Origin of the sequence: Histidinibacterium aquaticum, from assembly GCF_008710275.1 — a bacterium.
GTDB lineage: Bacteria > Pseudomonadota > Alphaproteobacteria > Rhodobacterales > Rhodobacteraceae > Oceanicola > Oceanicola aquaticus.
In genome coordinates, this window is sequence record NZ_VYQE01000005.1 from 54,126 (window position 1) to 107,192 (window position 53,067).

General features: G+C 68.3%; 58 protein-coding genes (2 of these 58 running past the window's edge). 28 read left to right on the forward strand and 30 right to left on the reverse strand.

The genetic code is table 11. The annotated features are described in order from the left end of the window. The 3 genes from F3S47_RS15620 to F3S47_RS15630 form a co-directional block, all read left to right on the forward strand. On the forward strand, positions 1-200 hold the end of the coding sequence (locus tag F3S47_RS15620) for a YjbH domain-containing protein (protein WP_150446235.1). It extends 1,921 nt beyond the left edge of the window; only the last 200 of its 2,121 coding nucleotides appear in the window; the start codon falls outside the window, past its left edge; the stop codon is at positions 198-200. Positions 201-208: 8 nt separating this feature from the next. Further along, on the forward strand, positions 209-853 hold the full coding sequence (locus F3S47_RS15625; RefSeq protein WP_191090215.1) for a YjbF family lipoprotein: 645 nt from the start codon (positions 209-211) through the stop codon (positions 851-853). 87 nt (positions 854-940) lie between these two features. Then, complete coding sequence (locus tag F3S47_RS15630; RefSeq protein WP_150446237.1) at positions 941-1,195, forward strand: hypothetical protein; 255 nt, start codon at positions 941-943, stop codon at positions 1,193-1,195. Positions 1,196-1,291: 96 nt separating this feature from the next. Here the strand turns inward: F3S47_RS15630 and holA are convergent, their stop codons facing one another. The 5 genes from holA to F3S47_RS15655 all read right to left on the reverse strand — a co-directional run bounded on the left by holA (position 1,292) and on the right by F3S47_RS15655 (position 7,242). After that, entirely contained in the window at positions 1,292-2,320 is a 1,029-nt protein-coding gene (gene holA / locus F3S47_RS15635; RefSeq protein WP_150446238.1) for a DNA polymerase III subunit delta, read from the reverse strand. Beyond that, the gene (lptE, locus tag F3S47_RS15640; protein ID WP_150446239.1) at positions 2,317-2,805 is read right to left on the reverse strand and encodes an LPS assembly lipoprotein LptE; all 489 of its coding nucleotides are present in this window, start codon (positions 2,803-2,805) and stop codon (positions 2,317-2,319) included. Before lptE ends, holA begins: the two co-directional genes overlap by 4 nt. After that, positions 2,792-5,362: a leucine--tRNA ligase gene (gene leuS, locus F3S47_RS15645; RefSeq protein WP_150446240.1), complete on the reverse strand. Its 2,571-nt coding sequence runs from the start codon at positions 5,360-5,362 to the stop codon at positions 2,792-2,794. Before leuS ends, lptE begins: the two co-directional genes overlap by 14 nt. A gap of 76 nt (positions 5,363-5,438) precedes the next feature. Continuing rightward, positions 5,439-5,900: a DUF3576 domain-containing protein gene (locus F3S47_RS15650; RefSeq protein ID WP_150446241.1), complete on the reverse strand. Its 462-nt coding sequence runs from the start codon at positions 5,898-5,900 to the stop codon at positions 5,439-5,441. 139 nt (positions 5,901-6,039) lie between these two features. Next, on the reverse strand, positions 6,040-7,242 hold the full coding sequence (locus F3S47_RS15655) for a porin (RefSeq protein ID WP_150446242.1): 1,203 nt from the start codon (positions 7,240-7,242) through the stop codon (positions 6,040-6,042). Positions 7,243-7,485: 243 nt separating this feature from the next. Here F3S47_RS15655 and F3S47_RS15660 point away from each other — a divergent pair, with 243 nt between their 5' ends. Further along, positions 7,486-8,145, forward strand: coding sequence for a YggS family pyridoxal phosphate-dependent enzyme (locus tag F3S47_RS15660; protein ID WP_150446243.1), 660 nt, complete (start codon positions 7,486-7,488; stop codon positions 8,143-8,145). Here F3S47_RS15660 and F3S47_RS15665 read toward each other — a convergent pair. The 3 genes from F3S47_RS15665 to ribA form a co-directional block, all read right to left on the reverse strand. Next, on the reverse strand, positions 8,142-8,636 hold the full coding sequence (locus F3S47_RS15665) for a L,D-transpeptidase family protein (RefSeq protein ID WP_150446244.1): 495 nt from the start codon (positions 8,634-8,636) through the stop codon (positions 8,142-8,144). The genes F3S47_RS15660 and F3S47_RS15665 overlap by 4 nt on opposite strands. After that, the gene (locus F3S47_RS15670; protein WP_150446245.1) at positions 8,636-9,637 is read right to left on the reverse strand and encodes an LLM class flavin-dependent oxidoreductase; all 1,002 of its coding nucleotides are present in this window, start codon (positions 9,635-9,637) and stop codon (positions 8,636-8,638) included. The genes F3S47_RS15665 and F3S47_RS15670 overlap by 1 nt, the downstream gene beginning before the upstream one ends. A gap of 68 nt (positions 9,638-9,705) precedes the next feature. Further along, complete coding sequence (gene ribA / locus F3S47_RS15675) at positions 9,706-10,788, reverse strand: GTP cyclohydrolase II (protein ID WP_150446246.1); 1,083 nt, start codon at positions 10,786-10,788, stop codon at positions 9,706-9,708. 157 nt (positions 10,789-10,945) lie between these two features. Between ribA and F3S47_RS15680 the strand changes: the two genes are divergently transcribed. Further along, complete coding sequence (locus tag F3S47_RS15680; RefSeq protein WP_150446247.1) at positions 10,946-11,632, forward strand: response regulator transcription factor; 687 nt, start codon at positions 10,946-10,948, stop codon at positions 11,630-11,632. A 188-nt stretch (positions 11,633-11,820) separates the two neighbouring features. Then, complete coding sequence (locus tag F3S47_RS15685) at positions 11,821-12,432, forward strand: cation diffusion facilitator family transporter (protein ID WP_150446248.1); 612 nt, start codon at positions 11,821-11,823, stop codon at positions 12,430-12,432. Between the two features lie 12 nt (positions 12,433-12,444). On the opposite strand, the gene F3S47_RS15690 is transcribed toward F3S47_RS15685, so the two are convergent. Further along, positions 12,445-13,284: an EamA family transporter gene (locus tag F3S47_RS15690; RefSeq protein WP_150446249.1), complete on the reverse strand. Its 840-nt coding sequence runs from the start codon at positions 13,282-13,284 to the stop codon at positions 12,445-12,447. A 37-nt stretch (positions 13,285-13,321) separates the two neighbouring features. Further along, entirely contained in the window at positions 13,322-13,861 is a 540-nt protein-coding gene (locus F3S47_RS15695) for a GNAT family N-acetyltransferase (RefSeq protein ID WP_191090216.1), read from the reverse strand. A gap of 102 nt (positions 13,862-13,963) precedes the next feature. Between F3S47_RS15695 and F3S47_RS15700 the strand changes: the two genes are divergently transcribed. Both F3S47_RS15700 and F3S47_RS15705 read left to right on the forward strand, forming a co-directional pair. After that, the gene (locus F3S47_RS15700) at positions 13,964-15,067 is read left to right on the forward strand and encodes an aminotransferase class I/II-fold pyridoxal phosphate-dependent enzyme (protein WP_150446251.1); all 1,104 of its coding nucleotides are present in this window, start codon (positions 13,964-13,966) and stop codon (positions 15,065-15,067) included. 60 nt (positions 15,068-15,127) lie between these two features. Next, entirely contained in the window at positions 15,128-15,916 is a 789-nt protein-coding gene (locus tag F3S47_RS15705; RefSeq protein WP_150446252.1) for an exodeoxyribonuclease III, read from the forward strand. Between the two features lie 26 nt (positions 15,917-15,942). Here the strand turns inward: F3S47_RS15705 and F3S47_RS15710 are convergent, their stop codons facing one another. After that, a complete protein-coding gene (locus tag F3S47_RS15710; protein WP_150446253.1) occupies positions 15,943-16,581 on the reverse strand; it encodes an SGNH/GDSL hydrolase family protein in 639 nt (212 codons plus the stop codon). Between the two features lie 139 nt (positions 16,582-16,720). Between F3S47_RS15710 and trxA the strand changes: the two genes are divergently transcribed. Genes trxA through F3S47_RS15725 form a run of 3 tightly spaced genes read left to right on the forward strand, consistent with a single transcriptional unit; the run spans position 16,721 to position 18,538 of the window. Next, the gene (gene trxA, locus F3S47_RS15715) at positions 16,721-17,653 is read left to right on the forward strand and encodes a thioredoxin (RefSeq protein ID WP_150446254.1); all 933 of its coding nucleotides are present in this window, start codon (positions 16,721-16,723) and stop codon (positions 17,651-17,653) included. A gap of 28 nt (positions 17,654-17,681) precedes the next feature. Beyond that, positions 17,682-18,326, forward strand: coding sequence for an LON peptidase substrate-binding domain-containing protein (locus tag F3S47_RS15720; RefSeq protein ID WP_150446255.1), 645 nt, complete (start codon positions 17,682-17,684; stop codon positions 18,324-18,326). 59 nt (positions 18,327-18,385) lie between these two features. Further along, positions 18,386-18,538 (forward strand): Trm112 family protein, encoded by a 153-nt coding sequence (locus F3S47_RS15725; RefSeq protein WP_150446423.1) that lies wholly within the window; start codon positions 18,386-18,388, stop codon positions 18,536-18,538. On the opposite strand, the gene F3S47_RS15730 is transcribed toward F3S47_RS15725, so the two are convergent. Continuing rightward, positions 18,535-19,779 (reverse strand): UbiH/UbiF/VisC/COQ6 family ubiquinone biosynthesis hydroxylase, encoded by a 1,245-nt coding sequence (locus tag F3S47_RS15730; RefSeq protein WP_150446256.1) that lies wholly within the window; start codon positions 19,777-19,779, stop codon positions 18,535-18,537. The two genes, F3S47_RS15725 and F3S47_RS15730, sit on opposite strands and share 4 nt — an antisense overlap. 42 nt (positions 19,780-19,821) lie before the next feature. On the opposite strand from F3S47_RS15730, the gene F3S47_RS15735 reads away from it, so the two are divergent. From F3S47_RS15735 to F3S47_RS15745, 3 genes are all read left to right on the forward strand, one after another. Continuing rightward, positions 19,822-21,147, forward strand: coding sequence for an amidase (locus tag F3S47_RS15735; protein ID WP_150446257.1), 1,326 nt, complete (start codon positions 19,822-19,824; stop codon positions 21,145-21,147). A 125-nt stretch (positions 21,148-21,272) separates the two neighbouring features. After that, positions 21,273-22,451 carry an aminotransferase class I/II-fold pyridoxal phosphate-dependent enzyme gene (locus F3S47_RS15740; protein WP_150446424.1) on the forward strand — a complete coding sequence of 393 codons (1,179 nt, stop codon included), beginning with the start codon at positions 21,273-21,275 and terminating at the stop codon, positions 22,449-22,451. Positions 22,452-22,460: 9 nt separating this feature from the next. Further along, on the forward strand, positions 22,461-25,340 hold the full coding sequence (locus tag F3S47_RS15745) for a DNA translocase FtsK (RefSeq protein ID WP_150446258.1): 2,880 nt from the start codon (positions 22,461-22,463) through the stop codon (positions 25,338-25,340). 90 nt (positions 25,341-25,430) lie between these two features. Here the strand turns inward: F3S47_RS15745 and dps are convergent, their stop codons facing one another. Next, entirely contained in the window at positions 25,431-25,910 is a 480-nt protein-coding gene (dps, locus tag F3S47_RS15750) for a DNA starvation/stationary phase protection protein Dps (protein ID WP_150446259.1), read from the reverse strand. Between the two features lie 265 nt (positions 25,911-26,175). Here dps and F3S47_RS15755 point away from each other — a divergent pair, with 265 nt between their 5' ends. Then, entirely contained in the window at positions 26,176-26,781 is a 606-nt protein-coding gene (locus tag F3S47_RS15755) for a LolA family protein (protein ID WP_150446260.1), read from the forward strand. Between the two features lie 15 nt (positions 26,782-26,796). Here F3S47_RS15755 and F3S47_RS15760 read toward each other — a convergent pair whose 3' ends face one another. Continuing rightward, on the reverse strand, positions 26,797-27,384 hold the full coding sequence (locus tag F3S47_RS15760; RefSeq protein ID WP_150446261.1) for a transglycosylase SLT domain-containing protein: 588 nt from the start codon (positions 27,382-27,384) through the stop codon (positions 26,797-26,799). A gap of 211 nt (positions 27,385-27,595) precedes the next feature. Between F3S47_RS15760 and hspQ the strand changes: the two genes are divergently transcribed. Next, complete coding sequence (gene hspQ / locus F3S47_RS15765; protein ID WP_150446425.1) at positions 27,596-27,922, forward strand: heat shock protein HspQ; 327 nt, start codon at positions 27,596-27,598, stop codon at positions 27,920-27,922. On the opposite strand, the gene F3S47_RS15770 is transcribed toward hspQ, so the two are convergent. After that, complete coding sequence (locus F3S47_RS15770; RefSeq protein ID WP_150446262.1) at positions 27,919-28,560, reverse strand: TetR/AcrR family transcriptional regulator C-terminal domain-containing protein; 642 nt, start codon at positions 28,558-28,560, stop codon at positions 27,919-27,921. The genes hspQ and F3S47_RS15770 overlap by 4 nt on opposite strands. 82 nt (positions 28,561-28,642) lie before the next feature. On the opposite strand from F3S47_RS15770, the gene F3S47_RS15775 reads away from it, so the two are divergent. Further along, positions 28,643-29,356: an NAD(P)-dependent oxidoreductase gene (locus F3S47_RS15775; protein WP_150446263.1), complete on the forward strand. Its 714-nt coding sequence runs from the start codon at positions 28,643-28,645 to the stop codon at positions 29,354-29,356. Here F3S47_RS15775 and F3S47_RS15780 read toward each other — a convergent pair. Continuing rightward, entirely contained in the window at positions 29,353-30,921 is a 1,569-nt protein-coding gene (locus F3S47_RS15780; RefSeq protein WP_150446264.1) for a gamma-glutamyltransferase family protein, read from the reverse strand. The genes F3S47_RS15775 and F3S47_RS15780 overlap by 4 nt on opposite strands. Positions 30,922-31,164: 243 nt before the next feature. Between F3S47_RS15780 and F3S47_RS15785 the strand changes: the two genes are divergently transcribed. Beyond that, entirely contained in the window at positions 31,165-31,614 is a 450-nt protein-coding gene (locus tag F3S47_RS15785; protein ID WP_150446265.1) for a GAF domain-containing protein, read from the forward strand. A 2-nt stretch (positions 31,615-31,616) separates the two neighbouring features. Then, positions 31,617-32,264 carry an RluA family pseudouridine synthase gene (locus F3S47_RS15790; protein ID WP_150446266.1) on the forward strand — a complete coding sequence of 216 codons (648 nt, stop codon included), beginning with the start codon at positions 31,617-31,619 and terminating at the stop codon, positions 32,262-32,264. A gap of 3 nt (positions 32,265-32,267) precedes the next feature. On the opposite strand, the gene F3S47_RS15795 is transcribed toward F3S47_RS15790, so the two are convergent. Together F3S47_RS15795 and F3S47_RS15800 are read right to left on the reverse strand one after the other, a co-directional pair. Continuing rightward, positions 32,268-32,861 (reverse strand): alpha/beta hydrolase, encoded by a 594-nt coding sequence (locus F3S47_RS15795; protein ID WP_150446267.1) that lies wholly within the window; start codon positions 32,859-32,861, stop codon positions 32,268-32,270. After that, a complete protein-coding gene (locus F3S47_RS15800) occupies positions 32,858-33,787 on the reverse strand; it encodes a ring-cleaving dioxygenase (protein ID WP_150446268.1) in 930 nt (309 codons plus the stop codon). The genes F3S47_RS15795 and F3S47_RS15800 overlap by 4 nt, the downstream gene beginning before the upstream one ends. Positions 33,788-33,922: 135 nt before the next feature. On the opposite strand from F3S47_RS15800, the gene F3S47_RS15805 reads away from it, so the two are divergent. Beyond that, positions 33,923-34,849 (forward strand): alpha/beta hydrolase family protein, encoded by a 927-nt coding sequence (locus tag F3S47_RS15805; protein ID WP_150446269.1) that lies wholly within the window; start codon positions 33,923-33,925, stop codon positions 34,847-34,849. Positions 34,850-34,917: 68 nt separating this feature from the next. Then, positions 34,918-35,571: a peroxiredoxin gene (locus F3S47_RS15810; protein ID WP_150446270.1), complete on the forward strand. Its 654-nt coding sequence runs from the start codon at positions 34,918-34,920 to the stop codon at positions 35,569-35,571. 58 nt (positions 35,572-35,629) lie between these two features. On the opposite strand, the gene F3S47_RS15815 is transcribed toward F3S47_RS15810, so the two are convergent. The 4 genes from F3S47_RS15815 to pnp form a co-directional block, all read right to left on the reverse strand. After that, positions 35,630-36,205 (reverse strand): L,D-transpeptidase, encoded by a 576-nt coding sequence (locus tag F3S47_RS15815; RefSeq protein ID WP_150446271.1) that lies wholly within the window; start codon positions 36,203-36,205, stop codon positions 35,630-35,632. Positions 36,206-36,419: 214 nt separating this feature from the next. Continuing rightward, positions 36,420-36,971: a L,D-transpeptidase gene (locus F3S47_RS15820; RefSeq protein ID WP_150446272.1), complete on the reverse strand. Its 552-nt coding sequence runs from the start codon at positions 36,969-36,971 to the stop codon at positions 36,420-36,422. Between the two features lie 48 nt (positions 36,972-37,019). Beyond that, complete coding sequence (locus F3S47_RS15825; RefSeq protein WP_150446273.1) at positions 37,020-37,595, reverse strand: L,D-transpeptidase family protein; 576 nt, start codon at positions 37,593-37,595, stop codon at positions 37,020-37,022. A 216-nt stretch (positions 37,596-37,811) separates the two neighbouring features. Next, positions 37,812-39,944 carry a polyribonucleotide nucleotidyltransferase gene (pnp, locus tag F3S47_RS15830; protein ID WP_150446274.1) on the reverse strand — a complete coding sequence of 711 codons (2,133 nt, stop codon included), beginning with the start codon at positions 39,942-39,944 and terminating at the stop codon, positions 37,812-37,814. A gap of 287 nt (positions 39,945-40,231) precedes the next feature. Between pnp and F3S47_RS15835 the strand changes: the two genes are divergently transcribed. Beyond that, positions 40,232-42,241 (forward strand): HWE histidine kinase domain-containing protein, encoded by a 2,010-nt coding sequence (locus tag F3S47_RS15835; protein WP_150446275.1) that lies wholly within the window; start codon positions 40,232-40,234, stop codon positions 42,239-42,241. Positions 42,242-42,244: 3 nt separating this feature from the next. Here the strand turns inward: F3S47_RS15835 and F3S47_RS15840 are convergent, their stop codons facing one another. From F3S47_RS15840 to F3S47_RS15855, 4 genes are all read right to left on the reverse strand, one after another. Beyond that, positions 42,245-43,204: an NAD(P)H-binding protein gene (locus tag F3S47_RS15840; RefSeq protein ID WP_150446276.1), complete on the reverse strand. Its 960-nt coding sequence runs from the start codon at positions 43,202-43,204 to the stop codon at positions 42,245-42,247. Between the two features lie 40 nt (positions 43,205-43,244). Beyond that, complete coding sequence (locus F3S47_RS15845; RefSeq protein ID WP_150446277.1) at positions 43,245-43,721, reverse strand: hypothetical protein; 477 nt, start codon at positions 43,719-43,721, stop codon at positions 43,245-43,247. A gap of 220 nt (positions 43,722-43,941) precedes the next feature. After that, the gene (gene rpsO / locus F3S47_RS15850; protein WP_150446278.1) at positions 43,942-44,211 is read right to left on the reverse strand and encodes a 30S ribosomal protein S15; all 270 of its coding nucleotides are present in this window, start codon (positions 44,209-44,211) and stop codon (positions 43,942-43,944) included. A gap of 122 nt (positions 44,212-44,333) precedes the next feature. Beyond that, positions 44,334-44,858 (reverse strand): DUF1643 domain-containing protein, encoded by a 525-nt coding sequence (locus F3S47_RS15855; RefSeq protein WP_150446279.1) that lies wholly within the window; start codon positions 44,856-44,858, stop codon positions 44,334-44,336. A gap of 185 nt (positions 44,859-45,043) precedes the next feature. On the opposite strand from F3S47_RS15855, the gene F3S47_RS15860 reads away from it, so the two are divergent. Continuing rightward, positions 45,044-45,727: a DUF4386 domain-containing protein gene (locus F3S47_RS15860; RefSeq protein WP_150446280.1), complete on the forward strand. Its 684-nt coding sequence runs from the start codon at positions 45,044-45,046 to the stop codon at positions 45,725-45,727. Here F3S47_RS15860 and truB read toward each other — a convergent pair. Genes truB through rbfA form a run of 3 tightly spaced genes read right to left on the reverse strand, consistent with a single transcriptional unit; the run spans position 45,724 to position 47,779 of the window. Next, complete coding sequence (truB, locus tag F3S47_RS15865) at positions 45,724-46,632, reverse strand: tRNA pseudouridine(55) synthase TruB (protein WP_150446281.1); 909 nt, start codon at positions 46,630-46,632, stop codon at positions 45,724-45,726. The genes F3S47_RS15860 and truB overlap by 4 nt on opposite strands. A gap of 32 nt (positions 46,633-46,664) precedes the next feature. After that, positions 46,665-47,393: a phosphodiester glycosidase family protein gene (locus F3S47_RS15870; RefSeq protein WP_150446282.1), complete on the reverse strand. Its 729-nt coding sequence runs from the start codon at positions 47,391-47,393 to the stop codon at positions 46,665-46,667. Continuing rightward, positions 47,390-47,779 carry a 30S ribosome-binding factor RbfA gene (rbfA, locus tag F3S47_RS15875; protein ID WP_150446283.1) on the reverse strand — a complete coding sequence of 130 codons (390 nt, stop codon included), beginning with the start codon at positions 47,777-47,779 and terminating at the stop codon, positions 47,390-47,392. The genes F3S47_RS15870 and rbfA overlap by 4 nt, the downstream gene beginning before the upstream one ends. 64 nt (positions 47,780-47,843) lie before the next feature. Here rbfA and dapB point away from each other — a divergent pair, with 64 nt between their 5' ends. Both dapB and F3S47_RS15885 read left to right on the forward strand, forming a co-directional pair. Then, positions 47,844-48,656 (forward strand): 4-hydroxy-tetrahydrodipicolinate reductase, encoded by an 813-nt coding sequence (dapB, locus tag F3S47_RS15880; RefSeq protein ID WP_150446284.1) that lies wholly within the window; start codon positions 47,844-47,846, stop codon positions 48,654-48,656. A 36-nt stretch (positions 48,657-48,692) separates the two neighbouring features. Then, positions 48,693-49,043 carry a dihydrodipicolinate reductase gene (locus F3S47_RS15885; RefSeq protein ID WP_150446285.1) on the forward strand — a complete coding sequence of 117 codons (351 nt, stop codon included), beginning with the start codon at positions 48,693-48,695 and terminating at the stop codon, positions 49,041-49,043. A 5-nt stretch (positions 49,044-49,048) separates the two neighbouring features. Here F3S47_RS15885 and F3S47_RS15890 read toward each other — a convergent pair whose 3' ends face one another. Continuing rightward, on the reverse strand, positions 49,049-49,225 hold the full coding sequence (locus F3S47_RS15890) for a DUF1674 domain-containing protein (protein WP_150446286.1): 177 nt from the start codon (positions 49,223-49,225) through the stop codon (positions 49,049-49,051). Positions 49,226-49,293: 68 nt separating this feature from the next. On the opposite strand from F3S47_RS15890, the gene F3S47_RS15895 reads away from it, so the two are divergent. The 3 genes from F3S47_RS15895 to purH form a co-directional block, all read left to right on the forward strand. Further along, positions 49,294-50,562: an RsmB/NOP family class I SAM-dependent RNA methyltransferase gene (locus tag F3S47_RS15895; protein WP_150446287.1), complete on the forward strand. Its 1,269-nt coding sequence runs from the start codon at positions 49,294-49,296 to the stop codon at positions 50,560-50,562. A gap of 117 nt (positions 50,563-50,679) precedes the next feature. Continuing rightward, positions 50,680-52,407 (forward strand): heparinase II/III family protein, encoded by a 1,728-nt coding sequence (locus F3S47_RS15900; RefSeq protein WP_150446426.1) that lies wholly within the window; start codon positions 50,680-50,682, stop codon positions 52,405-52,407. Next, positions 52,404-53,067, forward strand: partial view of a bifunctional phosphoribosylaminoimidazolecarboxamide formyltransferase/IMP cyclohydrolase gene (purH, locus tag F3S47_RS15905; protein ID WP_150446288.1) — the 5' portion only. Its footprint extends 926 nt past the window's final position; 664 of the gene's 1,590 nt are visible here — the first part of the coding sequence; it begins with the start codon at positions 52,404-52,406; its stop codon lies off the right edge, out of view. Before F3S47_RS15900 ends, purH begins: the two co-directional genes overlap by 4 nt.

Genomic DNA, 53,067 nt, shown 5'->3' on the forward strand with positions numbered 1-53,067 from the left:
CCTTCGACAAGGGCCTGCGCATCACCATCCCGACCGACTGGACCATCGGAACGGCGACGCGCCAAGAGTACAGCTCAACTCTGCGCTCGCTCCAGCGCGATGGCGGGGCGCGGCTCTCGGTGGACGGGCGCCTGTACGACGTCATCAGAGACAGCCACCCGTCGGAAATGCAGGAGACTTGGGGGAGGTTCTGGAGATGAGCCGGAGAATGAGGATACTTGCTCCGCTTATTGGCGCACTCACGCTCTCCGCCTGCGGATCCGGAAACGAGGAGAATCTCTCGGTAATCCGGTCGCTGAGAGATGCCATTTTCAATCAGGGCGAATCCGGCGCTGCGGCGCGGCCGCAATTCAGCCGACAGGCGATCGAGGAATCAGGCCAGGATTTCATCCTTGCAGGAGTGCCTTCCCGGGGGGCATTGGCGCTGCTTCAACAGGCAGGGACCAATCGAGGTGCCGAAACCTGGGTCGCAGAAGACGGGGTCTCGGCGACTTACCGCAACGGCATCCTGATCGCGACTAAGGGCCTCGGGCCGGACCTCATGGCGGCCGATGTCTCGGGAACTGTTGCCGCGCTGCGACAGGGCGGCGGCACCGCCGTTCGCACCCACGAGTACCTTGACGGCAATGATCAGATCATCCGCTACCGCTACGAATGTGCCGTCCAGAGCGCGGGATCCGAGCGTATCACCATCTACGAGCGCTCCTATGATACAGTGAAATATGAGGAAAGCTGCGAATCAGGTTTGCAGCGTTTCACCAACACCTTTTGGGTGGGTCAGGACGGTGTGGTGTGGAAGTCACGACAGCTGATTTCCCCGCCGGTTGGTTACCTTGACAGTGAAAGACTGTAGGGCGAAGAAGCAGTTATGGCTTGAGGCTCTGCTCGCCGGATGCTAACCAAGCTGTGGTCTAACTATGCACCTGCTGGAGTAAAACATATGCGCCTTTGCACCATTACCGCTGCGGCCCTCATCGCCGTGTCCGGTTCTGCCTTTGCTGGCGGCTTCGACGACGAGATCGTCGTTGTTCCCCCGCCGGCCCCCGTTGAGCCCGCTCCGACCGGCTCGCTGGGTTCCCTCGGTTCCCTCGGCGGCGGCGCCGCCGGCGTCCTTCTGCCCCTCGGCCTGATCGCCGCTGTGGCTGCCGCGTCGGAAGACGACGACGAGGACGACGAGACCCCGGACTCCGAATAATCTCGGTTAGTTCTTCTCGGCAGTTTGCCGAACGGGGAAGGCGGGCCAGACGGCCCGCCTTTTTCGTTTTCGGGTGTCGCGTTGCGCGCCTGCGGTTCAGCGTCCCTGCGAGGCCAACATTGCCAACCGGACGAGGGCCCGCTCCATCAGGGCAGCCTGGGGCGCCGTGGAGGCAGAGCGGAGCTGCAGGTCGGTATCGGTTAGGATCGTCAGCGCGGCCTCGAGCTTCACCACTCCGAGGCCCTGCGCCTGTCGAACGATCTTGTCTCTGCGGGGCCCGAAGACCGGCGGTCGCAGTTTCGCGACGCCGGAGCCGGGCCCGCCGGGGTCCGAGGCCGCCTGGTGCAGCCTCCGGTAGTGACGCACGGCCCCGATACAAAGAGTGACCGGCTGAACGCCCTGCGCGGAGAGCCGCCGCAGGACCGGTCCGATCTCTTCGCGTCGCCCCGAGGCCACCGTATCGAGCAATTCGTCGAGCTCCGCCTCGGGGGCTTGCGGTGCGACGAGTGCGACCTCCTCGGCACTCGCCTCCGTCTCATCTCCATGCTTGTAGAGCGCGAGCTTCTCGAGGGTCTGTCTGAAGTCACCTGGCGGCAGCTCGCGGCCGAGCGCGCCGAGCGCCTCCTCCGCGTCCTTGCTGAGACGGGTCAGCCCCGCCTCGGCGAGCATCCTGGCGACTTCCTCGCGATCCGGCGGATCGTCGTAGATGCCGACCGCATAGGCTCCGGGATGCCCCTCGAACAGCTTGCGCAGCGCCCCGCGCGGAGTGAGTTGCCCGCCGGTCACGACGATCACAGCGTCCCCCTCACGCCAGTCCTCAAGCGCGGCTGAGAGCGCCGGAGCGGCGCCGTCGCCGGCATCCTCCACGAAGACCGCCCTCTGGCCCGGAAAGAAGCCCTGGGCCTTCACGGCGTCGATGAGGGCCGCCGGGTCCTTTCTCAGGTCACTGGCGGGGAGGCGGGTCAGGCGCATCTCCGCCTCGCCCTCGGGCCCGGTCAGGGCCGCGAGGACCTCCTGCCGCCGGGCCGCGACGCGCATGGTGTCGGGCCCGTGGATCAGGATGCCGGGCCGTTTCGGATCGGGATTGCGGAAATATCCCGGGGCCTCTCTCGGAGAGAGTTTCATGTCAGCGCAGCCGCGAGCCGGTCGAGGATGCGGTCGGCAAGCACGACGGCCAGGCGCTGGCGGGCGTCCTCGGCGGCGGCGAAGGTCGAGACCGAGGTTCCGGTCGCCGAGTAGCTCGTGAAGCCATCGACCGTGCCGCTCGCAACCCCGATGCCCGTGGCGACGTCGGTCAGCCGATAGGTCGCCGCGCCGGGCAGGTTGTAGCGGGTCGTCTCCTGCTCTGAGGTCACGCCCACCGCCGCGTCGCGGATATCGAGATCCACGGAAAGCAGGTAGGTCGGCGCCTCGGAGGGCCCCAGCCGGTCGATCAGCCGGAGCCGTAGGCGGTAGCCCGCCTCCGTCGCAGGGGCTTCGACCGCCGTCGTTCCGAGAAGGGGCGCGGCCGCGCCTCCGGGGCCGTAGACGGGTGAAAACCCGCAGCCGGCCAGGAGCGTCAGGCCGCCCAACAGGACGGCCCGACGGGGGAGGCGGTCAGAGGACCACATTCACGATCCGTCCGGGGACGACGATCACCTTCTTCGGTGCGCCGCCTTCGAGTGCCCGCTGAACGGCCTCGTCAGCGAGCGCGACCTTCTCGACCTCGTCCTTCGGCATGTCCTTGGCGACCGTGATCTCCGAGCGCCGCTTGCCGTTCACCTGGATCGGCAGGGTCACGCTGTCCTCGACGAGCATCGCCTCGTCCGCCTTGGGCCAGGTGGCTTCTGCGACGAGGCCCTCACCGCCGAGCATGTGCCAGACGTCCTCGGCCAGGTGCGGCGTCATCGGGGCCATGAGCTGGGCGAGTGTCTTGGCAGCCTCGGTCTTGGCGGCGCGACCGGCCGCGGATTTCTGCAGGGTGCCTGTAAAGGCATAGAGGCGCGCGATGGCGGCGTTGAAGCCGAAGCTCTCGATCCCCTGTTTCACGTCAAAGATGCACTTGTGCATGGCCTTCAGCAGCGCCTCGTCGGCACCGGCCTCGCCCTGCTCTGGGGCACCGGCGATTTCCGTCGCGATCCGGTGGACCCGGGACAGATGCCGATGCGCGGCCTCTGCGCCGGCGGCGGTCCATTCCACGTCGCGCTCCGGCGGACTGTCGGAGAGGACGAACCAGCGGGCCGTGTCGGCGCCGTAGGTGCGCACGATGTCCTGCGGGTCGACGACGTTGTTCTTGGACTTCGACATCTTGGCAGAGGGAATGATCTCGGCCTCCGTCCCATCCTTGAGGAAGGCCTTGCCGTCACGCAGCACCACGTCCTCGGGGTAATGGTAGACCGGGCGGCCCTCCGGGCTCTTGGTCTGGTAGATCGCGTGGGTGACCATGCCCTGGGTGAAGAGCGCGTCGAAGGGCTCGATCGCGGTCTGGGGCAGGTGGCCGGTGATGTGCATCGCCCGGGCGAAGAAGCGGGAGTAGAGCAGGTGCAGGATCGCGTGCTCGATACCGCCGATGTACTGGTCGACGTTCATCCAGTAAGAGGCATCCTCCATGCTGGTCGGCGTCTCGGCGCGCGGCGCGGTGAAGCGGGCGAAGTACCACGAGCTGTCGACGAAGGTATCCATCGTGTCCGTCTCGCGCTGCGCCGGGGCGCCGCACTGCGGGCAGGGCACGTCGCGCCAGGTCGGGTGGCGGTCGAGGGGGTTGCCAGGCACGTCGAAGCTCACGTCGTCCGGAAGCCGGACCGGCAGGTTCTCCTTCTTCTCGGGAACGGTCCCGCAGGCCTCGCAGTGGACGACCGGGATCGGGCAGCCCCAGTAGCGTTGCCGGGAGAGTCCCCAGTCGCGCAGCCGGTACTTGGTGACGCCCTGGCCGACGCCGTGGGACTCGCAGAAATCGACGGCTCGCTCGACGCCCTCCTCGCCCGTCCAAATTTGGACGCCTTCCAAGCCATTGATATATTTGACCTGTTCGGATTTGGGCGGGACGTAGGCGGGGCCGCCCTCCTCGGGCGGGGTGAACTCGGTCGCCTCCACCGGCTCGAACGTCGAGCGGACGGGCAGCTCGTACTTGCGGGCGAAGTCCAGGTCGCGCTGGTCGTGGGCCGGGCAGCCGAAGATCGCGCCGGTGCCGTAGTCCATCAGGATGAAGTTGGCGATGTAGACCGGCAGCTCCCAGGCGGTGTCGAAGGGATGCCGCACGGTGATGCCGGTGTCGAAGCCGAGCTTCTCGGCCTTCTCGAGCGCCTCCTCCGTCGTGCCGCCGCGCCGGGCCTCGGCGCAAAAGGCGGCGACTTTGGGATCGTGCCGCTCGAGCTGCCGGGCGAGGGGATGATCGGGGGAGATCCCCACAAAGCTCGCGCCCATCAGTGTGTCGGGCCGGGTCGTATAGACCTCGATCCGGTCAAAGCCCTCGGGGGCATCGACGGTGGAAAACGCGAACTGGAGGCCGCGCGAGCGACCGATCCAGTTGGCCTGCATCAGCTTCACCTTCGCCGGCCAGTCGTCGAGGCCGTCGATGGCCTCCAGCAGCTCGCCCGCGAAGTCGGAGATCTTGAAGAACCACTGGGTGAGCTCGCGCCGCTCGACCTCGGCGCCGGAGCGCCAGCCCTTGGCCTCGATCACCTGCTCGTTGGCGAGTACGGTCATGTCGACCGGGTCCCAGTTCACCACGGCGTTCTTGCGGTAGACGAGACCGGCCTTCAGGAAGTCGAGGAAGAGCGCCTGCTGCTGGCCGTAGTACTCCGGGTCGCAGGTGGCGAACATCCGGGACCAGTCGAGGCCGAATCCCAGCGGCTTCATCTGCGCGACCATCGTGTCGATGTTGGCGTAGGTCCAATCCTTGGGGTGCCCGCCGGAAGCCATCGCGGCGTTCTCGGCCGGCATCCCGAAGGCGTCGAAGCCCATGGGGTGAAGGACATTGTGGCCGGTGCTGAGCTTGTAGCGAGCGATGACGTCGCCCATCGTGTAGTTGCGCACGTGGCCGATGTGGATGCGCCCGGACGGGTAGGGGAACATCTCGAGGACGTAGTACTTCGGCTTGTCCTCGGACCGGACGGCGCGGAAGGTCTCGGCCTCGTCCCAGGCGGCCTGCCACTTGGGCTCGATCAGGGCGGGGTCGTAGCGCGACATTGGCGGTCCTCGGCTGGTGTCTCGGAGGCCCTGTTAGCCCGGGCCGCGCGGAGTTTCCAGACCGCCGGAGAAGGCCTCAGAGGCGACCGTCGCGGATCCGGATTTCCCGGGCGCGGGCGAGGATCGCATCCTCGACGGCGCGGGTCGTTTCCTGCGCCACCGGCCCAGAGCGGGTGGCGATGGCGACGTTGAGGGCCCGGGCATCGAGCGCGGGATCGGAGACGTAGACGGTGGCCCGGTAGGCGCGGCTGCTGCCGGGCGGCGTGCCGTAGCCCATCACGATCACGCCGGTGAAGGGGTCGACGGACTCGATGGGCAGGAAGCTCAGGACATCGAGGGACGCCTGCCAGAGGTAGCGGTTGACCGCGACCTGCTCGGCGCCGCGGGTCCGGGTCGCCTGCCGCGTGGCGGGGGCCGCCGTGCCGGGAGCCGAACCCAGCGAGGGTCCGGACCCAATGGAGCCGAGGGAGCCGCAGCCCGAAACCGCTAGCAGGGCGGCAAGGATGGTGCCGTGGCCAAGAACCGCTTTTGCCCGCACGTCAGTCCCTCTCCTCGTCCCGGTTGCGAATTTGTGTATCCGCTTGACCGTGGCCGGACAAGTCTCGCGAAAGCCTTGTCCCCAAAAGGAAAGAGCGGCCCCGAAGGACCGCTCTGACCTGTTGCAGTTCCGTGTCGACTTAGAAGTCGAAGGAGAACTCGACGGTGGTGCCCTGCTGGTACTCGGGGGCGCCGATCTCGTCCTCTTCGGACTCGTCGTCGTCAACCGCGTAGGACACGGTCATGCTGGCCGCGTCGGAGAGGCCCAGGGTGCCGCCGACGTAGTAGTCGAGCTCGTCGGTGTTGTCCTCGCCGCCGTGCACACCGGTGAAGACGGTGAGGTTGTTGCCGGCATCGTAGGAGGCGTCGACGGAGTACTCTTCGTCGGTGCCGTCCTCGTTGTCGCTGTAGGAAGCGTCAACCGTGACGGGGCCGTTGGCGTAGCCGACCATCAGCTCGTAGGTGTCGAGGCTGTCGGGGTTGAAGCCGTACTCGAAGCCGAGGACAACCGGGCCGACCGGGTAGGAGACGCCCACACCGGTGGAGGTGGTGTCCTGGGTCTCGTTGGAGGCGTAGGCCAGCGAGATGTCGGCACCGGCAACGGAGGTGCTGCCGAAGATCGCGAAGATCTCGTCGGTGTTGAAGTCGCCGTTCGTGTCAACCGGATCGTAGACGTCGGTGCCTTCACCGGCTTCACCGTTGTCGGCAACGCCATCACCAACCAGCGGGCCGTTCGCGTCCGACTCTTCTTGGTAGGCAAAGCCGACCGTGAAGTTACCGAACTCGCCGTTGGCACCGAGCGACAGCTGGTCGACATCGCCATCGACATTGGCGTCGTCACCGACGTGGTCGCCGTCAGCGTCCGCGATCACGTAGGACATGCCGAGCGTGAAGCCGCCGAACATGGCTTCGCCGCGCAGGACGGTCTCGCCGTCGGCTTCGGAGAAGCCGTCGGAGTCGAGGTCGCCGACGCCTTCGTAGTAGGTCTCGGCGGCGAAGGCGGTGTCGCCGTAGAACAGCGAGGCCATCTCGGAGGTCATCGAGAGGACGTAGGAGCCGGACTCGAGGTCGAGGCCCAGGTTGTCGTCAGCGATGTCGAACTCGGAGGAGAAGCCGACGGTCAGGCCGTTGTCGAGGTCCTGGGTGGCGGCGATGGTGATCGTCGCATCCCAGTAGAAGCCGTCGTGATCGTCCACAGCGTTGGAGGCGGGGGTGCCTTCGTCGCCATCGTCGTCGTCGTTAAAGCCGAGCGTGGCGGAACCGCCAAACGTCACTTCGGCCTGCGCAGCGCCGGCGATCGCGAAAGCGACGATCGAGGCGGAAGCGAGGAGGATGCTTTTCATGATATTCCCTCGTGTTTGCATTCCCGAGAATGCCAGTTGCACCAGCATTGAAAGTGTCTTTGCTCGGAAGCCCTTGCACACTCAAGACCGGAGGGTTCGCGGCTTGGACAGTGCCCCGGAAATGATGCACTAACGCCACACAGTTGTGGCCGGCCCCGAGGGCTCGCGCGGCGCTCCGGAGTGCCGCCGCGAGACGTGTGGCAAGGGTCGAAGAGGAATATGGTGCGGCGACAGGAGGTTGGCATGTCCCTCGAGGATATTCGAAAGCGCGTGGAGGCCGCGGAGGTCAGCGCGGGCCGGGAGGCCGGATCCGTGCGTCTGATCGCGGTTTCCAAGCTGCAGCCGCCCGAACGCGTCGAGGCGATTCTCCACGAGGGCCATCGCCTGTTCGGAGAGAACCGGGTGCAGGAGGCGCAGGGAAAATGGCCGGCCTGGCAGGAGCGGTTCGAGGGTGTCGAACTGCATCTGCTCGGGCCGCTGCAGTCGAACAAGGCCCGCGGCGCGATGGAGCTTTTCGACGCGATTCACTCGGTCGACAGGCCGAAGATCGCACGGACCATCGCCCGGCTCGCCCAGGAAATGGGCCGGTGTCCGGAGCTCTTCCTGCAGATCAACACGGGTGAAGAGCCGCAGAAGGCAGGAGTGCTACCCGCCGAGGCGGATGGGTTCGTCGAGGAGTGCCGGTCGCTCGACCTGCCGGTCGCCGGGCTCATGTGCATTCCGCCGGTTGAGGAGGAGCCCGCTCTGCATTTCGCACTTCTGGCGAAGATCGCGGATCGGAACGGGCTCGATGGGCTCTCGATGGGCATGAGCGGGGACTTCGAGAGGGCCATCGCCCAAGGTGCGACTCACGTCCGCGTCGGTTCGGCCATCTTCGGCGAGCGGCCGAAGGCCGAAGCCTAGGGCACGATCAGGCGGTCGCCGGGCCGGAGGCCGCGCGCGAGCCAGAGGAGATTCGGCCTCGAGAGGGCGACGCAGCCGGCGGTGGGGTGCCGCGGCTTGCGCCAGGTGTGCAGGAAGATGGCCGATCCGCGGCCGCGTTCGGCGCGGGGCCAGTTCCAGTCGGTCAGCAGAATCAGATCGTACAGCGGATCGGGGCGCCGCAGGGCTTCGTGGCTGGCGTCATAGGGGGCGCGGACAAGAAGGTTGTAGTCCTCGTCCGCCGGGTCGTCCGACCAGAGGTCCCCGGGCCGGATCGGTACGGCCCAGTCGGTCGGCCTCGCCAGCCGGTCGGGGCGATAGAGGAGGCCGACGATACCGTGCGTCCCGCGTGGGGTGGCCCCGTCGCCCTCCCGCTTGTCACCGGTCATTCCGCCGCGCCCGATGGCGCAGGGCAGCGTGCGCCCGCGCACCCGGAGCCCGCGCGGCGTCAGGACCATGTCGCCGGGCTGCATCAGGCGGCCGCCTGCGTCCCGAGCTCCGACAGCGCTTCCGACGCGATCTCGAAACTGCGCAGCCGCGCGGCGTGATCGTGAATCTGGCCAGTTAGGATCAGTTCGTCCGGTTCGGTCGCCTCGATGATGCGCGCGAACTGGTCACGGATCGTCGACTTGGTGCCCGTCACCGAAACGCGCAGCGCCTGGTCGACACCCTGGCGGATGCCCGCGCCGATCTCGGCGTCAATGTCGTCCACCGGGGCGGGAAGCTTGCCCGGTCTGCCGGTCCGCAGGCGTGCGAAGGCGAGCTGCATGGTGGTGCGAAGACGCATGGCCTCTTCGTCGGTCTCCGCGGCGAAGGCGTTGACCGCGACCATGGCGTAGGGCCGTTCGAGCTGCGCCGAGGGCCGGAAGTCCCGCCGGTAGATCGCCAGCGCATCCATCAGGGCGTCCGGGGCGAAGTGCGAGGCGAAGGCATAGGGAAGGCCGAGATGCGCCGCCAGCTGGGCTCCGAAGAGCGACGAGCCGAGGATCCAGATCGGCACGTTCGTCCCTTCGCCGGGATGCGCGCGCACGGCCGCCTGGGGCTGCGCGGGGCCGAGGTAGGACTGCAGCTCCATGACTGATTCGGGAAAGCGCTCGGCGGCCTCACGCGTGACGCGCAGGGCCCGCGCCACGGCCATGTCGCCGCCCGGAGCGCGTCCGAGCCCGAGGTCGATGCGTCCGGGATGAATCGTCGCCAGCGTACCGAACTGCTCCGCGATGGTGAGCGGCGAATGGTTCGGCAGCATGATACCGCCCGCGCCGACCCGAATGGTCGAGGTTGCGTCGGCGACGTGGCCGATCAGCACCGAGGTCGCGGCGGAGGCGATGCCCGGCATGTTGTGATGCTCGGCGAGCCAGAAACGGTGGTAGCCCAGTCGCTCGGCGTGCCGGGCGAGATCGACAGTATTGGCGATCGCCGTCGCGGTGTCCTGCCCCTCGGGGACGGGCGCGAGGTCGAGAATGGAATGGCGCATGACGGCTCCTTTCGTCCCCTCGAACCTAGGGGTGCGGGTCCGACCGTTCCAGACCGCTCGGTTCAGTTTCAGAGAAGGTGACCCGACTTCGCCGCCTTGGTCTGGAGGTAGTGATGGTTGAACCGGCTTTCGCCGACCTTCAGCGGAACGCGCTCGGTCACCTCGATCCCCTCGCCGCGAAGGCGCTCGACCTTGGCCGGGTTGTTGGTCATCAGCCGCACGGAGCCGAAGCCCATCCGCCGCAGGATCTCGGCGCCGATGCGGAAATCCCTCTCGTCGTCCTCGAAGCCCAACCGGTGGTTGGCCTCCACGGTATCGAAGCCCTGGTCCTGCAGCGAGTAGGCCCGCATCTTGTTCGCCAGGCCGATGCCGCGTCCCTCCTGGTTGAGGTAGAGGAGCACGCCTTCGCCCTCTGCGCCCATCTGCGCGAGGGCGGCGCGCAGCTGGGGGCCGCAGTCGCACTTGAGCGACCCGAGCAGGTCACCCGTAAAGCAGGCGGAATGCAGGCGGCAGAGCACGGACTTCGACCGGTCGGCATCGCCGATCTCGATGGCGTAGTGCTCCTCCGCGCCGTCGTCGGGCCGGAAGATGTGCAGCCGCGATCTCTCGGCCAATTCCAGCGGAACGCGGGCCGAGACAAGCCGGTGAAGGGGTGAGACGCCGAGCGGCACGACGTCGCCGGCCTGCAGAAGCGTCAGGCCCTCGGCGCGGGCGAGCGCCTCTCCGTCCTCGATCGGGACGACGAGCGCCGCGGGCAGGAGGCGCGCCGCCTTGGTGAGCGAGATCCCAGCGCGGTGAAGGTGGGCCGGTCCCTCGCGTTCGGTCAGCAGAGGGCCCTTCATCGGCGCGGCGAGGTCGCCTGCGGGATCCGCCACGGCCGCGACCCATCGGGGATCGGCATCCGACGGGAGCACCACCCGCGCCACGTCGCCGTCGTAGGCCCGTGCCTTGAGGGTCGCCGCGCGCCGCCCTGTCACGGCCAGCACGGGGGTGCCCAGCGCCTTGGCGGCGGCGAGGCGGTCGGGCGTCAGCGTCTCAGCCGCCATCACGAGCGCCGCGCCGTCGTCGGCCGCGAGGACGACCGGCACGCCCATGCGCAGGTCGCCCCGTGCCCGGGCCAGGAGTTCCGTCTTGTCCGGCGCGAATCCCATGCCGCCCCCTCGTTTTGCCTTCGCGAGATAGCCCGAAGCGCCCGGGTATGAAACATTTGCGATTGTCACCACACGTCCGCGTGAACCCCGCGTCAGATCCCTTGTCCGTGACGTGTCTGCCTCACATCTCACGCGCCAGTGATAAGGAGGAAGCCTTATGGGACAACTCAGGAAGATCCTGCTCGTCGACGATGACGAGGACCTCCGCGAGGCGTTGAGCGAGCAGTTGGTTATGACCGAGGACTTCGACGTCTTCGAGGCGTCGACCGGGGCCGAGGCGATGCAGAAGGCCAAGGAGCAGCACCACGACCTGGTGATCCTCGACGTGGGTCTGCCCGACACAGACGGGCGGGAACTGTGCCGGCTGATGCGCAAGCAGGGGGTCAAGGCTCCCGTCCTGATGCTGACCGGCCACGACACCGACAGCGACCAGATCCTCGGGCTCGACGCGGGCGCGAACGACTACGTGACCAAGCCCTTCAAGTTTCCGGTGCTGCTGGCCCGCATCCGCGCCCAGCTGCGGACCCACGAGCAGTCCGAGGACGCGGTGTTTCAGCTCGGCCCGTATTCCTTTCGGCCTGCGCAGAAGCTTCTGCTGACCGAGGAAGAGAAGAAGATCCGTCTCACCGAGAAAGAGACGAACATCCTCAAGTTCCTCTACCGCTCGACCGAGGGCGTGGTCCCGCGCGATGTGCTGCTGCACGAGGTCTGGGGCTACAACGCTGGCGTCACGACTCACACGCTCGAGACGCACATCTACCGGCTCCGCCAGAAGATCGAGCCCGATCCCTCGAACGCTCGGCTCCTGGTGACCGAGAGCGGCGGATACCGGCTCGTCGCCTGACGGGCGAACAATCTCGGGAACCGGCGGCAGGTCCGGCGGTTACCCCACCGAAGCCCCTGACGGCGGGGTCAAGTCGTCACCTAATTTACCTCCCTGTTGGACTAACCGCCCGGGCCTCGGCCTGGGCGTTTTCTTTTCCGGCTCCGCGTGAGACCACCTGCGCGGGGCCGCTCAGGAAGGGACGAGGCATGGCAGATTGCGGATGCAGGGATCCCGAGGCGGAGACGGCGGGCCAGCGCCGTGTTCTCTGGATCGCTCTGAACCTGAACGCCGTGATGTTCGCCGGCGAAGGCACCGCCGGCCTCATTGCCCATTCCGCGGGACTGATTGCTGACGGGCTGGACATGCTGGGGGATGCCTCGGCCTACGCCATCGCCCTGGCCGCGGTTGGGCGCGGGGCGCTCTTCAAGGCGCGGGCGGCCACGACCAGCGGTGTTGTTCTGCTCTGCCTCGGGCTGGGGCTTCTGTTCGACGTGGTGCGGCGGCTGATCTCGGGCGAGCCGCCCGAGGGCCTCGTGATGATCGCCGTGTCGGTCGTCGCGCTTGCGGTCAACGCGACTGTGCTCCGGCTCCTCGGTCAGTACCGCGACTCAGGCGTGCACCTGCGCGCGACCTGGATCTTCACGCGGGTCGACGTGGTCGCCAATCTCGCCGTGATCCTCTCGGGTATCCTCGTTCTCGCCAGCGGGCTGCGACATGCCGATCTCGTCGTCGGTGGGGGCATCGGCCTCTACGTCGTCAAGGAAGCCCTGGAGATCCTCCGGGAGGCGAGAGATGGCCGCCGGGTGGCGGAGGGCTAGGCGCTCCGGGCGTCACAGCTTCATCAGCGCGACGCCGCAGGCGATCAGCCCGATCGAGACCCAGCGCCACGGGCTCACGCGTTCGCCGAGCAGGAGGACTGCGATGAGAACGGCGAAGAGGATGCTGGATTCCCGCAGGGCCGCGACGAGTGCGATGGGCGCCTGGGTGAAGGCCCAGACCGCGATCCAGTATGAGCCGAGGGACATGGCGCCTGCGGCCGTTCCGCTCTTCCATGCCGAACCGAGCGAGCGGAAGGCCGAGCCACCGCGCAGGGCGACCGCATAGCCGCACATGAGCACGGCGTCGCCCACGACCATAGGCAGGATGAACCCCGACGCGGTGTCCGCCACCTTGGCCCCTACGCCGTCGACGAGCGTGTAGCCCGCGGTGAAACCGGCCGTTCCAAGGGCATAGGCGAGTCCCTTGCCCCGGAGCGGCGTCGCGCCGCCGCCCTTCACCGCCATCAGGATCAACCCGGCCGAGATCGCGCCGACTGAGGCGATCGCCGCGGTTTCGAACCGGGCGCCGAGAACCGTGGCGGACACCAGGAGCACGATGACCGGCGCGGTGCCCCGGGCCACGGGGTAGGCCTGACTGAGATCAGCGTGGGCGTAGGCCTGTGCTAGGAAGATCTTGTAGCCCGCGTGCAGCGCCGCCGCCCCCGCGATCCAGGGCCAGGCTTCTGGCGATGGGGCGGGTACGAAGGGGATCAGGGGGAGGGCGATCGCCGCTTGGACAAGCGCCAGAAGCAGCATCGTCGACAGCCGGTCCAGCCCGACCTTGACCAGGGTGTTCCAGCCCGCGTGGAGGAGGGCGGCCAGCAGGACGGCCGCGAAGACGTGGTTCTCCATGCGTCCGCTCTGGATGGTTCCCCGTGATCCGCCCTTCCTACAACCCCCGGGCGGGAGCCGCGAGGGGCGAGCGGCGGCCGTGGCGCAGGTAGAGGTCCACGAGCACGCCATCCTCTTTCCAGCTCTCGGCGACATGAAAGCCGCAGTCCCTCAGGATCCGCCCGGAAATCGCGTTGGCCCGGTCGACGGTGGCACGGACGGGATCCAGCCCCCGGGCCTCGGCGAAGTCGGCCAGCGCGGCGGCAAGTTCGCGTCCGTAGCCCTGTCCCCAGTACGCCCGGTCGAGCCCGTAGATGATCTCCTGCGGTTGCCCGGGGGGCCGGGCGATGCCGGCCCAGCCGAGGACGGTCTCCCCGGGCGGGCGGACGACAGCGCCCGTGCCGTAGCCGTGTTCCCTGAGGTTCGCCCTCGACGTCTCAACCCAATTCCGGGCCTGCGCCAGAGAGAGCGAGGAGCCGTCGCCGACGAACCGCGCGACCTGCGGATCGGAGAATATCTCCACCAGGCGGGCGGCGTCCGCGTCGCGGAAGGGCCGAACCGCGAGCCGAGCGGTCCGGAGACTATCGTCCAGTATCATGCGTCTCTCCCTCCGCGCGTTGCCTGAAACCGTGCACGGACGGGCATGGGCACCGCCCGCGGCCTGTGCCATTCCTGCCCGGAACGATGGGAGTATGCACGGATGAAGATCGAACCCTTCGGTGTCGAGCAGTGGATGAACGCCTGGGAGACCCGGTGCGAGCTCAACCTCGCGGAGACCTGCGTGCATTCCCTGACCATCGGCGAGCTTCTCGAAATCGCCGGTCGGACCGGCACGCTGGAAGAGGAGCTGGCCGGCCTGCCGTTGACCTACGGCCCCATCACCGGCTCCGAGAGGTTGCGCGGGCTTGTGGCGGGGCTGCACGAGAGACGGACCGCGGAGAACGTCCTGATCTGCCATGGCACCATCGGCGCCAACCAGCTCGTCTACCAGGCGCTGGTCGGGCCCGGTGACAAGGTCGTCTCGATCACGCCGACCTACCAGCAGCATACGGCGATCCCCGAGGCTCTGGGCGCGGAGCTCGTCGAGCTGCAGCTGCGGCCGGAGGATGGCTGGCTTCCGGACCTGGATCGCTTGCGAGAGGCGATGGCGGGCGGCGCGCGCCTGCTCACGTTCACCAACCCCAACAACCCCACCGGCAGCCTCATGCCGCCGGAAATGCTCGACGAGATCGTCGCCATCGCGCGGGAGGCCGACGCCTGGATCCTCTCCGACGAGGTCTACCGCGGCGCGGAGCCCGGGCCCTCCGTCGCCGACCTCTACGAGAAGGGGATCGCGACAGGCGGCATGTCCAAGATCTTCGGGCTCGCCGGGCTGCGGCTGGGGTGGATCGTTGCGCCGACGGAGATCCTGCGTCTTGCCGAGCTGCACCGCGACTACTCCACCATCAGCGTCGGCCGGGTCGACGATCATCTCGCCTCGCTCGCGCTCGAACACCGCCAGGCGCTCATCGACCGTGCCCGTCGGGTTACCCGTGGCAGGCGCGCGCAAATGGCGGACTGGATCGAGGCGACCCCCCGTGTCGGCTGGGTGCCGCCGCAGGCCGGGACCGTCGCCCTCATCACCTATCCGGGCGAGACGCCGTCGCGTCCGCTGGCCGAGCGGCTGCTGGCCGAGACCGGGGTTCTGCTGACGCCGGGCTCCGTCATGGGCGTGGAGGGCACGCTGCGCGTCGGCTACGCCCAGCCGGAGGAGGTGATGACCGAGGGGCTGGCCCGGCTCGGTCCGGTGCTCTCCGCCCTCTGAGCTTGTGGCCCGGGCGGCCGCTTGGCATCAGGGGGCACGTCACAGACAGGAGTTCGCCGCATGTCCTTCACCCTCGCCACCTGGAACATCAACTCCGTCCGCCTGCGCGAGGGCCTCGTCGCCCGCCTCCTGACCGAAGAGAGCCCCGACATCCTCTGCCTTCAGGAGTGCAAGTCTCCGGTCGAGAAGATCCCGGTCGACGGGTTCAGGGCGCTGGGCTACGAGCACATGATCGCGCGGGGCCAGAAGGGCTACAACGGCGTCGCGATCCTTTCGAAGCGGCCGGTCGAGGAGGTCGCCGCCTACGACTACGCCTCGCTCGGCCACGCCCGCCACATCGCAGGGCGGCTGGAAGACGGCACCGTCATCCACAATTTCTACGTCCCGGCCGGCGGCGACAAGCCGGACCGGACGATCAACGAGAAGTTCGGCCAGAAGCTCGACTACCTGACCGCCATGCGCGACGCCTTTCACGCCGACCGGCCCGAGCGCTCGATCCTCGTGGGCGACCTGAACATCGCGCCGCGTGAGGACGACGTCTGGGATCACAAGAAGATGGTGAAAGTGGTCAGCCACACTCCGGTCGAGGTGGAGCACCTCGGGGACATGCAGGAGGCCGGCGGCTGGGTCGACGTCACCCGCAAGGACCTGCCGGAGGGACGGCTCTATTCGTGGTGGTCCTACCGGTCGCCGGACTGGGACGCGGCGGACAAGGGCCGGAGGCTCGACCATATCTGGGCGACGCCCGACATAGCCGGCGCGGCGCACGGCAGCCGTATCCTGCGCGCCTGCCGTGGCTGGCAGCAGCCCTCCGACCATGCCCCGGTCTTCGCCACCTTCGACCTGTAGGCGGAACGCGGCACCGCGTCGGGCGCTCAGACCAGCCCGAGCACCGCGCCCGCGATGGCCTCGCCCAGCCGGCGATGGGCGGATTCGTCGAAGTGGATGCCGTCGACCGGACTCACCTCGATGACGGAGTTCGCGTCGAAGTATCCCGCGCCGCGCCGCTCCGCGTAGCTCAAGAGCTCTGCCGGCAGTCCGGCCATCACCCGTTCCGCGCCGATGAACTCCATCGAGACCGGTCCCACCTCGCGCACGAGCGGAGGACAGACCAGTAGCATAGAGAAGCCGCCGTGCCGGACCTGCATGTCCGGGCCGAGCGCGTGGTCGCAGAGCCCCGCGATCCCGGCCACGATTCGATCCGCGGAGGGCGCGAACCGGGTCTTGGCGTCGTTGGTGCCGAGCATGAGAACCAGCACGTCGAGCGGGCCGTGGCTCTCCAGCGCGGTGCGCAGCGCGGGGCGGGCATCCATGTGAGCGCCCATGATCGGGTCGGGATGGCAGGCCGTGCGCCCCGGAAGCCCCTCCTCGATCACCTCCCAGTCCGGGCCCAGCGCCGCGGAGCAGGCGCCCGGCCAGCGGTCGGCCCGACCGTAGCGGCGGTATTCGCCGCGGGTTTCGATCGGCGGCGTGCCGTGGGTGTTGCTGTCGCCGAAGGCGAGCAGGGTGGGCATGGGCGGGTCCTCCGGTCGTCGCGTGAGCCGGACGCTAGGCTCCGCCCCCGGCCCGCGCAAGCGACGGGGCTTTTCCTATCGGGCCATGACGCCCATATAGGGCGCGACCCAAGGACACCCGATCGGCAAGAGGTGCGCGATGATCGAGCTCGGCGGACAGACGAACACGGCCCCGCAGGCCGGAGAGCATATCAGCGAAGGTTCAGACCAGACCTTCATGCAGGACGTGGTCGAGGCCTCGCAGAAGGTTCCGGTGATCGTCGACTTCTGGGCGACCTGGTGCGGCCCCTGCAAGCAGCTGGGCCCGGCGCTCGAGGCCGCGGTGCAGAAGCAGAACGGCAAGGTGAAGCTGGTCAAGATCGACGTGGACCAGAACCAGCAGGTCGCGGGACAACTGCGCGTGCAGTCGATCCCGACGGTCTATGCCTTCTTCCAGGGCCAGCCGGTCGACGGCTTCCAGGGCGCGCTGCCCCCGAGCCAGATCGACGAGTTCGTCCAGAAACTCGCCGAGATGGGCGGGGGAGCCGAAGGCGGCGAAGAGGAAGACGGACTGGCCCAGGCGGTCGAGGCGGCCGAGCAGATGCTTTCCGAAGGCGCGGCCTCCGATGCGGCCGAGACCTTTGCCGCCATTCTCCAGGAAGACGACAAGAACGCCGCGGCCTACGGCGGGCTCGTTCGTGCCTATCTGGCGCTGGGTCAGGTGAACGAGGCCGAGGCGGTGCTGAACGGCGCCCCTGCCGACCTCCACGGCTCGCCCGAGATCGAGGCTGCGGCTGCGGCAATTCAGCTCGCCCGCCAGGCCGAGAACGCGGGTCCGGTTGCCGATCTGAGGGCCAAGGTCGAGGCGAACCCGGACGACCACCAGGCGCGCTACGATCTCGCCACCGCCCTGCAGGCGAGCGGCGAGACCGAGGCCGCGGTGGCAGAACTGCTCGAGCTGTTCCGCCGGGACCGCGAGTGGAACGACCAGGCGGCGAAGACCCAGCTCTTCACCATCTTCGATTCGTTGAAGCCGACGGACCCCATCGTCCTCAACGGAAGGCGAAAACTCAGCTCGATGATATTTGCCTGACACTCAACGCGGTCTAGCTAGCCTTACCATGTTGAAGGCGGCTGATCTGCCGGGGACGATCCCCGTCTTTCCTCTTCCGGGCGCGCTGCTCCTGCCCCGCGCCCGGCTCCCGTTGCATATATTCGAGCCGCGATATCTCGCGATGCTCGACGACTGTCTCAAGACGCAGGAACGGCTGATCGGGATGATCCAGCCCTGGGAGCACCAGGGCCGCGAAGGGCTCCACACCATCGGCTGTGCCGGGCGCGTGACGGCCTTCTCCGAGACGGAGGACGGCCGCTACATGATCACCTTGTCGGGTGTCTCCCGGTTCCGCGTCGAGCGTGAGGTCGAGGGGTTCACCCCCTACCGGCGCTGCGACGTGAAGTGGGAGGGCTTCGACCGCGACCTGGGCCCCGTCGAGCACGATACGGTTTTCGACCGGAAGAGCTTCATGGCCCTGCTCGAACGCTTCTTCAGCGAACAAGGTCTCTCCACCGACTGGGACAGCCTGAAGGAAGCCGAGGACGAATTGCTGATCAACTCGCTGTCCATGCTTTGCCCCTTCGAACCGGAGGACAAGCAGGCCCTGCTGGAAGCACCCTCGCTGACCACCCGGCGAGAGACGCTGGTCACGCTGATGGAATTCGCCCTGCGGAGCGGTGGCGGCACCGGAGAGGAGAGACTTCAGTGACGGACGAACCCGAACTCCCGCCGGAGGAGCCCGCGGAGCAGGCGACCTTCGACCGCCGGATGCTCGAATTCCTGGTCTGCCCGGAAACCCATGCGGTGCTCAGCTACGATGCCGACCGGCAGGAACTGGTGAGCAAGGCCGCGCACCTCGCCTACCCGATCCGGGGCGGGATACCGATCATGCTCGCCGGCGAGGCGCGGCAGCTGGACTAGGGGCGCATGAGGGGCGGCAGTTCGCCCGTCAGCCCCGCCGCCTCCCGGATGAAACCGCGCCGAAGGCCGGGCAGGGCGTTCACCGCGCCGAGGCCGAGGTCGCGCAGTCCCCGCAGCAGCGGGTTGTCGTTCGAGAAGAGCCGCGTCACCCCGTCCGTGGCGGCGGCAAGTGTCGCGGTGTCGAAGCGGCGCCAGCGCTCGTAACGCGCCAGCACCGGGGACGCGCCGATCTCCTCGCCGCGCTGCCGGGCCTCGGAGAGAACGGCCACGAGCGCGCCCACGTCCCTCAGCCCCGCGTTCAGTCCCTGGCCCGCGACCGGGTGCACCCCGTGCGCCGCGTCACCGAGCAGCGCGACGCGCGGAGCGACGAAGCGCTCGGCGAGCGAGAGCCCGAGCGGATAGCCGAAACGGGCGCCTTCCAGGGAGATTTCACCGAGGAACGACCCGAAGGCGGGGCGGAGGGCGTCGAGAAAGGCCGCGTCGTCCATTGCAAGCAGGGCGTCGGCGCGCGTTTCCCGCTCGGACCAGACGATGGAGGAGCGGTTTCCCTTGAGCGGCAGGATCGCCAGCGGACCGCCCGGCATGAAGAACTGGTGCGCGATGCCGCCGTGCTCGCGCTCGTGCGCCACGGCGCAGACAACGGCCTTCTGGCCATAGCCCCAGCCGGTCCGCCCGATGCCCGCGCGCCGGGCCACGCCGCTCGACCGGCCGTCGCAGCCGACCAGCAGCACCCCGTCCAGTGTCGTGCCTGAGCCGAGGGTGGCCGTCACACCGGTCGCGGCTACCTCTTGTGCGACCAGCGTCTCGCCGGCCAGGTGGCGCACGCCTTCGGCCTCCATCGCGTCCAGGAGGGCAGGGCGGAGGTGGCGATCCTCGACCATCCAGCCCATCGGGCCTTCCTCGATCTCCGCGTGATCGAAGTGCAGCAGGAAGGGGGAAGGCCCTTCACCCGGTCTGCCATCGGTGACCTTGATCTCCAGCATCGGCTGGGCCTCGTCCGCGACAGCGTCCCAGGCGCCGATCCGGTCGAGAAGCCGGCGCGAGGCATGGGCCAGCGCGTAGGAGCGTCCGTCGAAGCCTCGCTCGGACCGGGTCTCCCGCGGCTGGGCGTCGATGACGGTGACCTTGAAGCCCGCCCGCGACAGGGCGACGGCAAGCGCGCAACCATTGAGCCCGCCGCCGGCGATGAGAATGCCGTTGTCCATGATCCGGACTATGGCCCGACCGCCGGGATTGTCCATGACCGGCCTTGTGGCTAGCGTCTGCCGCGACAGGAGGACGCGATGGACGATTGGCTTCGGGCCACGGCCGCCGATCTCGGCCGCAGGATCGGACGGGGCGAGATCGACCCCAGGGCGCTGACGCGCGCCCATCTCGACACGATCGAGAGCCATCCCTCGCGCGACCGCATCTTTGCCCGCACAACGCCCGACCGGGCCCTGGCGGAGGCCGAGGCCTCGGCAGAGCGCGCCCGAACGGGGCACCGGCTCTCGCCGCTCGACGGCGTGCCGGTGAGTTGGAAGGACCTCTTCGACACCGCCGGAGTGGCGACCGAGGCGGGGACCCTTCTCCTCGAGGGCCGCACGCCCGAGACCGACGCGCGCGTTCTGGGGCACGCGACTCGGCAGGGGCTGGTCTGCCTCGGCAAGACCCACCTGAGCGAGATCGCCTTCTCTGGCCTCGGGCTCAACCCGATGACCCAGACACCGCCCAACCTTCATGACGCCGAGGCGGTCCCGGGCGGGTCGACCTCCGGCGGCGCGGCCTCGGTTGCCTTCGGGCTCGCCGCGGGCGCCATCGGCAGCGATACGGGCGGCTCTGTCCGGGTGCCGGCGGCCTGGAACGACCTCGTGGGACTCAAGACCACGCACGGGCTGTTGTCGCTCGACGGCACCGTGCCGCTCTGCGAGACCTTCGACACCATCGGTCCCCTCGCCCGAACCGTGGAGGACGCCACGCTCTTCTTCGGCGCGCTGGGCGGTCCGGCCACCGACCTGACGGGCGCCTCTCTCGAGGGGCGGCGGTTCCTCGTGATCGAGACGGTGCTGATGGCCGACCTCGAGGAAGCGCCGAGACGGGCCTTCGAAGAGGCTCTGGCGAAGCTGAAAGGGCAGGGCGCCACGAGCCAGCGCATCGAGTGGCCTGAGCTGGAAGAAGCCTACGGCATGGCAGGCGCGCTCTACACGGCCGACGCCTGGTCCTGGTGGCGCGAGCGCGTCGAGGCGAACGGCGCGCGGATGTTTCCCCAGATCCGCGACCGGGTCTCCGCGGGCCGCGACGTCTCGGCCTCCGACTACCTCGCTCTCTGGCGGAGGCTGCGGGAACTCCGGGCGGACTTCGATCGGCTGATCAAGCCCTACGACGCGGTACTCTCGCCGACGGTGCCGATCCTGCCGCCGAAGGTGCAGCGGCTTCTCGACGATCCAGAGCACTACAAGAGCGCCAACCTCGCCACGCTCCGGAACACGCGCCTGGCGAACCTGATGGGCGGTGCCTCACTCACGATCCCGACCGGCACGCCCGCCTGCGGCCTGATGCTCACCGCCGGTCCGCGGACCGAGCAGAGGCTGCTGAGGCTCGGGCACGCCGCAGAGCGCGCCTTGGCCTGAAAGCCACACCGGGCCCCTGTGGCCCCGCTGCCACGCGGCTGGTCGCTGGACACCGGTGCGGCCGCCAGTCTACCCTGCGGGCCAATAACCGGGGCGGCCAGGATCCCGGACGTTCGAGGCACATGATGCAGTTTCCGGAGAGGTTTCAGGACCTTCCAGCCTACGCGTTCCCGCGTCTGCGGGCTTTGCTCGACGGCCATGAGCCGGGCGGGCCGCCTCTGCACATGTCCATCGGCGAGCCCAAGCACCCGATGCCCGGCTTCCTTGCCGAGGCGCTCGACTCGGCGATCGGCGGCTTCGCGAACTATCCGGTCAACGAGGGGACGCCCGAGCTGCTGGAGGCGATCACCGGCTGGCTCGACCGGCGCTACGGCGTCACCGTCGCGGCAGAGCAGGTCATCGCGCTCAACGGGACCCGCGAAGGCCTCTACAACGCGGTCATGGCGCTCTGCCCCGAAACCAAGGGCGGACGGACGCCGACCGTGCTCATGCCGAACCCGTTCTACCAGGTCTATGCCGTCGCCGCCCTCTCGGTGGGCGCGGAGCCGGTCTACCTCGAGGCGACCGCCGAAACGGGGTTTCTGCCGGACCTCGACGCCATCCCGGCCGAAGCGCTCGACCGCGCGGCGATCTTCTGGCTCTGCTCGCCGTCCAACCCGCAGGGCGCTGTCGCCGACGAGAGCTACTGGCGCAGGCTGCTGGCCCTGGCGGAGAAGCACGATTTCCGGATCTTCGCCGACGAGTGCTATTCCGAGATCTACCGCGACACGCCCCCGCCCGGCCTACTACCCGCGGCGGCGGCTGTGGGAGCGGACCCGGAGCGCGCGCTGGTGTTCCATTCGCTGTCCAAGCGGTCGAACCTGCCCGGCCTTCGGTCCGGGTTCGCGGCCGGTGGTCCGGAGAGTCTGCGCCGCCTTCGCCAGCTCCGGGCCTACGCCGGGGCGCCGCTGCCCAACCCGCTTCAGCACGTCGCCGCCCGCGTCTGGGTCGACGAGGCCCACGTCACCGAGAACCGCGCGCTCTACGCCGAGAAGTACCGCGTGGCCGACGGGATCTTCGCGGGCGTGCCCGGCTACATGCCCCCCGAAGCGGGGTTCTTTCTCTGGCTTCCCGTGCCCGAGGGCGAAGAGGCCGCCCTCCGGCTCTGGCGCGAGACCGGCGTCCGGGTCCTGCCCGGTGCCTATCTCGGCCGCGATGCCGGCCGCACCAATCCCGGCGCCGGATACATCCGGGCCGCCATGGTGGCCCCCCTTGAAGACATGCGGCGCGGTCTCGCCGCGATCCGCGAATGCCTCTACGACTGAGGAGAGACGATGGCGTATCAGACCCGCACCAGAGACCCCCTTCTCGACAGCTCGACCCAGGCCGCCCTGGAGCGGCGCGGCCAGGAGCTGCTGGGCCTCGTCCTGGTCGTGGCGGGTCTCGCCGTCTTCGCGATGCTCTGGTCCTACACGCCCGAGGATCCCTCTTGGATCTCGGCGACCGATGCGCCTGTGAAGAACTGGCTCGGCCGGGCCGGGGCCGCTGCGGCGGCTCCGCTCTTCATGATCGTGGGCTGGGGCGGGCTCGGCATCGCCGCGGTGCTGCTCGCCTGGGGCCTCCGGTTCACCTTCCACACCGGACAGGAGCGGGCGCTCGGCCGCGCGATCTTTGCCCCGATCGCCATCGCCCTCATGTCGGTCTACGCGGCGACCCTGGTGCCGGGGAGTGCCTGGACGCATTCCTTCGGTCTCGGGGGGCTCTTCGGCGACACCGCCCTCTCGATCGCGCTGACCATCGCGCCGGTCGGCCCCGTGCTTGGCGTGAAACTCCTCTCCGCGCTCATCGGCCTCGGCACGCTGGCGCTCGGTCTCTTCGTGATGGGATTTACCTGGACCGAGATCCGGGCCGGCGGCAAGTTCCTGCTCGTCGGCGTGGTGCTGTCCTACGCGATGCTCCTGCGCCTGCTGAGCCGCGGAGCCCAGGCGGGCGCCGCCGGGGCCCGGGTCGGTGTCTCTGTCGCCCGCACCGCGCAGGCCCGCCGCGTTGAGCGCGCAGCCGAACGGGCGGAGCTCCATCCCGAGGTCGATCCGATCTCCCCCGCCGACCGGGTCGCCGCGGTCATCCGCGCCCGGCGCGGGGCAGCCACTGAAGAGCCCGACCTCATCGAGGACGAGGACGACCGTCCGCGCGGAGGCCTGCTCGGCCGGGTGCCCGGGCTTCGCCGGAAGGCCGAGTCGGAGCCGGAGCCCGAAGTCGAAGTCGCCGAAGAGGATGAGCCCGAGGACCGGGTCCGCTCCCGCATCAGCGACGCCATCAAGGCCAGGGTCCGCCCCTCGCTCCGCGTTTCCGAGGCGGCCGGACCGGCGCCCAAGCTGCCGCGCCGGCGGGAGCCGCTGATCGCCAAGACCGGTTTCCCGGCGGAGCCGCCGCTCACCGCGAGCAGCCGGATCGAAGCGCCGGCCGAGGAGGACTTCTCCGACCGGCCCATGCCGGAGCCGGAACTGGTCAACGCGCCGATCCCGGAGACGAATTTCGAGCGCACGCAGCCGGCCCCCGCCGACTACCCCGCGCCGCCGCCGGCCGAGCCGCCGAAGGCCGTGGTCCAGCATCCGCCGAAGCGCGAGGTCAAACCTTCGCGCCGCGCAATCGAGGAGGCACAGCCAAGCCTCTCTCTCGGTTCCGGCGCGCAGGTGCCCGACTACGAGGCTCCGCCGCTCAGCCTGCTGACCAATCCCGAGACGATCCAGCGTCACCACCTCTCCGACGAGGCGCTCGAGGCGAATGCCCGGATGCTCGAGACGGTGCTCGACGACTACGGCGTGAAGGGCGAAATCGTCAGCGTGCGCCCGGGCCCCGTCGTCACGATGTACGAGCTGGAGCCCGCACCGGGTCTCAAGGCTTCCCGCGTGATCGGGCTGGCGGACGACATCGCCCGCTCGATGTCGGCGCTGTCGGCCCGTGTCTCCACCGTGCCGGGCCGCTCGGTCATCGGTATCGAACTTCCGAACGAGAAGCGCGAGATGGTGATCCTGCGCGAGATGCTGGCCTCCCGCGATTTCGGAGACGGGAACCAGCGGCTCCCGCTGGCGCTGGGCAAGGACATCGGCGGCGAGCCGGTGATCGCCAACCTTGCCAAGATGCCTCACCTGCTGATCGCGGGGACCACCGGCTCCGGTAAGTCCGTGGCGATCAACACGATGATCCTGAGCCTCCTCTACAAGCTCTCGCCCGAGGAATGCCGGCTCATCATGATCGACCCGAAGATGCTGGAACTCAGCGTCTACGACGGCATCCCGCACCTGCTCAGCCCGGTCGTGACCGATCCCAAGAAAGCGGTCGTCGCTCTCAAGTGGACCGTTGCCGAGATGGAGGACCGCTACCGCAAGATGTCCAAGATGGGCGTCCGGAATATCGAAGGCTACAACTCCCGCGTCCGCGATGCGCTCTCCAAGGGCGAAACCTTCTCCCGCACGGTGCAGACCGGCTTCGACGACGAGACGGGCGATCCGGTGTTCGAGACCGAGGAGATCATGCCCGAGACCATGCCCTATATCGTCGTTATCGTCGACGAGATGGCCGACCTGATGATGGTCGCGGGCAAGGAGATCGAGGCCTGCATCCAGCGTCTCGCACAGATGGCGCGGGCGAGCGGAATCCACCTCATCATGGCGACGCAGCGCCCCTCGGTCGACGTCATCACCGGCACGATCAAGGCGAACTTCCCGACGCGCATCAGCTTCCAGGTGACGTCGAAGGTCGACAGCCGCACCATCCTCGGCGAGCAGGGCGCGGAACAGCTGCTGGGGCAGGGCGACATGCTCTACATGGCCGGCGGCGCCAAGATCACCCGCGTCCACGGACCGTTCTGCTCGGACGAGGAGGTCGAGGAGATCGTGACCCACCTCAAGCAGTTCGGCCCGCCCGACTACAAGTCCGGCGTCGTGGACGGCCCCGACGAGGACAAGGAAAGCGACATCGACGCGGTGCTCGGCCTCGGCTCGAGCAACGGCGCCAGCGGCGATGACGCGCTCTACGATCAGGCGGTCGCCATCGCGGCCAAGGACCGGAAGTGCTCGACCTCCTACATCCAGCGCAAGCTGGCCATCGGCTACAACAAGGCCGCGCGGCTGGTGGAGCAGATGGAGGAACAGGGCGTCGTCAGCGCCGCGAACCACGTCGGCAAACGCGAGGTTCTCGTCCCCGAGATCTGATGGGCGTCTCGCCCCGCAAAAAAGAGGGCCGGCTGCTGCCGACCCTCTCATGAGCGCCTCTGACGGGCGCTTCCCAATTTAATCGGAGGCTCAGTTCGGGCGGTTGGCGCCGATGAACCAGGCGTCCTTGTCGACAGTCCGGCTGACCTCGGTGAAGAGGTCCTCGGTGTCGTCGTCACCGGCCTCGCCCGCGGCTTCGAGCGCTTCGCGGAGGGTCTTGCCGAACTCCAGGTAGCGGTCGGTCAGGGCGACGATGTGATCGTCGATCTTCTCGATCTCGAGCGGGTAGGCCTCGATCCGGGTCTTCCGGGCGGCCTCTTCGACGGTGCCCTTGGCGTAGCCGCCGAGGATCACGGCACGCTCGGCCATCAGATCAGCGGCATCACGCAGGTGCTGGGCGGCATCGTCGAGCAGCTCGTGCACGCCGATGAACCCGCGGCCCTTGAGGTTCCAGTGCGCCTGCTTCACCGCCAGCGTCATCGCCTCGGTATCGGCGAGGCAGGCGTTGAGCAGATCGATGGAGGTCTTGCGGGCGTTGTCGTCGAGTCCTTTCACGAAAGATTCGGGCATGGCTGTCTCCTTGTCGTGCGGATGCAAAGAAAGATGTCGGGGAGGAAACTGCGCCGCCTTGCCCGGGTTCCTGAAGGAGCCGCACAGCCGACCTGCACAGATCGACGGAACGCCAAGCCCTGAAGGACGCCGGACCAGACGCTTTTCCCGCCGGACCCGCCGGGACACTCGCTAGCCCGGGCATGATATCGCCTAGCACGGGCATTCCGCAGCAGGTGCACCTATGTTGGGCATCGAGGCCCGAAACCAAGGACCAAGGACCGCCATGAAGACCCTTCGCCTTCTCACTCTCCTGATCCCCATGGCACTTGCCGCCTTCGCAGGCGCCGCCAAGGCCCAGCAGCTCTCACTCGGGGAGATCAGCCAGTACCTGAACTCCTTCGCCACTGCCGAGGGGGAATTCACCCAGGTCAACGCCGACGGCACGATCTCCACCGGCCAGCTCTATATCAAGCGCCCCGGCCGCATCCGCTTCGAGTACAATCCCCCCGACGGCAGCCTGGTGATGGCCGGTGGCGGCTCGGTCGCCGTCTTCGACCCGCAGTCGGACCGCAACCCCGAGCGCTATCCGCTCGCGGAGACCCCGCTGAAGATCATCCTGGATCGCACCATCGACCTGTCCCGGTCCGGCATGGTGACCCGTCACACCTTCGACGGCACGGCAACGACCGTGACCGCGCAGGACCCGCAGCGGCCGGAACTGGGCAACATCCAGCTGAAATTCACCGGCTCGCCCGTCGAGCTGCGCCAGTGGATCGTGACCGACGAGACCGGCACCCAGACCACCGTGATCCTGGGCGACCTTGCGAAGGGGGTCGGTGTGCCCGACCGCCTCTTCAACATCATCGCGGAGACGCGCGACTGGGAGTGATCCCGGCCGCCCGTCTCAGAGCCTGCGCGGACAGCTCGCCAGTTGCATCTGGTAGGTTGCCGCGCGGCTCTCGACCTCTCCGGCGACCCGCATGAGCCAGCTCTTCGACGTGTAGCTCTGCCGCCGGAAGCCCGACCGCCCCTCGTGATAGGCGAGATACTGGTTCCGGGCGTCGTGCAGGGACAGGCCGAGCTCGGAGGACGACAGGGTCATGTACCACCCCATGAAGTCCGCCGCGTGGCGCATGTCGTCCCGCCGGGCACCGCGTCCACCCTGCTGGTCCACGTATTCCGCCCAGGTGCCGTCGAGCGCCTGGCTGTAGCCGAAGGCCGAGCTCTGGCGACCGGTCGGAATGATGCCGAGAACGTATTGATGCGGAGGGCGATTGTCGGAGATAAATTTGCTCTCCTGGTATATCATCGCCATCAGCACGTGAGGCTCCACGCCCCACTTTCGTTTCGCCTGCCGGAAGGCCCGCGCGTAATGCGGTCGCTCGGCAAGGAGCGCGCAGGCGTTATCGAGGTTGTTCGGCGCACTGGTATCGCGCGGTGCGCAGGAGCCCACCACCGCAACGACGACCAACGCGAGAATGAGTCTGCTCATCTGCCTCTCGCACGTTCTTTGTTATTAGTTTCTCGTTACCACGAACCGCGCCGCGACGGAACAGGTCGATCGCGCGATGGCGAGGCGGCGCGCACGGAAAAGTCCCGGACGCGGCGTGATTCGACACACTGTTTCCCGGGATTCAGGGCTCTGACTGTGGACTCGGAACCACTGGCGGAGTTACCAACCGGGCAAGGAGAACCGGATGCAAATGCACAAGACGCGCGCAAAATACTACCTTGGTCAGGTGGTCCGTCATCGCAAGCACCCGTTTCGCGGGGTAGTTTTCGACGTCGACCCCAGCTTCAACAATACCGAGGAATGGTACGAGGCGATTCCCGAGGACGTGCGCCCGGCAAAGGATCAGCCCTTCTACCACCTGCTCGCCGAGAACGATCAGAGCTATTACGTGGCCTATGTCTCCGAGCAGAACCTCATCGCCGACTATTCCGGCGAACCGGTGGACCACCCCGACCTGCCCGACCTCTTCGGTCCGTTCGAGGATGGCTCCTACCCGCTGCAGGTCCAGCTGAACTAGGCTGACCGCAGCTCCCGCTCGAACCCGTCCAGCAGCATCTCCAGCCCGTAGTCGAGGGTCTGGATGCCGTCGTGCTCGCGCGCGGCGACCTTTTCCGCCATCCCGCGGAGATGGGGAAAGACGTCCGCCGGGATCATGTCGAGGTTCTCCGCCGCCGCCTCCGCGTAGCTTTCGGGTTCGAACGGAAAGGTCTGCCGCTGGATGGTGAACCCGTAGATGTAGGCGTCGAGCGCATTCCAGACGTGATCGGCCTGCGGATAGGTGAAGCCGGCCCCGATCAATGAGGCAAGCGTCGCCTCCACATAGGCCAGCTGGTTCGGACCGGGCTCTGCCGTCGTCAGGATGAGCTGCGCGGCCCAGCGGTGCCGCATCAGGACCTCGTGCGCCGACTGCGCCCGCTTGCGCATCTCGTCGCGCCAAGGGCCTGCCGGGTCGGGTCTGGCGATCTCTCCGACCACGAGGTCGGTCATCCCGGCCAGCAGCTCCGCCTTGTTCTTGACGTGGTTGTAGAGGGACATGGCCTCCACCCCCAGCGTCTCGCCCAGCTTCCGCATGGAGAGCTTTTCCAGCCCCTCGCGGTCGGCGAAATCCACGCCGGCCTGAAGCACTTTACCCTTGGTAAGATTTCGTCTTGACATGGTTACGCCGTAAGTTTATCTGCTCGCTCAAGCTAACGTACATTGTAAGTCAGCAGGGTCAACCGGGGTAGGGAACCAAGTCATGAAAGTCTGCATCATCGGAATTTCGGGAAAGCTGGGGCAGTACATGGTCGAGCATTGCCTCGCCCGCGGGTACGAGGTCACGGGCGTCTGCCGGCCGGAGAGCCTCGGCAAGCTGGAGCGCTTCGGCGACCGCATCACCGTCTTCCCGGGACGGACCAACGACCCGCAGGTCGTGGCGCAAGCCGTCGGAGACGCAGACGGCGTTCTCACCGTCCTAGCGCCCTGGGGCACGGACGACTACGCCTCTGGGACCGCGAAGGCCGTCATGGCAGCCGCGAAGCCCGGCGCCCGGCTCATCTACTCCTGCGGCTGGCACATCACCCGCGACGGCAAGGATCGGTTCTCGTTGAAGATCAAGCTGATCCTCGCGCTGTTCGGCCCCATCGGCCGCTGGACCGGCCTGGTCGACCTCCGCGACCAGTACCGGGCGACCGACCTGATCTTCGAGAGCGACACGGATTGGACCGTGGTCCGGGGCTCGGACCTCGAGGAAGGCGAGAGCGAGGGGCTCCCGGTCTGGTCGGAGCATGTGCAGGACCCGATCCTTCGGAGCAACAAGACCCGCCGGATCGACTTCGCGCTTTTCATGGTCGAGGCGCTCACCGACGACGGGCTGATCCGCAAGGCGCCGGCAATCAACGGATGCCGAACGCCTTCGGCGCTGGAACACGGCGCCTCGCGGCCCGCCGCCCTCCGGACGAGCCTCGCCTAATAGCCCAGGGCGCAGCCGTCCTTTCTCGGATCGCTTGCGCCCTCGAGCATCCCGTCGGGCCGGATGGCGATGGCCTGCGCCCCGCCGACGGGGACATCGGGCGTGATGACGTCGTGCCCGAGGTCCGCCAGCGCCTTGCGCACCGTCTCCGGGTAGCCACGCTCCACCTGCAGCTGCCCGCCGGTCGGGAAGACGCGAGGCGCGTCGATGGCCTCCTGTGGCGAAAGGCCGAAGTCCAGCAGGTTGGTCACGAAGCGGGCATGCCCGGCGGCTTGGTATTGGCCGCCCATGACACCGAAGGGCATGACCGTCTCGCCCTCCTTGCGAAGCAGGGCGGGAAGGATCGTGTGCATCGGACGCTTGCCCGGCCCCGCCTCGTTGGCGTGACCGTCCTCCAGGGTGAACCCGGCCCCCCGGTTATGCAGCAGAAGCCCGAACTTGTCGGTGGCGATGCCCGAGCCGAAGCTGTGGAAGATCGAATAGATCAACGAGACGCTCGTCCGGTCGCGGTCCACCACGGTGATCAGCACGGTATCCTTGTGCACCGCCCCTGCGGGCTCCAGGCCGGCGGGCAGGACCGCGTCGGGACGGATCAACGCCGCCAGCCGGTCCGCCGTCTCGGACGAAAGCAGGTGGTCCAGCCGTGTCATGTGGTCGGCGTCGGCGAGGAAGCGGTTTCGCGCGTCGTAGGCGAGCTTGGCGGCCTCGGCCTCCAGGTGCGCGCGTTCGGCGCCGAAGGGGTCGAGCCCGGCGATATCGAGCCGCTGCAGGATGTTGAGCATCAGCAGCGCGGCGGCCCCTTGGCCATTTGGCGGATGCTCGACCAGGTCGTGCCCCTCGTGGGCCGCCGAGATCGGGGTCGTGTACTCGGACCGCGCCGCGGCGAAGTCTTCGAGCGTCTGGGGCCCGCCGAGGGCCTGCAGGGCGCCGACCATGTCTTCTGCCACTTCGCCCTCGTAGAAGGCGTCGCGCCCGTCCACGGCGATCCGGCGCAGGACTTCCGCCATGCCCGGCGCACGGTACAGGCTGCCGGGCTCCGGGGGCGCGCCGTTCGGCATAAGCTGGCGGCGGGCCGCCTCACCGAGATGATGGACACGCGCCCAGTCGAAGGCCACGCGCGGCGCAACCGGTACGCCGGCCTCGGCATAGTGGAGGGCGGGCGCGAGGATGTCCCCCAGCCCGAGCCGCCCGTGATCCTCGGACAGCCGGCAGATCGCATCGACTGCGGCAGGGATGGTGACGGAATGCGGTCCGTGCTCGGGCATGGTGCCGAATTCGTCCCGCAGCGCCTGCGCGCTCGTCCCCGCGGCGGCGCGACCGGATCCGTTCAGCGCGATCGGCTCCTCGCCGGGCTTCGAGACGAGGGCGAAGAGATCCCCGCCGATCCCGGTCATCTGCGGCTCGCAAACGCCCAGGAGAACGGCCCCGGCGAGCGCGGCGTCGACCGCGTTGCCGCCTGCCTCGAGCATCTGCACCGCGACCTTGGCGGCGAGCGGATGCGATGTCGCGCACATGCCGTTCGTGGCGAAAACCGGTGACCGGCCAGGCAGTTGAAAGTCGCGCATACGTTCCTCCCTCGTTCCGGAGGGACATTGGCCGCAGGGCGAGGGAGCTTCAAGGGGAGGAGGAAAGTCCTCGACGCCGCGTGCTGGGTGGGGGCAATAGACGCGGCGTCGAGGGAAGCCATTTGCAGCTACGGGGACAGGTATGACCCTTGTTTCCGGCCGGGTTTGGGTGGCATTGGGGCATTGCCGGGGCAGGCGCCGACAGCCCGTTCCCTGCACCCGAGACTCGCCCCGGAGACCGCTATGCCCGACTACGCCGAGCTGGCCCGCACCTGTGCCGCCCTGACCGAGGGCGAGACCGACTCCGTCGCGCTCATGGCGACGCTCGCCTGCGAAATCCATCACTCCGATGACCGGTTCGACTGGACCGGCTTCTACCGCGTGACCGAGCCGGAGCTGTTGAAGATCGGCCCCTACCAGGGCGGTCACGGCTGCCTCGTCATTCCCTTCGCGCGCGGCGTCTGCGGTGCCGCGGCGCGCACGGGCGAAGTGCAGCTCGTCCCCGATGTGGACGCCTTTCCCGGGCACATCGCCTGCGCCTCCTCGACCCGGTCGGAAATCGTGCTGCCGGTCCGCGACGGCGCGGGGCGGATCATCGCCGTGCTCGACATCGACAGCGACCGGCCCGATGCCTTCACCCAGGCCGATGCCGAGGGGCTTCAGGCCATCCTCGACGCGACTTTCGCGGGCTAGGGGTGTCGGACGACTACAATCCTCCGGACGACCCGCTCGAGGTCCTGCACGAGGACCACGAGCTGCTCTTCGTCGACAAGCCCGCCGGGCTGCTCTCCGTCCCCGGCAAGGGCGAGCATCTGGCGGACTGTCTTCTCGCGCGGGTGCAGGCGGCCTTTCCCACGGCGCTTCTCGTTCACCGTCTCGACCGCGACACCTCGGGCGTCATGGTCTTCGCCCTCACGCCCGCCGCGCAGCGTCACCTTGGCCTGCAGTTCGAGAAGCGGCAGACCAGGAAGACCTACGTCGCCCGTGTGCAGGGCCGGATCGCGGAGAAGACCGGTACCGTCGACCTGCCGCTGATCGTCGACTGGCCGAACCGGCCGCTCCAGATGGTCGACCACGAGCGCGGCAAACCCGCCGTCACGGACTGGCGGGTGCAGCGTTCCTCCGACGAGGAAACCCGTGTGCGGCTCATGCCGAAGACCGGCCGGTCGCATCAGCTGCGGGTCCACATGCTGGCGATCGGACATCCGATCCTCGGCGACCCCTTCTACGCCACCGGCCCGGCGTTGGAGCATCCCAGGATGATGCTCCACTCCGAGACCCTGCAGCTGCGCCACCCCGACGGCGGCCGCGGGTTGAGGATTACCGCCAAGGCGCCCTTCTGAGGGTCACGTCAGGAAGCGCTGGACCGCCTCGACTTCCTCGGGCCGGATCTCGTGTCCGCCCTCGTGCCACAGTGCGGTGACCTCTGCGCCCTGCGCCTCGAGCCAGTCGATCAGCCGCTCGGTCAGGTTCGACGGGCAGATGGGATCGGCGCGCCCTGCCGTTACCAGGACCTTCCGTCCGGCCAGCCCGGGCTGCGGGTCAGGGTCGAAGGGGATGAGCGGGTGCATCAGGACCAGCCGGTCGACGATCTCGGGGCGGGTGAAGGACACCGCCGCGAGGATGTTCGCGCCGTTGGAGTAGCCGAGGCCGATGACCTGGGGCGGAGACAGCCGCTCCCGGTGTCCGGCGAGGAACTCCGCCATGGCATCGCGACGACGCGCGAGGTCGTCCATGTCGTAGACGCCTTCTCCAGTCCGGCGGAAATAGCGAAGGGCGCCGCCCTCGTTCACGTCGCCCCGCGGCGACACGACATGGGCGCCCGGCACGAGCTCCTGCGCGACCCCGTGGAACTGCGCCTCGGTGCCACCGGTGCCGTGGAAGGTGAAGACGAGGGGCGCGCCGGGCGCCCCTTCGCTGATCGCTGCGTGGTAGGTCATTGGCCGATCGGCTCCAGATGCTTTTCCAGCGCGGAGCGAAGGTGCTCGTGCTGGCTCGGCAGCTTCAGCGCTTCGCCCAGGTGGTCGCGGTCCTCGTCCCGGTCGAAGCCCGGCTCGTTGGTCGCCACCTCGAAGAGCACGCCGCCCGGGGTCCGGAAGTAGATCGCCCAGAAGTAGTCGCGGTCGATGACCGGCGTCACCTGGAACCCCGTGTCCATCAGCGCCTCGCGCACCTCGAGTTGCCGCGCGCGGTTCTCGACGGCAAAGGCAACGTGGTGAACCGAGCCCGCGCCCTGTCCGGCCGGGCCGAGGTCGCTACGCTCCTCGATGTCGACGACGTTCGCTTCGTTGCCGCCGGGGACGGCGTAGCGGATGAGGCCGCCGTCGCGACCGACTTCCTCATACCCCATGTAACGCAGGAGCTCTCCCTGCGCGCCCGCCTCCTTCAGACGGAGCTCGACGGAATGGAAGCCGCGGATCGCCGTATCTTCGGAGACGCCGTTGCCGGTCCAAGGGGCGCGGTCGTCCTCGCCCTCGACCAGCGCGAAGCGGTCGCCGTCGGGCCCGTCGAAGCCGACTTGCCGCGCGCCGAAGAGCTCACCGGTTTCGACCGCCTCGACGCCGTGCGCCGCGAGTCGCTCGGCCCAGGAATTGGAGGATCCGACCGGGATCGTGAAGCGGGTCGTCCCCACCTCGCCGATCCCGCGGCGGCCGCGCGCGGCGTGCGGGAAGGGGAAGTAGGTCATGACGGTGCCGGGCGATCCGACCTCGTCCCCGTAGTAGAGGTGGTAGACGTCCGGGGCATCGAAATTGACGGTCTTCTTGACCCGGCGCAGGCCCAGCACGTCGGTGAAGAATGCGTTGTTGCCGCTGGCCGAAGACGCCAGCGACGTGACATGGTGAAGGCCCTTGATTTGCGACAGCATGGCTCTTTCCTTCCTGAAACGGTCGGCTGGAATGTATTCGCGACGCCGATGCACAAAAGGTCTCTCAGTGCACTGGTTCTGTGCAATTCTGTCTTGTCCGGCCGGTTGGGTCGGTCGCCGCCCCGTGGAGCTTCAATGCGATCCATTCTCGTCCTTCTTGCCGCCCTCGCCGCGGCGCCTCTCACCGCCGCGCCCGTTCCTCTTCAGACCGACTCCGAGTTTCTGCCCGAGGACGCACCCGAGGGCCTGCCGACGACGGTCCTGACCGCCCATGTGGACACCTACCGCGCGCTGGAAGAGACGGGCGATCCGGTCATCATGATTCCGGCGCCGGGACTTGACGGCGATGTCTTCACCGGGACTCCGGACGGACGAGAGGGCTGGGCTCAGATCTTCCGGGAGGCGGGACGGACCGTTCACGTCTTCACCGACCCGGGCATTCTGATGTCCGGCGAGAGCCGCGAGAATGCCCGGCGCTGGTCCGCGGACGGCATCTGGACAAGCTGGGGCCTCGGGCCGGAGCCGGGTGAGCCCTACGAGGACACCCGCTATCCGGTGCAGGACTTCGAAACCTTCACCGAGGGCCTGCCGGACCATGTCGCCCTGTCGGAGGACCGCGAATTGGATCGCGCTCTCCGGGCCGCGAGCCTGCTGACGCTGATGGAGGATGCCTGCCCCTGTGCGATCATCGCCCAGTCCGGCGCGGCGGGAACGGTGATGAGGGCCGTGCAGATGGGCGAGGGGGCGCCGGAAGCGCTCGTGCTCATCGAGCCCGACGGCGTGATCGCGGACCCCGAGGCCTCTGCCGAGACCTTCGACCGCTTCCCTGTCCTCGCCATCTTCGGCGATCGGATCGAGGAACGGGACATGGCGCGCCGCAAGGAGGGGACGGCCGCGATGCTGGAGGCGCTGCGCGACAAGGGCGTCACCGCCGCCATGATGGACCTGCCGGGAGAGGGGATCGCGGGCAACACGCATCTCCTGCCGCAGGACGTCAATTCGGCGGCGCTGGCTGAGCGTGTCCTCCGTTGGCTCGACGACCCATCCATGCCTGAGGGATGACCCATTGCACCTTCGGTCCCGCCGCATAGGTATGTCGCAACGGCAAAGACATCACGGAGGACGACGACATGGCACTTCGCATCAACGACGAGATTCCTGACCTGACCGTCAACACCGACCAGGGTGAATTCTCGCTTCATGACTGGGTCGACGACAGCTGGGCGATCATCTTTTCGCACCCGAAGGATTTCACGCCCGTCTGCACCACCGAGTTCGGCGCCGTGGCGCAGCTGGACGAAGAGTGGAAGAAGCGCGGCGTTAAGGTGCTCGGCGTCTCCGTCGACGGCGTGCAGGACCACGTAAAGTGGAAGTCCGACATCAAGACCGCCGGCGGAGCCGAGGCGACGTTCCCGATCGTGGCGGATGACGGCCTCGAGGTCTCCAAGGCCTTCGACATGCTGCCCGCCGAGGCCTACCTCCCCGACGGCCGCACCCCGGCCGACAGCGCGACCGTCCGCTCGGTCTTCATCATCGGGCCGGACAAGAAGCTGAAGCTGACGATGACCTACCCCATGACGGTGGGCCGGAACTTCGCCGAGGTTCTGCGGGCCGTCGACGCGCTGCAGACCTCCACCAAGGAAGGCGTCGCGACGCCCGCCGACTGGGTACCCGGCCAGGACGTCATCGTGCCGGTGGCCGTCTCCGACGAGGACGCGATTGCCAAGTACGGGTCGATCGACACGGTGCTGCCCTACCTCCGCAAGGCCAAGCTGCCGGCGTAAAGGAACAGAAGCTCAACAAGGAGGGCCGGTCCTGCAGGGGCCGGCCCCTTTCATGCGGTCAGGAAACGTGGACCGGCGTGCCGACCGGGGCGCGCGCGTAGAGGTCCATCATGTGCTCGTTCACCAGCCTCAGGCACCCCGAGGAGAACGACCGGCCCATGGTCCATGGCTGCGGCGTCCCGTGGATGCGGAAGAGCGTGTCGCGCCCGTCGCGGTAGAGATAGAGCGCCGCCGCCCCGAGCGGGTTCATCGGGTGACCCCCGGGCAGCCCGGCGCTGAACTGGCCGTACACCTCCGGCTCCATCCGGATCATGTTGCGGGTGGGCATCCAGCTCGGCTGGATGGCCTTTCGGGCAACGACGGCGGTGCCCCGGAAGGCCCGGCCCGCCGCGCCGATGGCGATGGTGTAGCGGATCGCCCGGCCGGGGCTGTCGATCCAGTAGAGCCGCCGCTGTTCGTTGGAAGCATAGATCGCCCCGACGGTCAGCGCCGGATCGACGTCGATCCACCGCGGCCTGTGCTTGAGCGGGACCCGGTAGTTGGAGGCGCTCAAGGTCTCCGATGCCACGGGCGCACCCGTGGCCACTGCCCCCGCGGCAAGCGCGGAGAGCAACAGCTCTCTTCTCTGAATCATCTGCCCTACCTCTGGCGTTCGGCTTTTTGTTTGCCTGAATTCATAGCACCTAGCAGGTGCAGATGAACGAAGCCTTAACGTCCGGGGGAGGGGCCCGGCGGCGAGTGTTGCCGGAGTGCTTCAGGCCCAGTGCGGACAAACGCCAAGGCCGCTCGCAATCGCGAACGGCCTTGGAAAACGGGCAATCGGTCCGTGGTGACGATCCGCGCCGGAATCAGTGCGCGACGACGCTCGCGCCGACGTTCACCCGCTCGTAGAGGTCGATAACGTCCTCGTTGAACATGCGGATGCAGCCGTTCGAGGAGGACAGGCCGACGGTCCAGGGCTGCGGCGTCCCGTGGATCCGGTAGAGCGTGTCCCGCCCGCCCTCGTAGAGGTAGAGCGCGCGCGCCCCGAGGGGGTTGTCCGGCCCGCCCGGCACGCCGCCGGCGAACTGGCGGTACTTCTCCGGCTCGCGGGCGATCATGTTGGAGGTCGGCGTCCAGGACGGCCACTCGCGCTTCTGGCCGATCGTCAACGTCCCGTCGAACTGCATCCCGAGCTGGCCTACGCCGATCTTGTAGGCGACCGCCTGCATCCCCGGCAGGATGAAGTACAGGTTGTGCGACTGCCGGTAGAGGTGGATGTCGCCCGGGGTCAGCGGCGTGTTCAGCTCGACGATCTCGCGGCGCATGTCCGGCGGTATCTGCACCGGAGCCTGGGCGATGGCCGGAGCGGCGAGGAGCGACGCCCCCGCGGAGGACAGGAAAGTACGGCGGTTCAGCATGTGACGGTTCCCCCAGGAAGAGAGGCGCCGCAGATGCGGCGCCCCGGTTCAGAGCAGCTTGACCGGGGTGCCCTGCGGCACCTGGTCGTAGAGGTGGATGATGTGGCTGTTGACCAGCCGGACGCAGCCGTTCGAGACGCGCCGGCCGATGGTGTTGGGCAGCGTGGTGCCGTGGATGCGCAGGAAGGTGTCCCCGCGCTGCGGCTGGAAGAGGTAGAGCGCGCGCGCGCCGAGCGGATTGTCGGGGCCGCCGGGCATGCCGTCGGCGTATTGCTCGTAGGCTGCCGGATCGCGCTCGATCATCTCGTCGGTCGGCGTCCAGGCAGGCCACTCCTTCTTGGCGCCGACATAGAATTCGCCGGTCTCGTAGAGCCCGGCGCGGCCGATGCCGACGGAATAGCGGATCACCCGGCCGTCGCCCGACGGCAGGGACCAGTACAGACCGAAGTCCTGCGGGAAGACGTGGATCGTGCCGGGTGGCAGGGGCTCGGCCAGCTGGAACATCCTCGGCATCATCTGCGGCGGGAAGACGAAGCTCTCCTGCGCCGAGGCGGGCGCGGGCCCGAGGGACACCGCCGCGCCGGTGGCGAGCGCGGAGGCGATGAAGGAACGTCGGTTCAGCATTGGCGGCTCATCTGTTCGTCGGATTCGGATAATGGTGAGACGGCTCCCCAACTCGGAACCGAGGCATAAGGTAGCCCCTGACCTTGCGGGAAGCCAATTCGTCCACGGCGCACGGCTTTGTGAGAGTCGCGCAAATGTCGCAGCGCCCTGTCCGGAAACGTAAAAGGGCCCCGGCGGACTGGCCGGGGCCCCTTTTCGGTCATGTCGGTCGGAGGATCACTCCGCCGTTTCTTCCTTGGCGGCTTCCTGGCCGGTCTCCTGGTCCACGACCTTCATGGACAGGCGGACCTTGCCGCGGTCGTCGAAGCCGAGAAGCTTGACCCAGACCTCCTGGCCTTCCTTCAGGACGTCCGAAGGATGGTTCAGGCGGCGGTTCTCGATCTGGCTGACGTGCACGAGGCCGTCGCGCTTGCCGAAGAAGTTCACGAAGGCGCCGAAGTCCACGATCTTGACGACCGTGCCCTTGTAGATCTTGCCCTCTTCCGGCTCCGCCACGATCGAGTGGATCATGTCGTAGGCCTTCTGGATGGCGTCGGCGTTCGGCGAGGCGATCTTGATGATGCCCTCGTCGTTGACGTCGACCTTGGCGCCGGAGACCTCGACGATCTCGCGGATGACCTTGCCGCCCGAGCCGATGACTTCGCGGATCTTGTCGGTCGGGATCTGCATGGTCTCGATGCGCGGGGCGTGGACCGAGAAGTCGCCCGCCTCGCTGATCGCCTTCGACATCTCGCCGAGGATGTGCATCCGGCCCTGGCGGGCCTGCTCGAGCGCCTTCTCCATGATCTCGGGCGTGATGCCCGCGACCTTGATGTCCATCTGGAGCGAGGTGATGCCGTCCTTGGTGCCCGCGACCTTGAAGTCCATGTCGCCGAGGTGGTCCTCGTCGCCCAGGATGTCGGTCAGGATGGCGTAGGAGCCGTCGTCCTCGAGCACGAGGCCCATGGCGACACCGGCCACCGCGGACTTCAGCGGAACGCCCGCGTCCATCATCGACAGCGAGCCGCCGCACACGGAGGCCATGGAGGACGAGCCGTTGGACTCGGTGATCTCCGAGACCAGGCGGATCGTGTAGGGGAAGTCGGTCGCCGGCGGCAGAACCGCCTGCAGGGCGCGCCAGGCGAGCTTGCCGTGGCCGATCTCGCGGCGTCCCGGAGGTCCGACGCGGCCCGCTTCACCGACCGAGTAGGGCGGGAAGTTGTAGTGCAGCAGGAAGTTCGAACGGAAATTCCCGTGCAGCGCGTCGATGATCTGCTCGTCGTCGCCGGTGCCCAGCGTGGTCACGACCAGCGCCTGGGTCTCGCCCCGGGTGAAGAGCGCCGAACCGTGGGTCCGCGGCAGCACCTGCGTCTCGGAGACGATCTGGCGCACCTCGTCCAGGGCCCGCCCGTCGATCCGGCGGCCGTTCTTGACGACGTCACCGCGCAGGACGGTGGACTCGAGCTTCTTGAGCGCCGAGCCGAGGTTCGGATCCTCGAGTTGCTCCTCGGTGAGGCCCGCGCGGATCTCCTCCTTGGCGGCGGAGACGGCAGCAGTCCGCTCCTGCTTGTCGGTGATCGCGTAGGCGGCGCGCATCTTGTCCTCGCCGGCGGCCTTCACCGTCTCGTAGAGATCGGAGTAATCCGGCGGCTGGAAGTCGAAGGGCTCCTTGGCGGCATCTTCGGCGAGGTCGATGATGCAGTCGATGACCGGCTGGATCTGCTTGTGGGCGAAGTTCACCGCGCCCAGCATCTCGGCCTCGGTCAGCTCGTAGGCCTCGGACTCGACCATCATGACCGCGTCCTTGGTGCCCGCGACCACGAGGTCGAGGCGCTGCTCGGGGTTCGAGCGCAGGCCCTGCATGTCGTCGACGGTCGGGTTCAGGACGTACTCGCCGTCCTCGAAGCCGACGCGGCAGCCGGCGATCGGCCCCATGAAGGGCGCGCCGGAGATGGTCAGCGCCGCGGAAGCCGCGATCATCGCGACCATGTCGGGATCGTTGACGAGGTCATGGCTCAGGACGGTGCACATCACGAGCACTTCGTTCTTGAAGCCGGGCACGAAGAGCGGGCGGATCGGACGGTCGATCAGGCGCGCGGTCAGCGTCTCTTTCTCGGTCGGACGCGCCTCGCGCTTGAAGAAGCCGCCCGGCACCTTGCCGGCGGCGTAATACTTTTCCTGGTAGTGGACGGTGAGGGGGAAGAAGTCCTGCCCCTCCTTCGGCTGCTTGGCGAAGGTCACGTTGGCCATCACCGAGGTCTCGCCATAGGTGGCGATCACGGAGCCGTCGGCCTGACGGGCAACCTTGCCGGTTTCCAGCGTGAGCGTTTCCTCGCCCCACTGGATGGATTTCTTGGTCACATCGAACATCTGCGTTTTCCTGTCGGGGAGCGCTCCCGGCGGTCCGGGTCTCCCGTGTCAATGGCGGCCCCATTGCCGCCGACCCCATCATCATCCCATGCGCCGGGGTCAGGGCGTCACGTCTCAGATGGGCTGCCGTTATACGAAATCGGCACGATTGGAAAGCGGTGCCGCGCTCACGCGGGCGTGTACCGGGATTCGCAATCCGTGACGTTGTGTAAGAGCGAGTGGACAGCGCGTCGCGCTTAACGATATTGACATTAGTCGCAGGCCCGCGTTCCCAAGGAGCCCCCCGAATGCTGCGGCACCAAAGCCCCCGGCACGATCCCATGAGCTTTCTCGCCGGCGGCGGCGAGATGGGGCAACGGATCCGCGAGTTCGACTGGGCGAACCATCCGCTCGGTACGCCAGACACATGGCCGCAGCCGCTCCGCTCGGCTCTGGCGATCTGCCTCAACTCGGCCTTTCCGACCGCCATCTACTGGGGCAGCGAGCTCCGTCTGCTCTACAACGATGCCTGGGCTCCGATCCCCGGACCGCGCCACCCCGCCGCGCTCGGCGCCCCGGCGCAGGAGGTCTGGTCGGACATCTGGCACGTCATCGAGCCCCAGTTCATCGAGGTCGTCTCGACCGGACGCGGCCTCTTTCTGGAGGAGCAACTCCTGCCCATGCGCCGCTTCGGCGTCGAGGAAGAGCTCTACTTCAACTACAGCTTCACCCCGATCCGCAGCGAGGACGGCGGCATCGTCGGCATCTTCAACAGCGGAAACGAGGTCACGAACACGGTGGTCTCGCGCCGCCACAACCAGCTGCTGCTGGAGGTCAACGATGCCTTCCGCGCCGCGCCGGACGCCTCTTCGGCCCTGGACCGGACCCTGGCGATCATCGGCGAGAAGCTCGACGTGGAGCGCGTCGGCCTGCGCGCCGCGACCTTGCACGACAGCGGGGATGGGCTGCCGATCATCGCCGAATGGACCGCGCCGGGCGTCACGCCTATCGGCGGCAACGTTCCCAGCCGGAGCCTCGGCCCCGCGGTGCTGGACACGCTGTCGGCCGGACGGGTAGTGCAGATCGATACCGCGGCAGAGGCCTACGATCCGGAAGCGGCCGAGACGTTGAGGCGGCTCGGCGTCTCGGCGTCCCTCAGCATGCCGTGGATCGTGGACGACAAGCTCACGGCGGTGCTTTTCCTGCACTCTATCGAGCCGCGGCACTGGACCAACCTGGAGATCGCCACGGTCGAGAAGGTCCTCGACAAGGCGATGAACCTGGCCGAGCGGGAGCGGGCGCTGGCCCGCGAGCGGACCCTCGCGCGCGAGGTCGACCACAGGGCCCGGAACCTCATGGGCGTGATCCAGTCCATTGTCCGGATGACGTCCGCGCCCGACGTTGCCGGCCTCAAGTCCAAGCTCCTCGAACGGATCAGCGCGCTCTCGCGGACCCACTCGATCCTGTCGTCGAACCGCTGGGACGAGATCTCGCTCGCCGACCTGGTCGACCAGGAGATCGCGCCGTACGCGAGCGGTGCGCCTGAGGCGGTCTGGGTCTCCGGGCCGAGCATGACCCTCGACGCCGGCCGCACGCAGTCGATCGGCCTCGTGATCCACGAGCTCGCCACGAACGCCGCCAAGTACGGCGCCCTGCGCGACCCCGGCGGACGGCTGGAGGTCACCTGGTCCTCCGATGCCGAAGCCGAGCTACGGCTGCTCTGGCGCGAGGATGTTCCCGGACTGGAGACGGCCGAGAGTGGGTCCGAACAGAGCGGCTTCGGGTCCATGCTGCTGCGGCGCGTCGCCGAGGATCACCTGGGCGGGACGTTGTCGCGCCGGCAGGTCGGCACCGTCCTGAGCTACGAACTCACCATACCCACCAACCGCTCCGCGCCGGAGCCGACACACTCCGAGCCGCTCGCCGATCCAGCCCGGCCCGAACCCGGCGGACCGCCTTCGATCCTGATCGTCGAAGACGAATCCGTGGTCGCGATGGACATGGCCGAGATGGCGCGGGACCTGGGCTACTCGGTCTTCGAGATCGCGTCCTCCGTCGATTCCGGCCTCGCTGCCGTCGCCGAGCGGCTGCCGGACATCGCGCTCCTCGACGTCGACCTGAAGGGCCGGTCTTCCCTGCCGATCGCCGAGAGGCTGCGGGGGCTTGGCGTGCCGGTCCTTCTCGCCACGGGCTACGACCTCGACAACGACGCGGGGCATCCGGCCAGTGGGTTCCCGCGCATCACGAAGCCGATCAGCGAGGCCGAACTGGCCTGGCATCTCGAGGAGCTGCGGCTGACGGAGACGGAGCGCGCCTGACGTTCAGAAGACGGCGTGGTCGCCCCTGTCGTCCGCGACCTCTCCGCTCAGCATCCTCGCATAGTGGTCGCGCAGCGTCTCTGTCCCGTATTCCGGCGTTGCGTCGGCGTCGTACCGGCCGGTAGCGGGATCGAGCAGCAGCATGGACTCGGTCGCGTAGTAGCGACCGATCCGGGCGAGTTCCGCTTTCGCCTTGAGGTTCGATGACAGGCGACCGCCCACGTCCAGCCCTAAGACGATCCCGTCGAGGAGGCGGTGTGGCACGCGGCGAAAGCGCGGTGGCTCTCCGGTCAGTTCGAACAGCATCTCGCCCTGGGCGCGGGGCGTGAGGGCAGGGCCGGGCCCGCCCACCGGTAGTATGGCGTCGCGCTTCGCGGGATCCGTCAGGCAGTCGACGAGAAACCGCGCGAGGTCGTTGTCCGATATAGGTTTGCAGGCCGTGGCCTCGCCGTCGCCAAAGATCAGGTAGGGCCGTCCGGCCCGGACGCGTTCGACCTGCCCGGAGAGGGACTTGAAGAAGGCCGTGGGACGGACGATCGAATAGCGAAGGCCGGACCGAACAAGGGCGTCCTCGGCGGCGAGCTTGGCCTCTTGGAAAGCGAGCCGGGGTTTCTGGACGCAGATCGCGGACAGCAGGACGAAATGGCCCACGCCGGCCTCCCGGCCGGCCTCGAAGGCGGCCACCGTGGCGCCGTGATCGATGGCCCAGGCTTCCTCCGGGGCGCCGGTCCGCGACGCCATGCAGGAGATGACGGCGTCCGCCCCTTCCATGACCTCTCTCAGCGCCGCCCTGTCGGTGATCTCCATCCTCCGCACCTCGGCGCTCTCGGGGAGTTGCGCCCGGCTCCCGGGACGCAACACGCAGCGCGCCTCGTGGCCCGAGGCGGTAAGCGCGGCCGCGGTCGCGCGGCCCATCGTTCCGCTCGCCCCGAGGAGCACGACCTTCAATCTCTCGCCGGTCATCCTGCCTCCCGCTGATATGCCGCGCTCCGCTTCGGCCGCGCTAGACCGCGTGAAGCCAGCCGTTGACGAGGTCGGCGTTGCGCTGCGCGCCGCCGCCCGGTGTGTACTGCTTGGGAAACCGGATATCCTCGCCGGAAGCGGTCCTGACGACCATCCTGTGCCGCTCGGGCTTGCCGTTCTCCGTCGGCGATAGCGTGTCGACCTCCGCGCCGCGGACGGCACGGAGCGAGCAGATCGTCTCCGAGTCGCCGAAGATGGTCTGCACCCGCTTGCGCACCACGCCGCCCGGTCGGTCGAAGACCAGCTGGGTGCGGCGGACGAAGACATAGAAGACCGGCAGCAGGACGAGAGCGCCGACAGCGATCACGCCCACCCCGAAGATGACCCGGTCGAGAGCGAAGATGCAGTAGAGCCCGCCCACAAACGGAAGGGCGAACGTTCCGAGCAGAAGTGCGGCGACTCCCCACGGCGTCTCTTCGAAGACGAGCAGGTCGTCCGAGTTTTCCGAAGTTTTCATCGCGCGATGGGTGCAAACCCCCGTGCCCATTGTCAATTCGCGTGAGCGCAGGAGATCTGTGTCCGCCGGAACGGAACAGCGTTGCGTCGGGCCCTCCTGCCGAGGCGGGAGTCCAGAAAACCGATACTTTTCAGTGGGGTAAGGTGCCGTCCAAATTTGGACGGCTCACGAAAAAAGGGGCCGCCGAGGCGACCCCTTTCCAGAACGGTTCGACCGGTCGTCAGCGGCGGATGCCGAGCTTGCCGATCAGGTCACGGTAGCGCGCCTCGTCCTTGGCCTTGAGGTAGTCCAGCAGCTTCCGGCGCTGGGCGACCATCTTCAGCAGGCCGCGGCGGCCGTGGTTGTCCTTGGTGTGGGTCTTGAAGTGCTCGGTCAGGGTCGCGATGCGCGAGGTCATGATCGCGATCTGCACCTCGGGGGAACCGGTGTCGCCCTGCTTGGTGCCGAAATCCTTGATGAGCTTCTGCTTCTCTTCGACGGTGATCGACATCGGGGTCTCCTTCATTCGTTCGGGGTCATGGCGCAAGCCGGGATGTCGTCCAGCAGGGCCCTTGGAGTGAAGCCCGCCCCTTACGCGAGAGCGGGGCAGGACGCAAAGGATTTTTCCGTGCGTCAGCTCCAGCGCTCGGGCTGCACCGCGTAACCGATATAGAGCGGGTGCTTCGGATGCCCCTCCTTGGTCAGCCCCAGGTGATGCAGCGGCCGCCCGGTCTCCTCCAGCACACGGTGCACCTCCGCTCCCCGGTCGAGATAGGCGCCATGGGTCCCCCAGGCGCAGACGATCTGGTCGCCATGGTCAGGACGAATCCAGTCCCGCGCGCTCTCGGCGATGGCCTCATCGTTATCCGGGCCCACCGGGTCCTGGACCCGCCGAAGCTCCTTCGGATCGGTGGCCCGCCAGGCGAAGATGTTGGTCACCCGGAACGCCCCGAACCCCAGCGTCCGCGCGCGCCGCTCGCAGCGTTCGACCGTCGGATCGTTGCGCAGCTCCGTCGCGGTCGAAGGGTTGAGCATGACGAAGAGCGCCCGCGCGCCCTCGGGATCCCAGGTCCGGGTGAGCAGGTAACGGTAGTTCTCGCAGGGCGAGTAGACGGCCAGCGACTCGGCGTCGCCCTTGAGGTGCGCACGTTCGATCATGCCGCCCTCGTAGCTGCGAGACGCCGCGCGCGAAAGCTCTGAACCGTGGCGGCAGATGTAGAGCACGCAGCGGTTGACGAAGGGGAAAGGAATCGCTTGACGTAGACTTACGTTGTAAGGTAATGGGTCGACTATAAGCTTACATCGTAAATGCGCCATCGGCGCCCCCGACCGGAGACCACCTCATGCCTGCGACTTCCCTGACCCAAATGGCCCGCGGAGCGGGCGCTCTCTACCTCCTCATCATCGTTCTCGGCCTGACCGCGGAAGTCGGTCTTCGCGGTGGTCTTCTCGTTCCGGGTGATGCCATGGCCACCGGCGCGGCCATTGCGGCGGGGGCGCAGAAGCTGCGGCTCGCCATCGCCTCGGATGCCGTGATGGCTCTCGCGGACGTCGGGCTGGCCGTTCTGCTCTACCGGCTGCTGAAGGACTTCGGCCCGACGCTGGCGCTCGGCGCCACCGCTTTCCGCCTGGTGCAGGCCGCCGTCATCGGAGCGTCTCTGCCGCTGCTCTTCGCCGCGACGGTCCATGCGGGCACGGAAGCCGGCGCGCCGCTGGCCGCGGAGGCCCTGGCCCGTCACGGCTTCGCCTACGACATGGGCCTGCTCTTCTTCGGGGTGAACTCGGTCCTGACCGGCCTGCTGATCGCTAGGACCGGCCGGGTCGGCCGGACGCTCGGCCCGCTCCTGATAGCGGCCGGTGCGGTTTACTTGGCCGGGTCGTTTCTCCGGATCCTCGCGCCCGGTGCGGCGGAGGCCTTCGCCCCAGCCTACGGGATCTGCGTAATCTCGGAAACGGCGGTCTGCGTCTGGCTCCTGTCGGGCGGCGCCTGGCGGGGCCAGCGATCCAGCGGCCTCGCCGCCGCCTAGAGGTGGAAGACGCGGGAGGGGTGAAGTTCTCCCCCCTTCCAGCGGCCCACGGCCACGGCGCGGCCCTGATGGCTCGCCCAGCATTCCTCTCCGTAGTCCAGCTCCGCGCCGATCACCGGCGCGGGGTTGCCGTTTCTCAGGCGGCCCACGCTCTCGTCGGGGCACCGAGCTTCGGTCAGGTCGACGAGACCGTCCTCCAGCGGCAGAAGAAGGTCGTCGAGCTCGGGCGTGCCGGCGAGCTCTTCCACACGTTCGAGCGTCACACCGTCCTCTTCGGCGTCAAAGGGACCGGACCAGACGCGGCGCAGGTGGTCGACATGTCCGAGACAACCGAGCGACCGGCCAAGGTCGCGGGCGATGGCGCGGACGTAACCGCCCTTGCCGCAGGTCATCTCGAGTTCCACCAGATCGGGCGCAAGCCGGTCGGTCAGGACGAGCTCCTCGACCCAGAGAGGGCGGGCCTGGAGCGTCACCTCGTCCCCGGCTCTGGCGCGCTTGTAGGCCCGCTGCCCATCGATCTTGACCGCGGAGAAGGCTGGAGGCACCTGCTCGATCTCGCCCACGAAGGCGCCCAGCGCCTCCTTGATCTCCTCGTCCGTCGGGCGGAGCTCGGAGGTCTTCATTACTTCGCCCTCGGCGTCGTCGGTGTTCGTCTCGGCCCCGAGCCGGACGGTGAACCGATAGGCCTTCATGGCGTCGGTGACATAGGGCACGGTCTTCGTCGCCTCGCCGAAGGCCACCGCCAATACGCCGGTCGCCGCCGGGTCGAGCGTGCCGGCATGTCCCGCCTTCTTGGCGTCGAAGGCCCGGCGAACCCGGTTCACCACGTCGGTCGAAGTAAGTCCCGCCGGCTTGTCGATCACCAGCCAGCCGGAAATGTCGCGTCCCTTGCGGCGCCGTGCCATAGAGCCTCCATGTCAATCGGAAGGCCGGCCGGTTAGCTTCCGGCGCCCTCGTCGTCAAGAACGCCGACGATCGGCCCCATGGCCCAGCCCGCGTCGGAGCGGCCGATTTCCGGTGCGTGTAGCCGGCTGACCTTGCCGTCGAAGTAGAGCGCGTCGGAGAGCCCGAGGCCGTCCCGGAAGAGCGTCGCGAAGTCGTGGAAGTTCACGACCTCCTCGGAGATCGCGAAGACCACGCGATCGCCCTCGGCGGAAGCCCCCACGCCGTTGCGGATATGACGACTGTCGGACCCCTTGATGAAGCGGGGGTGCAATGCGCCGTCGATCACCAGCATCGGCCCGGATTGCGAAGCGAACCGGCAGTCCGGCATGTCGCTCTCGTAGGCACCGGTCTCGATGACGCGGGCCCGCTCCTCCTCGACGCAGAAGACGCCGTTGGGCAGCATACCGAAGTTGCCGGGCCCGGCGTTGGGGATCACGCGCATGATCTCCTCGCCGTCTTCGACGTAGTGTCCGACCGGCGACAGGTCCTCGTGGTACATGCCGCCGTTCATCGCGAAGGCCAGAGGGCCGTTCACCTCCTCGACCTCGCGGAACGAGCCGTAGGCGCGGCCCTCGTCGTCGTTCAGGAACAGGCGGATCTGCTCCCGAGCCGGATCGACCTCGCAGATCGTAAAGTCGGTGCCGCGCCACTCCTTCGGGCCGCACTCGACCGCCGCGGCCGGCGCGGCCATCATCGAGAAGGCGAGCGCGAGCCAGATCATTCGTCGATGTCCTGCCGGACATTGGGATCCGCGAAGAGCTCGCGCGTCTCGTCCATCCGGTCGAAGGTCTCGTCCACCCGGAACCGCAGTTCGGGCAGGTACTTCAAGGTGAGTTCCTTCCCGACCAGACGGCGGATTTCCTTGCGGTTGCGGCCCAGCGCCTTGAGCGTGCCTTCCACGTCCTCGCCGCCCAGCGGCAGGACGTAGGCCGTCGCCACCTTGAGGTCGGGGGAGGTGCGCACCTCTCCGACCGTGATGGACCGACCGGAAAGCTCCGGGTCATGGACGTCGCCCCGCATCAAAACGTCCGACAAGGTGCGCCGGATCAGCTCGCCCACGCGCAGCTGGCGTTGGGAGGGACCGTCATTTTCTCTGTGCTTCGCCATGCGGGCGATGTAAGCCCCGGTGGCCTCGATGCCAAGCGAAGACCGACGTAAAGGAGAGCCCGAAATGAGCGAAGACCTGCCGGGAATCGTCGTCACCGGGGCTGCGGGCCGCATGGGACGGATGCTCGTGCGCGCCGTAGCCGAGAGCGAGGAGTGCCGCCTCGTGGGGGCCTTGGTGCGCGAGGGCCACGACTGGATCGGCCGCGACGTGGGCGAGGCGATGGAAGGCCCTTCGCTGGGCGTCGAAGTGACCTCCGACGCGCTCGAGGCCTTCTCGAAGGCGCAGGCGGTCCTGGACTTCACGGCGCCCGAGGCGACGGTCGACTACGCGGGGCTCGCGGCGCAGGCCCGGGCGGTGCACGTCATCGGGACCACCGGCTTTTCCGACGATCACCTCAAGGCCCTGTCCGCCGCGGCGCGCCATGCGGTGATCGTGCGGGCCGGCAACATGTCCCTTGGTGTGAACCTGCTGGTGGAGCTCACCCGCAAGGTCACCGAGGCTCTAGGCGAAGACTTCGACATCGAGGTCGTCGAGGCGCATCACTCCGCGAAGAAGGACGCGCCCTCTGGCACCGCGCTGATGCTGGGCCAGGCTGCTGCCGACGCGCGCGGGGTCGCGCTGGACGAAGTGGCCGACCGGGGCCGCGACGGGCTGACCGGCGCCCGGGAGAAAGGCGCCATCGGCTTCTCGGCGATCCGGGGCGGCGATATCGTCGGCGAGCACGATGTGCTCTTCGCGGGGCAGGGGGAGCGGATCATCCTGCGCCACGTCGCGACCGACCGGGGGCTCTTTGCCAAGGGCGCGCTACGGGCGGCGCTCTGGGGCCAGGACAAGCGGCCGGGCGAATACACGATGAAGGACGTTCTCGGGCTCTGAGTGAACCGGAGAGGCGCGGGCGGCGTAAAGAGGGCCATGAAACGCCTCGCTCTCCTGCTCGCCCTCGTCGCGGGCCCCGCCGCCGCCGACTGGTCCCGGATCGCCGACCGGGACGCCTTCCTCCAGACCGTGACCGGACGGTCGCTCGACATCGGTCTTTTCGGAATTTCCCTGCAAGTCGGCTCCGACGGCAGCATTCGTGGCGTCGCCCAGGGGCAGGAAGTCTCCGGGAACTGGGCGTGGGAGAGCGGCTACTTCTGCCGGACGCTCGCATGGGGCAGTGAGAGCTGGCCCCGCAATTGCCAGCTGGTACAGCTCGACGGCAACCGCATTCGCTTCACCTCGGACCAGGGTTCAGGCGACTCCGCCCGGTTCACCCTGAACTGAGCGACTCAGAAGTCGACTGCGAGCCCCTTGTTTTCCCAATCGCCGTAGCGCACAGGCTCCGGCCCGTCGCGCCCGCCGAGCTCCGGCGGAAGGTCGTTGCCCTCGGCTGCCTTGCGGCGTGCCTCGGCCTCTTCCAGCGCGCGCTGGGCGGCGGGGGGCAGGTCTTTCGGCGTCTCGGTCATCACCGGCCTCGCTTGCTGCGTCCTCAGGGCTGATATACGGCCCGGGACGCCTCGAACAAGGGATGCCGATGACAGACCCCAAGGGCCTCGCCCCCCGCCGCGCCGCGCTGCGTCTCGTCACTGCCGTGACCGAGGAGGGCCGCCTGCTGTCCGAGCTGGCCGCCGTCCTCGACCCACTGGACGCCGCCGACCGGGCGCGCGCCTCGCGGCTGGCGATGGAGACGCTGCGGGCGCTCGGTCGGGCGGACCGCGTGCTGAAGCCGCACCTCGCGAAGCGCCCGCCGGGGCCGGTGCAGAACGCCCTGCGGCTCGCCACCGTGGAGATCGGGCAGGGCGCGGCGCCGCATGCGGTCACCGACGCCTACGTCGAACTGACGGGAGAGGGCCGCCGCACGCAGACGTTCCGCGGCATGGTGAACGCGGTGCTGCGCAAGGTGGCGGGGCTCACGCCAGAGGCGTGGTCCGCCCTGCCGGTGCCGAACCTGCCCAAGTGGCTGCGCCGCCCGCTCGCCGAGGCCTGGGGCGACCGGAGCGTCCAGCGCATGGAGCACGCGCACTTCCATGGCGCACCGCTCGACCTGACCGCCCGCTCAGATCCCGCCGCCGTCGCCGGGGCCGTCGGCGGCACGCTCCTGCCGACCGGCAGCATCCGCCTTGCGGAGCCCGGCCGGATCACCGCGCTGCCAGGCTACGATGCCGGCGACTGGTGGGTGCAGGATGCGGCCGCCGCGCTTCCGGTGCGACTGCTCGCGCCTCAACCGGGAGAGCGGGTACTCGACCTCTGCGCCGCTCCCGGCGGCAAGACGCTGCAGCTCGCCGCTGCCGGCGCGGATGTCACGGCGCTCGATATCTCGGAGTCGCGCCTTGTGCGCGTGGAAGAGAACCTGGCCCGGACCGGCCTCACGGCTCGCACGGTGGCTGCCGACGCGATGGCCTTCGAGGAGGGCGGCTGGGACGCCATCCTGCTCGACGCGCCCTGTTCCGCCACCGGCACGATCCGGCGTCATCCCGACTTGCCGCATGCGAAGGACGGTCACGACTTCGCGGCCCTGATCGAGTTGCAGACCCGGCTGATCGCCCACGCTCTGACGCTTCTCAAGCCGGGTGGGCGGCTGACCTTCTGCACCTGTTCGCTGCTTCCCGACGAGGGCGAGGTTCAGGTCGAAGACGCTCTCGCGGCCACCGATGGGCTCACTCTCGACCCCCTCCCCGAGGCCTCGTGGATCGAGCCGGAATGGCGAGCGGAGACGGGCGGGCTGCGGCTGCGACCCGATTTCTGGGCCGATCGCGGCGGGATGGACGGCTTCTACATGGCGACCCTCCGAAAGCCTGCGTGACTCGTGGAGCCCCTCCCGCTAGTATCCCGGACAATGACAGAGGGGCCGAGCGCCCCCGCGACGAGGCAGCAGACCTTGGCCCGGATCAGGCTCTCTTCCGCGCGTGTCACGCGCCTGATGAACCGTCTGCAGGCGCGGGCCCAATCGGCGCGCGGGCGGGCGACCGGGTTCCGGAACCCACCCGAGCCGAGATCCATCGGACAGTTCGGGCGCGGTAGGCAGATCCTCGGCGGCACCGTCCTCTTTGCCGGGCACCTGGTCGAGACCGGGGAGGGGACCCTCTGGGACATCGATCCGCCGGATGCAGCCTTCGCCGAGGAGGCGCATGGCTTCGGCTGGCTCGACGATCTCGCCGCCGTTGGCGACGGAAGGGCACGGGCGCTCGCCCGCGCCTGGCTCTGGGACTGGATCGACCGCTACGGCAGGGGACGTGGTCCGGGCTGGGCGCCCGCCGTCACGGGCCGGCGCGTGATCCGCTGGACGACGCATTCGACCTTCCTGCTGCGGGCGCAAGACAAAAGCGCCTCTTCAGATTTCTTCCGGGCGCTCTCCGGGCAGGTCCGCTACCTGTCCCGCCGCTGGCGCGCCGCGCCACCGGGCCTTGCACGGATCGAGGCGCTGGGCGGCACGATCGTCGCCGGGCTCGCGCTGGAGGGCCACGAAAAGGTCGCGGAGCCCGCGGTCAGCGCGCTCGCCCGCTTCTGCGAGCGGGAGATCGCCGCGGACGGCAGCATCGCCAATCGCAACCCGGAGCACCTGACGGAGATCCTGACGCTGCTCAATGTCTGCTCCGGGGCCCTGCGGGCCTCCGGCCGCTCCGTGCCGTCCGCGATGTCCGAGGCCGTCGAGCGCATCGCCCCGACGCTAAGGGCCCTCCGGCACGCCGACGGCGGACTGGCCCGGTTCCATGGTGGGGGGCGGGGGCTCGACGGGCGGCTCGACCATGCGCTCGCGGAAAGCGGGGTGAGGACGCGCCCAAGACTCGAGAATTTTCCGATGGGGTACGGACGCCTGGCGGCGGGCCGGACCACGCTGATCTTCGACGCGGCGCCGCCGCCATCCGGCCCGGCTGCGGCCGAGGCACATGCCTCGACGCTCGCCTTCGAGCTCACCTCGGGACGGCGGCCGCTCATCGTCAACTGCGGCGCGGGCGCCGTCTTCGGTGCGGCCTGGAGACGGGCCGGACGCGCGACTCCCAGCCATTCGACGCTGGGATTGGACGGTCATTCCTCCGCCCGGCTGGGTCCGGCCCGGCGGCATGGGGGCGTGTTGCAGGAGCGGCTGGAGGGCGGGCCTGGCCGCGTGGTGCGCGAGCTCTCGCGACGCGCGGAGGGGCCGCGGCTCGAGATCGCCCACGACGGATACCAGGCTTCGCACGGGCTGACCCACGCGCGGACGGTGGACCTCAGCTCCGACGGGCGACGCGTGACGGGAGAGGACGTGCTGGCCACGCTCTCCTCGTCGGACGAGATGACCTTTTCCCGCAGTCTCGCGGCCTCCCCCGCCGAAGGTCTGCCCTTCTCGATCCGGTTCCATCTTCACCCAGACGTCGACGCCGAGCTCGACCTAGGCGGGACGGCGGTGAGCCTGGTTCTGAAGTCCGGCGAGATCTGGATCCTCCGCCAGGAGGGTGCGGACAGCCTCTCGCTGGAGCCCTCGGTCTACCTGGAATCCGGACGGCTGCGTCCGCGTCCGGCGAAACAGGTGGTTTTATCCGGCAGCGCCATCGCCTATGCGACCCGCATCCGCTGGTCCCTTGCCAAGGCGCAGGAGACGCCGAACGCGCTCCGGGATACCGCCGGAGACGACCTGATGGCGGAGCTGGAGTCCGAGGAGATGCCATGACCGATACCGTCCCGATCCGCCGCGCCTTGCTCTCGGTCTCCGACAAGACCGGCCTCACGGACCTGGCGCGCGCCCTTGCCGAACAGGGCGTCGAGCTGGTCTCGACCGGCGGCTCCGCTCGGATGCTGCGAGAGGAGGGGCTGGAGGTCCGCGACGTGGCCGACCTGACCGGCTTCCCCGAGATGATGGACGGGCGGGTCAAGACGCTCCACCCCAGGGTTCACGGCGGGCTCCTCGCCCTGCGCGACGCGCCCGAGCATGTCGCCGCGATGGAGGACAACGGGATCCTCCCGATCGACCTGCTGGTCGTGAACCTCTACCCCTTCGAAGAGACGGTCGCGGGGGGCGCGGACGAGGCGACGGTGATCGAGAACATCGATATCGGCGGACCCGCGATGATCCGGGCGGCGTCAAAGAACCATGCTCATGTCGCTGTGCTCACCGAGCCGGACGATTACCACGCCCTTCTCTCCGAGATGAAGGACACCGGTGGCGGGACAACTCTCGCCTTCCGCAAGCGCATGGCGATGACGGCCTACGGGCGCACGGCGGCCTACGATACGGCGGTCTCCACCTGGATGGCCCGACAGCAGGAGGAGGCGGCCCCGCGCTGGCGCAGCTTCGCCGGCCGCCGCATCCAGACATTGCGCTACGGCGAGA

Bases quoted from the DNA above. Each gene is read 5' to 3' on its own strand.
- F3S47_RS15630 (WP_150446237.1), top strand. From the start codon at position 941: ATGCGCCTTTGCACCATTACCGCTGCGGCCCTCATCGCCGTGTCCGGT.
- rbfA (WP_150446283.1), bottom strand. From the start codon at position 47,779: ATGGCGAAGCACAGAGAAAATGACGGTCCCTCCCAACGCCAGCTGCGC.
- F3S47_RS15785 (WP_150446265.1), top strand. From the start codon at position 31,165: ATGCCCGACTACGCCGAGCTGGCCCGCACCTGTGCCGCCCTGACCGAG.
- dapB (WP_150446284.1), top strand. From the start codon at position 47,844: ATGAGCGAAGACCTGCCGGGAATCGTCGTCACCGGGGCTGCGGGCCGC.
- F3S47_RS15745 (WP_150446258.1), top strand. From the start codon at position 22,461: ATGGCGTATCAGACCCGCACCAGAGACCCCCTTCTCGACAGCTCGACC.
- F3S47_RS15755 (WP_150446260.1), top strand. From the start codon at position 26,176: ATGAAGACCCTTCGCCTTCTCACTCTCCTGATCCCCATGGCACTTGCC.
- truB (WP_150446281.1), bottom strand. From the start codon at position 46,632: ATGGCACGGCGCCGCAAGGGACGCGACATTTCCGGCTGGCTGGTGATC.
- F3S47_RS15825 (WP_150446273.1), bottom strand. From the start codon at position 37,595: ATGCTGAACCGACGTTCCTTCATCGCCTCCGCGCTCGCCACCGGCGCG.
- rpsO (WP_150446278.1), bottom strand. From the start codon at position 44,211: ATGTCGATCACCGTCGAAGAGAAGCAGAAGCTCATCAAGGATTTCGGC.
- holA (WP_150446238.1), bottom strand. From the start codon at position 2,320: ATGAAACTCTCTCCGAGAGAGGCCCCGGGATATTTCCGCAATCCCGAT.
- F3S47_RS15660 (WP_150446243.1), top strand. From the start codon at position 7,486: ATGTCCCTCGAGGATATTCGAAAGCGCGTGGAGGCCGCGGAGGTCAGC.
- F3S47_RS15800 (WP_150446268.1), bottom strand. From the start codon at position 33,787: ATGCTGTCGCAAATCAAGGGCCTTCACCATGTCACGTCGCTGGCGTCT.
- pnp (WP_150446274.1), bottom strand. From the start codon at position 39,944: ATGTTCGATGTGACCAAGAAATCCATCCAGTGGGGCGAGGAAACGCTC.
- F3S47_RS15795 (WP_150446267.1), bottom strand. From the start codon at position 32,861: ATGACCTACCACGCAGCGATCAGCGAAGGGGCGCCCGGCGCGCCCCTC.
- F3S47_RS15690 (WP_150446249.1), bottom strand. From the start codon at position 13,284: ATGGAGAACCACGTCTTCGCGGCCGTCCTGCTGGCCGCCCTCCTCCAC.
- F3S47_RS15775 (WP_150446263.1), top strand. From the start codon at position 28,643: ATGAAAGTCTGCATCATCGGAATTTCGGGAAAGCTGGGGCAGTACATG.
- F3S47_RS15685 (WP_150446248.1), top strand. From the start codon at position 11,821: ATGGCAGATTGCGGATGCAGGGATCCCGAGGCGGAGACGGCGGGCCAG.
- F3S47_RS15815 (WP_150446271.1), bottom strand. From the start codon at position 36,205: ATGATTCAGAGAAGAGAGCTGTTGCTCTCCGCGCTTGCCGCGGGGGCA.
- F3S47_RS15840 (WP_150446276.1), bottom strand. From the start codon at position 43,204: ATGACCGGCGAGAGATTGAAGGTCGTGCTCCTCGGGGCGAGCGGAACG.
- F3S47_RS15710 (WP_150446253.1), bottom strand. From the start codon at position 16,581: ATGCCCACCCTGCTCGCCTTCGGCGACAGCAACACCCACGGCACGCCG.
- F3S47_RS15835 (WP_150446275.1), top strand. From the start codon at position 40,232: ATGCTGCGGCACCAAAGCCCCCGGCACGATCCCATGAGCTTTCTCGCC.
- F3S47_RS15730 (WP_150446256.1), bottom strand. From the start codon at position 19,779: ATGGACAATCCCGGCGGTCGGGCCATAGTCCGGATCATGGACAACGGC.
- F3S47_RS15740 (WP_150446424.1), top strand. From the start codon at position 21,273: ATGCAGTTTCCGGAGAGGTTTCAGGACCTTCCAGCCTACGCGTTCCCG.
- F3S47_RS15860 (WP_150446280.1), top strand. From the start codon at position 45,044: ATGCCTGCGACTTCCCTGACCCAAATGGCCCGCGGAGCGGGCGCTCTC.
- hspQ (WP_150446425.1), top strand. From the start codon at position 27,596: ATGCACAAGACGCGCGCAAAATACTACCTTGGTCAGGTGGTCCGTCAT.
- F3S47_RS15665 (WP_150446244.1), bottom strand. From the start codon at position 8,636: ATGCAGCCCGGCGACATGGTCCTGACGCCGCGCGGGCTCCGGGTGCGC.
- F3S47_RS15885 (WP_150446285.1), top strand. From the start codon at position 48,693: ATGAAACGCCTCGCTCTCCTGCTCGCCCTCGTCGCGGGCCCCGCCGCC.
- F3S47_RS15720 (WP_150446255.1), top strand. From the start codon at position 17,682: ATGTTGAAGGCGGCTGATCTGCCGGGGACGATCCCCGTCTTTCCTCTT.
- F3S47_RS15700 (WP_150446251.1), top strand. From the start codon at position 13,964: ATGAAGATCGAACCCTTCGGTGTCGAGCAGTGGATGAACGCCTGGGAG.
- F3S47_RS15705 (WP_150446252.1), top strand. From the start codon at position 15,128: ATGTCCTTCACCCTCGCCACCTGGAACATCAACTCCGTCCGCCTGCGC.
- F3S47_RS15780 (WP_150446264.1), bottom strand. From the start codon at position 30,921: ATGCGCGACTTTCAACTGCCTGGCCGGTCACCGGTTTTCGCCACGAAC.
- F3S47_RS15695 (WP_191090216.1), bottom strand. From the start codon at position 13,861: ATGATACTGGACGATAGTCTCCGGACCGCTCGGCTCGCGGTTCGGCCC.
- F3S47_RS15895 (WP_150446287.1), top strand. From the start codon at position 49,294: ATGACAGACCCCAAGGGCCTCGCCCCCCGCCGCGCCGCGCTGCGTCTC.
- F3S47_RS15900 (WP_150446426.1), top strand. From the start codon at position 50,680: ATGAACCGTCTGCAGGCGCGGGCCCAATCGGCGCGCGGGCGGGCGACC.
- ribA (WP_150446246.1), bottom strand. From the start codon at position 10,788: ATGGGATTCGCGCCGGACAAGACGGAACTCCTGGCCCGGGCACGGGGC.
- F3S47_RS15670 (WP_150446245.1), bottom strand. From the start codon at position 9,637: ATGCGCCATTCCATTCTCGACCTCGCGCCCGTCCCCGAGGGGCAGGAC.
- F3S47_RS15735 (WP_150446257.1), top strand. From the start codon at position 19,822: ATGGACGATTGGCTTCGGGCCACGGCCGCCGATCTCGGCCGCAGGATC.
- F3S47_RS15760 (WP_150446261.1), bottom strand. From the start codon at position 27,384: ATGAGCAGACTCATTCTCGCGTTGGTCGTCGTTGCGGTGGTGGGCTCC.
- dps (WP_150446259.1), bottom strand. From the start codon at position 25,910: ATGCCCGAATCTTTCGTGAAAGGACTCGACGACAACGCCCGCAAGACC.
- F3S47_RS15770 (WP_150446262.1), bottom strand. From the start codon at position 28,560: ATGTCAAGACGAAATCTTACCAAGGGTAAAGTGCTTCAGGCCGGCGTG.
- F3S47_RS15805 (WP_150446269.1), top strand. From the start codon at position 33,923: ATGCGATCCATTCTCGTCCTTCTTGCCGCCCTCGCCGCGGCGCCTCTC.
- leuS (WP_150446240.1), bottom strand. From the start codon at position 5,362: ATGTCGCGCTACGACCCCGCCCTGATCGAGCCCAAGTGGCAGGCCGCC.
- F3S47_RS15810 (WP_150446270.1), top strand. From the start codon at position 34,918: ATGGCACTTCGCATCAACGACGAGATTCCTGACCTGACCGTCAACACC.
- F3S47_RS15725 (WP_150446423.1), top strand. From the start codon at position 18,386: ATGCTCGAATTCCTGGTCTGCCCGGAAACCCATGCGGTGCTCAGCTAC.
- F3S47_RS15680 (WP_150446247.1), top strand. From the start codon at position 10,946: ATGGGACAACTCAGGAAGATCCTGCTCGTCGACGATGACGAGGACCTC.
- F3S47_RS15845 (WP_150446277.1), bottom strand. From the start codon at position 43,721: ATGAAAACTTCGGAAAACTCGGACGACCTGCTCGTCTTCGAAGAGACG.
- F3S47_RS15820 (WP_150446272.1), bottom strand. From the start codon at position 36,971: ATGCTGAACCGCCGTACTTTCCTGTCCTCCGCGGGGGCGTCGCTCCTC.
- F3S47_RS15655 (WP_150446242.1), bottom strand. From the start codon at position 7,242: ATGAAAAGCATCCTCCTCGCTTCCGCCTCGATCGTCGCTTTCGCGATC.
- F3S47_RS15625 (WP_191090215.1), top strand. From the start codon at position 209: ATGAGGATACTTGCTCCGCTTATTGGCGCACTCACGCTCTCCGCCTGC.
- trxA (WP_150446254.1), top strand. From the start codon at position 16,721: ATGATCGAGCTCGGCGGACAGACGAACACGGCCCCGCAGGCCGGAGAG.
- lptE (WP_150446239.1), bottom strand. From the start codon at position 2,805: ATGTGGTCCTCTGACCGCCTCCCCCGTCGGGCCGTCCTGTTGGGCGGC.
- F3S47_RS15855 (WP_150446279.1), bottom strand. From the start codon at position 44,858: ATGATCGAACGTGCGCACCTCAAGGGCGACGCCGAGTCGCTGGCCGTC.
- F3S47_RS15890 (WP_150446286.1), bottom strand. From the start codon at position 49,225: ATGACCGAGACGCCGAAAGACCTGCCCCCCGCCGCCCAGCGCGCGCTG.
- F3S47_RS15870 (WP_150446282.1), bottom strand. From the start codon at position 47,393: ATGATCTGGCTCGCGCTCGCCTTCTCGATGATGGCCGCGCCGGCCGCG.